Origin of the sequence: Ensifer sp. 2TAB8 (assembly GCF_052115125.1) — a bacterium.
Taxonomy (GTDB): Bacteria; Pseudomonadota; Alphaproteobacteria; order Rhizobiales; family Rhizobiaceae; genus Ensifer.
The window spans coordinates 222739-263508 of record NZ_JBFRGB010000012.1; the positions used below are offsets into that span (position 1 = coordinate 222739).

Annotated in this window: 43 protein-coding genes and 1 pseudogene (1 of these 44 only partly in view); 24 read left to right on the plus strand and 20 right to left on the minus strand. The window is 61.2% G+C overall.

Annotated features, from left to right (window positions below):
- On the minus strand, window positions 1-183 hold the beginning of the coding sequence (locus tag AB4Z53_RS20790) for a transporter substrate-binding domain-containing protein (RefSeq protein WP_113537031.1). The gene continues 591 nt to the left of window position 1, outside the view; the window shows 183 of its 774 coding nt (coding positions 1-183); it begins with the start codon at window positions 181-183; its stop codon lies off the left edge, out of view.
- Between the two features lie 250 nt (window positions 184-433).
- Here AB4Z53_RS20790 and AB4Z53_RS20795 point away from each other — a divergent pair, with 250 nt between their 5' ends.
- Complete coding sequence (locus AB4Z53_RS20795; protein WP_291149521.1) at window positions 434-847, plus strand: Lrp/AsnC family transcriptional regulator; 414 nt, start codon at window positions 434-436, stop codon at window positions 845-847.
- A gap of 76 nt (window positions 848-923) precedes the next feature.
- Here AB4Z53_RS20795 and AB4Z53_RS20800 read toward each other — a convergent pair whose 3' ends face one another.
- Window positions 924-1691, minus strand: coding sequence for a pyrroline-5-carboxylate reductase (locus tag AB4Z53_RS20800; protein WP_441597536.1), 768 nt, complete (start codon window positions 1689-1691; stop codon window positions 924-926).
- Window positions 1692-1693: 2 nt separating this feature from the next.
- Complete coding sequence (locus AB4Z53_RS20805; protein ID WP_441597537.1) at window positions 1694-2413, minus strand: GntR family transcriptional regulator; 720 nt, start codon at window positions 2411-2413, stop codon at window positions 1694-1696.
- 203 nt (window positions 2414-2616) lie between these two features.
- Between AB4Z53_RS20805 and AB4Z53_RS20810 the strand changes: the two genes are divergently transcribed.
- From AB4Z53_RS20810 to AB4Z53_RS20855, 10 genes are all read left to right on the plus strand, one after another.
- Window positions 2617-3453, plus strand: a complete 837-nt coding sequence (locus tag AB4Z53_RS20810) for a transporter substrate-binding domain-containing protein (RefSeq protein ID WP_113537035.1) — start codon at window positions 2617-2619, stop codon at window positions 3451-3453.
- A 62-nt stretch (window positions 3454-3515) separates the two neighbouring features.
- Window positions 3516-4292: an amino acid ABC transporter ATP-binding protein gene (locus AB4Z53_RS20815; protein ID WP_113537036.1), complete on the plus strand. Its 777-nt coding sequence runs from the start codon at window positions 3516-3518 to the stop codon at window positions 4290-4292.
- A 10-nt stretch (window positions 4293-4302) separates the two neighbouring features.
- Complete coding sequence (locus AB4Z53_RS20820; RefSeq protein ID WP_113537037.1) at window positions 4303-4965, plus strand: amino acid ABC transporter permease; 663 nt, start codon at window positions 4303-4305, stop codon at window positions 4963-4965.
- A 9-nt stretch (window positions 4966-4974) separates the two neighbouring features.
- Window positions 4975-5640, plus strand: a complete 666-nt coding sequence (locus tag AB4Z53_RS20825; protein ID WP_113537038.1) for an amino acid ABC transporter permease — start codon at window positions 4975-4977, stop codon at window positions 5638-5640.
- A 25-nt stretch (window positions 5641-5665) separates the two neighbouring features.
- On the plus strand, window positions 5666-6541 hold the full coding sequence (locus AB4Z53_RS20830; RefSeq protein ID WP_113537039.1) for a dihydrodipicolinate synthase family protein: 876 nt from the start codon (window positions 5666-5668) through the stop codon (window positions 6539-6541).
- Window positions 6542-6598: 57 nt separating this feature from the next.
- On the plus strand, window positions 6599-7837 hold the full coding sequence (locus AB4Z53_RS20835; RefSeq protein WP_113537040.1) for an FAD-dependent oxidoreductase: 1239 nt from the start codon (window positions 6599-6601) through the stop codon (window positions 7835-7837).
- 30 nt (window positions 7838-7867) lie between these two features.
- A complete protein-coding gene (locus AB4Z53_RS20840; protein ID WP_441597538.1) occupies window positions 7868-9343 on the plus strand; it encodes an aldehyde dehydrogenase family protein in 1476 nt (491 codons plus the stop codon).
- 14 nt (window positions 9344-9357) lie between these two features.
- Window positions 9358-10392 (plus strand): proline racemase family protein, encoded by a 1035-nt coding sequence (locus tag AB4Z53_RS20845; protein WP_441597563.1) that lies wholly within the window; start codon window positions 9358-9360, stop codon window positions 10390-10392.
- Between the two features lie 13 nt (window positions 10393-10405).
- Window positions 10406-11167, plus strand: a complete 762-nt coding sequence (locus AB4Z53_RS20850) for an SDR family oxidoreductase (protein WP_113537043.1) — start codon at window positions 10406-10408, stop codon at window positions 11165-11167.
- A 32-nt stretch (window positions 11168-11199) separates the two neighbouring features.
- The gene (locus AB4Z53_RS20855; RefSeq protein WP_441597539.1) at window positions 11200-11955 is read left to right on the plus strand and encodes an SDR family NAD(P)-dependent oxidoreductase; all 756 of its coding nucleotides are present in this window, start codon (window positions 11200-11202) and stop codon (window positions 11953-11955) included.
- Between the two features lie 57 nt (window positions 11956-12012).
- Here AB4Z53_RS20855 and AB4Z53_RS20860 read toward each other — a convergent pair whose 3' ends face one another.
- The 4 genes from AB4Z53_RS20860 to hmpA form a co-directional block, all read right to left on the minus strand.
- A complete protein-coding gene (locus AB4Z53_RS20860) occupies window positions 12013-12432 on the minus strand; it encodes a GFA family protein (RefSeq protein ID WP_441597540.1) in 420 nt (139 codons plus the stop codon).
- 236 nt (window positions 12433-12668) lie between these two features.
- Window positions 12669-13028 (minus strand): VOC family protein, encoded by a 360-nt coding sequence (locus AB4Z53_RS20865; RefSeq protein ID WP_441597541.1) that lies wholly within the window; start codon window positions 13026-13028, stop codon window positions 12669-12671.
- A 140-nt stretch (window positions 13029-13168) separates the two neighbouring features.
- The gene (locus tag AB4Z53_RS20870; protein ID WP_113537047.1) at window positions 13169-13807 is read right to left on the minus strand and encodes a LysE family translocator; all 639 of its coding nucleotides are present in this window, start codon (window positions 13805-13807) and stop codon (window positions 13169-13171) included.
- A 276-nt stretch (window positions 13808-14083) separates the two neighbouring features.
- Window positions 14084-15298, minus strand: a complete 1215-nt coding sequence (gene hmpA, locus AB4Z53_RS20875) for an NO-inducible flavohemoprotein (RefSeq protein WP_113537048.1) — start codon at window positions 15296-15298, stop codon at window positions 14084-14086.
- Between the two features lie 352 nt (window positions 15299-15650).
- Here hmpA and AB4Z53_RS20880 point away from each other — a divergent pair, with 352 nt between their 5' ends.
- The 3 genes from AB4Z53_RS20880 (at window position 15651) to AB4Z53_RS20890 (ending at window position 17376) form a co-directional block, all read left to right on the plus strand.
- Window positions 15651-16085 (plus strand): Rrf2 family transcriptional regulator, encoded by a 435-nt coding sequence (locus AB4Z53_RS20880; RefSeq protein ID WP_441597542.1) that lies wholly within the window; start codon window positions 15651-15653, stop codon window positions 16083-16085.
- Between the two features lie 110 nt (window positions 16086-16195).
- Entirely contained in the window at window positions 16196-16528 is a 333-nt protein-coding gene (locus AB4Z53_RS20885) for a hypothetical protein (protein ID WP_441597543.1), read from the plus strand.
- 341 nt (window positions 16529-16869) lie between these two features.
- Window positions 16870-17376: a PTS sugar transporter subunit IIA gene (locus AB4Z53_RS20890; protein WP_441597544.1), complete on the plus strand. Its 507-nt coding sequence runs from the start codon at window positions 16870-16872 to the stop codon at window positions 17374-17376.
- A gap of 177 nt (window positions 17377-17553) precedes the next feature.
- On the opposite strand, the gene AB4Z53_RS20895 is transcribed toward AB4Z53_RS20890, so the two are convergent.
- From AB4Z53_RS20895 to AB4Z53_RS20920, 6 genes are all read right to left on the minus strand, one after another.
- Complete coding sequence (locus AB4Z53_RS20895; protein WP_113537053.1) at window positions 17554-17772, minus strand: hypothetical protein; 219 nt, start codon at window positions 17770-17772, stop codon at window positions 17554-17556.
- A 211-nt stretch (window positions 17773-17983) separates the two neighbouring features.
- The gene (locus tag AB4Z53_RS20900) at window positions 17984-18805 is read right to left on the minus strand and encodes a dienelactone hydrolase family protein (protein WP_441597545.1); all 822 of its coding nucleotides are present in this window, start codon (window positions 18803-18805) and stop codon (window positions 17984-17986) included.
- Between the two features lie 128 nt (window positions 18806-18933).
- A complete protein-coding gene (locus tag AB4Z53_RS20905) occupies window positions 18934-19716 on the minus strand; it encodes a FadR/GntR family transcriptional regulator (protein ID WP_291149566.1) in 783 nt (260 codons plus the stop codon).
- A gap of 44 nt (window positions 19717-19760) precedes the next feature.
- A complete protein-coding gene (locus tag AB4Z53_RS20910) occupies window positions 19761-20657 on the minus strand; it encodes an NAD-dependent epimerase/dehydratase family protein (protein WP_441597546.1) in 897 nt (298 codons plus the stop codon).
- A gap of 178 nt (window positions 20658-20835) precedes the next feature.
- Window positions 20836-21828, minus strand: coding sequence for a sugar-binding protein (locus tag AB4Z53_RS20915; RefSeq protein WP_113537057.1), 993 nt, complete (start codon window positions 21826-21828; stop codon window positions 20836-20838).
- Between the two features lie 48 nt (window positions 21829-21876).
- On the minus strand, window positions 21877-22857 hold the full coding sequence (locus AB4Z53_RS20920; RefSeq protein WP_441597547.1) for an NAD-dependent epimerase/dehydratase family protein: 981 nt from the start codon (window positions 22855-22857) through the stop codon (window positions 21877-21879).
- Between the two features lie 181 nt (window positions 22858-23038).
- On the opposite strand from AB4Z53_RS20920, the gene AB4Z53_RS20925 reads away from it, so the two are divergent.
- From AB4Z53_RS20925 to AB4Z53_RS20955, 7 genes are all read left to right on the plus strand, one after another.
- Window positions 23039-23806, plus strand: a complete 768-nt coding sequence (locus AB4Z53_RS20925; RefSeq protein WP_113537059.1) for a sugar ABC transporter ATP-binding protein — start codon at window positions 23039-23041, stop codon at window positions 23804-23806.
- 46 nt (window positions 23807-23852) lie between these two features.
- The gene (locus AB4Z53_RS20930; protein ID WP_441597548.1) at window positions 23853-24848 is read left to right on the plus strand and encodes an ABC transporter permease; all 996 of its coding nucleotides are present in this window, start codon (window positions 23853-23855) and stop codon (window positions 24846-24848) included.
- A 244-nt stretch (window positions 24849-25092) separates the two neighbouring features.
- Window positions 25093-26202, plus strand: coding sequence for a septal ring lytic transglycosylase RlpA family protein (locus AB4Z53_RS20935; protein ID WP_441597549.1), 1110 nt, complete (start codon window positions 25093-25095; stop codon window positions 26200-26202).
- Window positions 26203-26564: 362 nt separating this feature from the next.
- A complete protein-coding gene (locus tag AB4Z53_RS20940; RefSeq protein ID WP_113537061.1) occupies window positions 26565-27605 on the plus strand; it encodes a fatty acid desaturase family protein in 1041 nt (346 codons plus the stop codon).
- Window positions 27606-28190: 585 nt separating this feature from the next.
- Window positions 28191-29339 carry a mandelate racemase family protein gene (locus AB4Z53_RS20945; protein WP_113537062.1) on the plus strand — a complete coding sequence of 383 codons (1149 nt, stop codon included), beginning with the start codon at window positions 28191-28193 and terminating at the stop codon, window positions 29337-29339.
- Between the two features lie 18 nt (window positions 29340-29357).
- Entirely contained in the window at window positions 29358-29987 is a 630-nt protein-coding gene (locus AB4Z53_RS20950; protein WP_113537063.1) for an SGNH/GDSL hydrolase family protein, read from the plus strand.
- Window positions 29988-30077: 90 nt separating this feature from the next.
- Window positions 30078-31676, plus strand: a complete 1599-nt coding sequence (locus AB4Z53_RS20955; protein ID WP_113537064.1) for an ABC transporter substrate-binding protein — start codon at window positions 30078-30080, stop codon at window positions 31674-31676.
- Window positions 31677-32115: 439 nt separating this feature from the next.
- Here the strand turns inward: AB4Z53_RS20955 and AB4Z53_RS20960 are convergent, their stop codons facing one another.
- From AB4Z53_RS20960 to AB4Z53_RS20990, 7 genes are all read right to left on the minus strand, one after another.
- Window positions 32116-32877, minus strand: a complete 762-nt coding sequence (locus tag AB4Z53_RS20960) for an ABC transporter ATP-binding protein (RefSeq protein WP_113537065.1) — start codon at window positions 32875-32877, stop codon at window positions 32116-32118.
- Window positions 32877-33713 carry an ABC transporter ATP-binding protein gene (locus AB4Z53_RS20965; RefSeq protein WP_113537066.1) on the minus strand — a complete coding sequence of 279 codons (837 nt, stop codon included), beginning with the start codon at window positions 33711-33713 and terminating at the stop codon, window positions 32877-32879. The genes AB4Z53_RS20960 and AB4Z53_RS20965 overlap by 1 nt, the downstream gene beginning before the upstream one ends.
- A gap of 4 nt (window positions 33714-33717) precedes the next feature.
- Window positions 33718-34605, minus strand: a complete 888-nt coding sequence (locus tag AB4Z53_RS20970) for an ABC transporter permease (RefSeq protein ID WP_113537067.1) — start codon at window positions 34603-34605, stop codon at window positions 33718-33720.
- On the minus strand, window positions 34605-35627 hold the full coding sequence (locus AB4Z53_RS20975) for an ABC transporter permease (protein WP_441597550.1): 1023 nt from the start codon (window positions 35625-35627) through the stop codon (window positions 34605-34607). Before AB4Z53_RS20975 ends, AB4Z53_RS20970 begins: the two co-directional genes overlap by 1 nt.
- A 95-nt stretch (window positions 35628-35722) precedes the next feature.
- Entirely contained in the window at window positions 35723-36052 is a 330-nt protein-coding gene (locus tag AB4Z53_RS20980; protein ID WP_441597551.1) for a cupin domain-containing protein, read from the minus strand.
- A gap of 74 nt (window positions 36053-36126) precedes the next feature.
- Complete coding sequence (locus AB4Z53_RS20985) at window positions 36127-36867, minus strand: FadR/GntR family transcriptional regulator (protein ID WP_113537069.1); 741 nt, start codon at window positions 36865-36867, stop codon at window positions 36127-36129.
- A 282-nt stretch (window positions 36868-37149) separates the two neighbouring features.
- A complete protein-coding gene (locus AB4Z53_RS20990; protein WP_441597552.1) occupies window positions 37150-38667 on the minus strand; it encodes an aldehyde dehydrogenase (NADP(+)) in 1518 nt (505 codons plus the stop codon).
- A 291-nt stretch (window positions 38668-38958) separates the two neighbouring features.
- Here AB4Z53_RS20990 and kduI point away from each other — a divergent pair, with 291 nt between their 5' ends.
- The 3 genes and pseudogenes from kduI to AB4Z53_RS21005 all read left to right on the plus strand — a co-directional run.
- Entirely contained in the window at window positions 38959-39783 is an 825-nt protein-coding gene (gene kduI, locus AB4Z53_RS20995; RefSeq protein WP_441597553.1) for a 5-dehydro-4-deoxy-D-glucuronate isomerase, read from the plus strand.
- Window positions 39780-40523 (plus strand): 2-dehydro-3-deoxy-D-gluconate 5-dehydrogenase KduD, encoded by a 744-nt coding sequence (kduD, locus tag AB4Z53_RS21000; protein ID WP_441597554.1) that lies wholly within the window; start codon window positions 39780-39782, stop codon window positions 40521-40523. The genes kduI and kduD overlap by 4 nt, the downstream gene beginning before the upstream one ends.
- Before the next feature lie 92 nt (window positions 40524-40615).
- A pseudogene (locus tag AB4Z53_RS21005) lies at window positions 40616-40770 on the plus strand (5-dehydro-4-deoxyglucarate dehydratase); the annotation flags it as partial.

The following is a 40770-nucleotide window of genomic DNA, read 5'->3' on the forward strand; positions in this document are numbered from 1 at the left end:
GTCGAAGCCGACGACCTTGTTGTTTTCATCCACGAAACTGAACGGAGGGAACACGCCGGAGAGGGCGACGGAGAGCTTTCCTGCCTTTTCGATCTCTTGCAGATCGTCGGCCTGGGCTGATGAGAGTGGAAGGAGGAACGCGGCCGCGATGAGGGCTGCGGAAAGGGCTTTGTTCAGTTTCATATATTCATCTCCCGATGCGATCCGTCAGCGCGGATCGACGCGTTGTCTACGAGGCGATTTTCCAAATTCCCTGGATGATCGACTGACAGTCAGGCCGGGTGATTGAGTGATCCCGCTATTGTTCCCGCCGGCTGTCTATCGATGGCTGAAAGTCGTAGTACGATCGCGATGAACAAAAAAGAACGTAAAGTGCTTGAATTTTCTCATATGTGACGAAATAGTAATTGATATGACGAAATAGGAAACGATGATGGACGATCTCGACAGGCGCCTGATTGCGGAGCTGCGTATCAACGGCCGAGCGTCCGTTCCGCAGCTCGCGCAGATTCTGGGGGTGGCGCGAGCAACGGCTCAAAAAAGGCTGGATCGGCTGGTTGCGGATGGCGACATCAAGGGCTTCACGGTCCGCTTGAAGAACGAAATCAGCAAGGACTTGATCAGGGCGTTTATCTTGATCGAGATGAGCGGGTCACCGAAGCACGCGATCGCTGCTGTGAAGCGGGTACCGGGCGTTACTTCCGTTTCCAACACCAACGGTGTCTGGGACATGATCGCGGAGATTGAGGTCTCGACCATGTCGGAATTGAACGAGCTCATCTCCACGGTTCGCGCGACCGACGGTGTCGCGAAGAGCGAGACCTTTATCATGCTGGGGCCGGCCTGAGTTCCAAGGTGTCGTGGCCGATGGATGGGAGCAGGTTCCCTACAAAGCTCGGTGGCTCATGTCGCCGTTGCCGGGGTTATCCCTTGACGCGCCGCAACACGTTGTCCAGGGCGTTCATCAGTGCCGCGCTCCCGCCATCCCGGTCAAAGTCGTTGAAGACCTGTTCGTTCAGGCCGCCCGCCGTCGAAAACTCGCGCCTGAGGGCCTCCAGGGGCTTGTCGTCCTTCCGGACCGCCGTCTGTGCCAGGCTCAGGAAGAGCGGCGCCAGATAGGCGCGGCCCTTTTCGCGTGAAATCCCTTTCTCGGCCAGCCAGCCGGTCGCTCGGTCGAGGATGCCGAAATAGGTCCCCATCAGCGAACTGGCAACGGCAAGCAGGTCGTACTCCTCCTGCGTTTCGCATTCGACGGCAGTGCCGAGGGCGGCAAAGATGGACGCGATCCGCGGACTGGGCGGGTAGATCGATGTCACACCTTGGCGTTCGGCAACGAAAGGCAGCGGGATCGCCTGGGTCAGCTCGACCTCTTCGTTGATCCAGCGCATCAGCTTGGTGCGATCGGTTGCCGCAATGACGCTCACGACCGTCTGGCCCTTACGGAACTCAAGCTCGCGGATGACCGCTTCCGCGATCTGCGGACGGACTGCCAGGAACGCCACGTCTGCAGTTGCAACCACTTCCTGATTGTCCGCGGCTATCTTCACGATCGCGAAACGTTCGGCGAGCCGTTCTGCAATCTCCCGGTTTCGGGGCGACACCTTGATCTCCGAAACGGCAAGTTCCGAACCGACGATCCCCGTGACCATCGCTTCGGTAATCGTTCCGGTCCCGACGAAGCCGATATGCATCTCTATTCCGCCGCCTTGCGCGGCGCGAGCGACACATCTGTGGTGTAGTTCTCGCGCATGAAGTTCATGAAGTTGTCCTGAAACTGCCGCGTATGGGCGTGAGCAAGCTCATCTGCGAGGTCGGCGTTGCGCATGCGGATCGCCTCCAGCATCTGATTGTGTTCGTCGGTGAGCAAGTAGCCTTCATGGGTGCGCTCCAGATACTCGAAATGCAGGTGCAGCATTCTTTGTCCCTGGTTGAGAAGGCGTTCGTAGAAGGATGCGAGATAGGCGTTCTTTCCCGCTGCGGCGATTGCCATATGGAACTGCTTGTTCGCCTCCGACATCTGCAGATGGTTTGCTCCCTTGACGGCCGCTTCGAACTCCTTCTGCCGCTTGGAAATTGCCTTCAGATCGGCATCCGTCCGCAATTGCGCGGCAAGGCGGGTGTTCATCCTCTGGGCAATGTCGAGGGCTTCGACATATTTCGGGAAGGTCGCCACTTCGATCGGCGCAACGATGGTGCTGCGGTTGGAGAGCGTCACGACCAGCTCCTCGCCGGCCAGCCGGATCAGCGCCTCGCGAACCGGAGAGCGGGACATGTCGAACCGTTCCGCCAGGCTGTTCTCGTCAAGCAGTTGACCGGGGGCAAGCGTCAGCGCCAGGATCTCTGTTCTGAGCGTCTCGTAGACGCTTTTCCAGCCGGTCCCTTTGGCTCGCTTGGTTTCCAATTCTTCAGACACTTGGCACCCTTTCCCATGTTTGCCGACCATATGGCCAGAACGGTCAGTCGGAGACAATGTAAAATTTCCGCTTGACTTTGTCGACACAGAGACGACATTAATTCTCGTGTCGACACTGAGACGACATAAAAAAATAAGAAAATCGGCACGTCCGACGAGAGGAACCGCGCGGCACCGCGCACAACAAAACAGAGGAAACAATGATGCTTTCGACGTTGTTTGCGCCCGCGCTGCGGGCATTGCCTGCGCTTGCCCTGATGACCGGCATTTCAGTGACATCCGCACACGCTCAATCTGCCGAAAGCGGCTATTGGCAGGGCGTTCAGAAGGCGGGTGTCCTGCGCTGCGGCGCAGCCGTTGCTCCGCCCTACGTGATGCGCGATCCGGCGAGCGGAGAATATTCCGGTTTCTTCGCCGACCTTTGCCGCGAGTTCGCTGAAGCGCTGAAGGTCAAGCCGGAATTCGTCGATACGACTTGGGACAACATCGTCGCCGGTCTTCAGGCTGGCAAATGGGACGTGTCGCTCGCGCTCAACCGCACGGCCGCTCGCGCCATGGCTGTCCAGTTCTCGGTGCCGGCGATGGAGTACCAGATCTCGCTCGCCTACAACAAAGACAATCCGAAGGTTCCGACTGGGGCAGCGTCCGTCGCCGACATCGACAAGGCGGACGTGACGCTCGCCGTTATGTCCGGTACCGCCCAGGACAAGGCGATCTCTGCGGCCGTGAAGAACGCAACCATTCTCCGATTGCCCGGCAATGACGAAACGCGCCTCGCAGTCGTATCGCGGCGCGCCGACATCCTCGTCGATGCCTCGGACACGAACCAGCTCTTCACCCAGTCCAACCCCGACTGGGCCGTTGCCCTCAACCCGAAACCGGCGCTTGCCAAGCAGGGCGTAGCTTTTGGTCTGCCACATCAACTTTCGGCAGCCGACGTAGAGGTCGTCAATATCTTCCTCGAGGAAAAGGTCGCGACCGGTCACATCGACGGACTGATCCGCAAGGCCGTCGACGACGTCCTGAAATCGACGAAGTGACGTTTAAGGCCGAGGCGCGAATGCCTCGGCTCCCACTAGAAACGCCGGATCACGAGGACGCCATGACTGCCACAGTCGCTCCGCTCGTCAACGTCAAGTCACTGCACAAGAGCTATGGCCCGCACATCCAGGTGCTGAAGGGCCTCGACATCGAAATGAAGCCCGGAGAGCGCGTCGTCGTCATAGGCCCGAGCGGCGGCGGCAAGAGCACGCTGCTGCGCGTCATGATGGGGCTGGAAAAGATCGACAGCGGTTCGATCACCTTCGGCGGCAAGCCCTATATTTCCTCCAAGGGGACGGACGCGAAAACGACGATCGATCCCGAGGTTCGGCGCTCGATCGGCATGGTGTTCCAGCACTACACGCTCTTTCCCCATCTCAGCGTCATCCAGAACCTGATCCTGGCACCGTGCAAGGTGAGGGGCGAGAAGAAGGCGATAGCCCTGCAAAGGGCGCAGGCACTGCTCGAACGCTTTGGCCTCGGCGCGAAGGCCAATGCCTATCCCGCTCAGCTCTCCGGTGGGCAGAAGCAGCGCGTCGCCATTGCTCGCGCCTTGATGCTCGACCCCAAACTCATGCTGTTCGACGAAGTCACGTCGGCTCTCGATCCGGAGCTGGTTGCGGAAGTCGAGCAGGTCATCCTGCAGCTTGCCGCCCAGAACATGCCGATGATGATCGTCACCCACGACATGTGGTTTGCGAAGAACATCGCATCGCGCGTGATCTTCTGTGCCGGCGGCGTGGTGGTCGAGGACGGGCCACCTGAACAGGTGCTCGGTGCGCCCCGGGAGGAAAGAACCCGGGAATTCATCGACCGCGTCTTTCACATCAAGCAATAGCAGGTCGCCCGTGAACTACACGTTCGATTTCCAGTCGGTCTCGCTCGCTCCACTGATCGAGGGCTTGCTCGTCACGGTTCAATTGACCGTTGCCGCCAATATCATCGGCATCGTCCTAGGTTTCCCGCTGGCCCTTCTGCTGATGAGCCGCGTTGCACCGATCCGGTTGCCTGCGATGCTTTTCGTCGAGTTTTTCCGATGCACGCCGGCCATCGTCCAGATCGTCTGGTTCTTCTACTGCGTGCCGATGCTCTTCAACGTCTTTCTCGGGTCGATGACGATGGGCGTCATGGCGCTGGGTCTCAACCTGATGGCATTCAATGCCGAGGCTTATCGCGCTGCCATCCAGGCGGTGCCGCGCGAGCAACTCGATGCCGGCATCGCGCTTGGGCTGAATCCGCTGCAGCGCATTCTCTACATCGTGCTGCCTGATGCGCTGCGCGCGTCCGTCCCCGTTCTTCTCACCAACGGCATCGTCATCTTCCAGCAAAGCGCGCTGGTTGCGATCGTCGCGGTACAGGACCTGATGTACCAGGCAAAGACGCTTTCGACCGAGACCTATCGGCCAATCGAGACCTTCACCGTCGCAGCACTCATCTATTTCGCGGTTTCCTTTCCCGTCACCCAGATCGTCGGCCATCTCGAACGCCGGCGTCAGGCGATCACGAGCTAGGAGGAAGACATGTCCCTCGATTTCTCCGTCCTCGAACGCTTCCAGGCAGCTCTGGCGCTCGGCCTCTGGACCACCATCAAGCTCACGCTCATCTGCGTCGTGCTCGGTTGTTCGCTGGGCTTCCTCGTCGGCCTCGCCCGCGCCTCCTCGAATGTTCTGTTGCGGGCAGTGGCGGGCATCTATGTCGAGTTCTTCCGTGGTACGCCGGTGCTGATCCAGCTCTTCTGGATCTTCTTCTGCCTGCCGCTGATCCTCGGCGTCGAGCTTTCCAATCTTGCTTCCGGCGTCATCGCCCTGACCCTCTATATGGGCGCGATCACCAGCGAGACGTTCCGGGCTTCGCTCAAATCCGTGGGGCGCGAGCAGCTTGATGCCTGCGTTGCGCTCGGCCTGCCCAAGCGCGTGCAGATCACCAATGTCGTGCTGCCGCAGGCGGTGCTGCGCGCCGTGCCGACGCTGCTGTCGAATTGCGTCAGTCTCTTCAAGGAGAGCGCATTGGTTTCGGCCGTCGGCATGGCCGACCTGATGTTCGTCGGCCAGAACATTTCCAACAATACCGCGCGGCCCATCGAGGTGCTGACGATCGTCGCGCTCATCTACTTCGCCATCGCCTTTCCGCTGACGCGCGCCGTCACGCTCGTCGAAGGCCGCATCCTCAAGAAACTTGCCATCTGATCATCCAAGGACAGGAGACCTCCCCATGAAACTCTCTGGCGTCATGCCCGCCCTCATCACGCCGTTCGATGCGAATGGCAAGGTCGATTTCAAGGCCTTCGAAAAGCACCTTACAGGCCTGCGCGCCGCCGGCGTCACCGGCTGGGTGCCGATGGGTTCGACCGGCGAATACTCGGCGCTGTCGAATGCTGAGCGCGACGACGTGCTGAAATTCGTGAAGGATTTTGCGAAGGCCGGTGAGGCCCTGATCGCCGGAACGAATGGCCCGGCCACCCGCGAGGTGATCGAGAACACGATGCGGGCCAAGGAGATCGGCTACGACACCGTGCTGCTTGCGACCCCGTTCTACACGCGGCCAACCCAGGAAGAGCTTCTCGCTCACTTCCAGCGCGTGCTGAAGGAGACGGATATCAACCTCGTCCTTTACAGCTACCCCTACAAGGACGGCGTGGAGATCGGGTTCGATATCCTCGATGCGCTTGCCGACGATCCGCGGGTGCTCGGCATCAAGGAAAGTTCCGGGTCGCTTCAGCGCGCGATCGACATCTATGCACGCTACAAGGGTCGCATCGACCTTATCTCCGGCTCCGACGATATCGCCCTCGACTTCATGTTCTGGGGCGCGGACTGCTGGATCTGCGGCCCGGCCAATTGCATGGCGAAGGCCTGCGTCGATCTCGACCGTACCTTCCGTTCGGGTGATCTCGCCAAGGCGCGCGAACAGATGACGGTGCTCTATCGCGCCATGAACATCCTCGAAAGCGGCAAGTTCGTGCAGAAGATCAAGTACGGCTGCGAGCTTCAGGGCACGCCGGTCGGTCTCTGCCGTGCGCCGCTCGGAGAATTGACCGAGCAGGAAAAGGCGGATTTTCGCGCGGCCGTCGCGCCGATCCTCAACTGACGCAAGCGGGCCGGAAGCAGCCTGTTTCCGGCTTTTCGAGTTTCGAGGAGAACTCCCTTGTCATCCATCGCTGTCGTTGGCGCCGGCATCATCGGCACGACCATCGCCTACCAGCTTCAGCGCCGCGGCTTTTCCGTGACGCTGATCGACCGCGCTGCCCCGGGCATGGGAGCCTCCTTCGGCAATATGGCGAGCATAGCCGTGACCGAGTTCATGCCGGCTTCGCGTCCCGGTGTCTGGGCACAGATGCCGAAATGGCTGCTCGATCCGGAGGGGCCGGTGCGCATTCGGCCAGGCTACGTGCCGAAGCTTGTGCCGTGGTTCCTGCGTTTCCTCGCAGCCAGCCGGCCGACAAAACTGCGCGAACTGGAGGCAGCGGGTGCCGCCCTTTGCGGCCGGGTTCATGAGGATCTCGACGCACTTTTGAGCCAGACGGGGCTCACATCCCTCTTGAGCGCCGAAGGCTGCCTCAGCCTCTATGCCGACGAGGCCGAGTTTCGTGCGGACCGGGACCATATCGAAATCCTCGAACGTTTTGGCTTCCGTCACGAGATTCTCGGGGCCAATGCCATCCGCAATCTCGAGCCGGCCCTGACGACGAAAATCGCCAAGGCGGTGCTGTTCCCCGACAACCGTTCGATCGCCGATCCCCATCGGCTGGTGACGGCCCTGGCCGATCGCTTCCAGGCGCTCGGCGGTACGATCGAGACCGGCGAGGTCGTCGCCTTCGAGGAAGGCGAGGGCGGTATATCGGCGTTGGGACTAGCGGACGGCGGCCGGCTGCCGGCCGATCGTTTCGTGCTGGCGGCAGGCGCCTTCACCGGTCGTCTGTCACATCTGATCGGCGAGCCGATCCCGCTTGAGACCGAGCGCGGCTACCACACCCAGATCATGGCGCCGGGTATCGCCATGCGCCATTCGATCATCTGGCCGGCCCGCGCCTTCATGGTCGCGCCGACGGCGGGTGGCATTCGCGTCGGCGGTACGGTGGAAATGGCCGGCCTGGACGCGCCGCCGGATTACCGTCGCGCGAAAGTGCTGGTGAAGCGGGCGAAGGAAGCGCTGCCCGATCTCAAGGCCGAACAGATGAGCGAATGGATGGGCCACCGACCCGCCCTGCCGGATACGGTGCCGGTCATCGGCCCCTCTGCCAAACGCAGGAACGTCTTCTACGCCACCGGTCACGGCCATCTCGGGCTCACCTATGCGGCCACGACCGCTCGCCTGATCGCCGATCTCATGACGGGCATAATGCCCCCCGTCGATCTCAAACCCTATCGCGTCGATCGCTTCTAAGCGCGGCGCCGGGCAAACAGGGAGAAAACCATGCGAAGCGAACTCTATATCGATGGCAAGTGGAGGCCGTCGTCCGATGGACGGACCTTCGACGTCGTCAATCCGGCGACGGAAGAGGTGATCCACAGGATCGCCGCGGCAACGGCGGAAGACGTCGATGTCGCGGTCAAGGCGGCACGCCGCGCTTTCGATAGGGACGGCTGGCCGAAGCTGTCCGGGGCGCAACGCGCCAGGTACCTGCGCGCCATCGCCGAGGGTATTCGTGCCCGGCAGGCGGAGATCGCGCGTCTGGAAGTGATCGACAACGGCAAGCCGCTTCCGGAGGCCGATTGGGATGTTGCCGACGCGGCCGGTTGTTTCGACTTTTATGCCGGGCTTGCGGAGCAGCTCGACAACAGTCCGGAGGAGCCGATCGCGCTCCCCGATGCGCGCTTCACGTCCAAAGCTGTCAAGGAGCCGATCGGCGTTGCCGGCGCCATCATCCCCTGGAACTATCCGCTGCTGATGGCTGCCTGGAAGGTGGCGCCGGCACTCGCTGCCGGCTGCACGGTGGTCTTGAAGCCGGCCGAAGTGACGTCGCTGACGGCGTTGGAGCTTGCGGCGATCGCCGATGACGTCGGTCTCCCCGCCGGCGTCCTCAATGTCGTTACCGGAGCCGGCGCGGTCGCCGGTCAGGCGATCATCGACCACAGGCAGGTCGACAAGCTTGCCTTCACCGGTTCCGGCCCGGTTGGCTCGAAGATCATGGCGGCCGCCGCCCGCGACATCAAGCGCATCAGCCTTGAACTGGGCGGCAAGTCGCCCTTCGTCGTCTTCGATGACGCCGATATCGACGAGGCCGTCGAATGGATCATGTTCGGCATCTTCTGGAACCAGGGGCAGGTTTGCTCGGCGACCTCGCGTGTACTCGTGCAGGAGGGAAACTACGACCGTCTGCTCTCCCGTCTTGTCGAAGAAACGAAGAAGATCAGGATCGGCAATGGTCTTGAAGACGGCGTGCTTCTGGGACCTCTGGTCTCCAAGCGCCAACATCAGCAGGTCGTCACGGCGATCGAGGCGGCGAAGGCGGCTGGTGCGACCGTCGCCTGCGGCGGCAAGCGGCCCAAGGGTTTCGAGACGGGCTACTATCTCGAGCCGACGGTGCTGACCGATGTTCCCTTGGAAAGCGATGCCTGGCGCGAGGAGATTTTTGGACCGGTCGTTTCTATCAGGTCATTCTCGACCGAGGAGGAAGCGATCGAGCTTGCCAACGATTCCCGTTTCGGTCTCGCGGCCGCCGTCATGTCGCGGGACGACCGTCGCGCGGAGCGCGTGGCCGCTGCCTTCCGCGCCGGAATCGTCTGGATCAACTGCTCGCAGCCGACATTCACCGAGGCGCCCTGGGGCGGCTACAAGGAATCGGGCATCGGCCGCGAGCTCGGGCGCTGGGGTCTGGATAACTATCTCGAKACCAAGCAGATCACCCGCTTTGCCACCGGCGAAAAATGGGGCTGGTACATCAAATGAGTGGCACGCTTTCCATCAGTTGGGATCGCTCGCTCGATCTGCTGCAGGTCCATTGCCAGGGCGAGATCGGCAAGGTGATCGTCGGTGGCGCGCCGGAAATTCCCGGTGCGACCATGCTTGACAAGATGAACCACATCAACATGGTCGACGACAGCCTGCGCCGCTTCGTCACCTTCGAGCCGCGCGCCAGCGTGGCGATGTCGGTGAACCTGCTCCTCGCGCCAACGCGGCCTGACGCGGATGCCGGCTTTATCGTGCTGCAGGCCGATCGTGCCCATCCGATGTCCGGCAGCAATTGCATTTGCGTCGTGACGGCGCTCCTCGAAAGTGGCCGCGTCCCGATGCGGGAACCGGAAACGATCGTGCGGCTGGACACGCCGGCGGGGTTGATCGTTGCCCGCGCCACCTGCCGCGACGGCCGCTGCCTGTCCGTCAGCCTCGACAATGTGCCGAGTTTTGCCGAGGCGCTTGATCGGGAAATCGAGACGCCGCGCTGGGGCCGCATCAAGGTCGATATCGCCTTCGGTGGCGTTTACTACGCGATCCTCGACGTTGTTCAGGTGGGCAGCGAGATTGCGCCGGCCAACGCCCGCTATCTGGCCGAAGCCGGCATCGAACTGAAGTCCTTGCTGTCCGAACAGGTGGCGGTGAAGCACCCGGTGCTGACCGGCATCGACGAGATCGCCTATGTCATGTTTCGTGGCGAAGCGCCTGACGGAGCCGTGCGTACCTGTACGACGCTGAAACCCGGCCGTGTCGACCGATCACCTTGCGGAACCGGCAGCTCGGCAAATCTCGCAACGCTTTATGCCCGCGGAAAACTCGGGGTCGGCGATCGGCGAACATCGCGCTCGATCATTGGCGGCGAGTTCACGGCCGAGGCGATTGGTGTCTCAGAAGTCGGCGGCCGCCCCGCGGTGTTGCCGCGCATCACCGGGCAGGCCTGGATCTATGGCCGTGAGCAGCTCCGCATTTCCGACGAGGACCCGTTCAGGAGCGGTTTTGCGCTTTCTGACAGTTGGGGTCCGCAGGTCGATGCTTTGAGTTGAAGGAGGAGGCGTCATGACAACAACAACTCTTTCGGGCCAGACCGTCCTCGTCACCGGCGCTTCCGGCGGCATTGGTGCTGCGATCGTGCGGCGCCTGGCGGAGGAGGGTGCCCGTCCGATCATCCATTATGGCCGCGACCGGGCGGCCGCGGAGGCACTGCTGGCCAGTATTCCGGGCGAGGGGATGATTGTGCAGGCAGATCTCTCCGCCGATGACGGCGCCTTCAACCTCTGGCGGAACGCCGAAGCTGCCGCCGGACGCATCCATGCGCTCGTCAACAATGCCGGCATCCGCACTGAAATTTCGATTGATGCCGAACCAGTTGCCTGGCGAGAGGCTTGGCAGAGGGAATTCCAGGTGAACTTCTTTGCTGCAGCCGATCTCTGCAAGGCGGCTCTGAAGCACTTCAGGGCTCAGGGTGGCGGGCGCATCATCAACATGGCGAGCCGGGCGGGACAGCGCGGCTATGCGGCCGACGCCATGCCCTATGGCGTGACGAAGGCGGCGCTGGTCAATCTCACCAAATCGATTGCCCGCAGCTTCGGCGCCGATGGTGTCGTCGCCCTGGCGATCGCACCCGGCTGGGTGCAGACGGACATGGCTGAGGACTTCGTCGCGAAGTTCGGCAAGCAGGCGGCCGTCGCCGACATTCCGATCGGCGAAATGGCCCAGCCCTCGGAGATCGCTGAACTCGTCGCCTTCGCGCTCCGGCCTTCGCAGCGTTCGCTGAACGGCGCGACGCTCGACGTCAATGGCGGCAGCTACATTCGATGACTGGTTACACCCGATAGGAGAGGAGAGTGACGATGAAGAGGTTCGAGGACAAGGTGGCGATCGTGACCGGTGGTGGCGGCGGCATCGGTTCCGCAATAGCGCGGCGGCTGGCGGACGAGGGCGCATTGGTCGTCGTCTCGGACGTGAATGGTGAAACAGCGGACGCTGTCGCCACAGAGATCGTCTCCGTCGGTGGTTCCGCGGTCGCGATTGCTGCCGACATCTCGCGGAAGGAGCCCTGTTTCGGGCTGATCGAAGAAGCGTTTGCGCTGAGAAAGCGCATCGACGTGCTGGTCAACAACGCCGGCATCAATCGCCGCGGCAATCTCCTGTCGTTGACCGACGACGACTGGAGCCTGAGTTTCGCGGTCAATCTCGATTCGATGTTCCACCTTTGCCGGGCCACGCTACCGCGCATGATCGAGGCCGGCGGCGGTGCGATCGTCAACACCGCCTCGCAATGGGGACTCTATCCGGCGCCGAACCACATTGCCTACAACACCACCAAGGCGGCGGTCGCGGCGTTCACGCAGAACCTTGCCCGAGATTATGCGCCATACAAGATCCGGGTGAATGCCGTGTGCCCGGGTGAAATTCACACGCCCATGCTGGAATCCGGCGTGAAGCGATCAGGGCGAACCATTGCCGACCTCGACAGGCTCGTTCCGTTTGGCAGGATCGGAAAGCCGGAAGAGGTTGCGGCACTCGTCGCCTTCCTCGCATCGGACGAGGCCGCATTCATTTGTGGCTCGCTTGTCGAAATAACGGGCGCTCAGGCCGTCGCGTAAAATCGAATGTTGTCGGCCCGAAGTTCTCTCAGGAAGACGCGGCCGCCGCCAGCCCCGCTATTCATGTTCACCTTGGCCGGTCGGAAGGCCTTGGAAATGTTCGATTGCTTCGCCAAGCCGCACCCAAGCATGCTTCGACTGCTCGAACACCGATATGACAGGCGGCGCAAAGGTCGGATCCGCAATTGCGCCGACTGCCAGCCCGATCCAGGACGGTGCTGAATCGGCCTTCCAATAGACGGTCGATCCGCACGTTGGGCAAAAATGCATTCGAACCTTGCGACCGCTGTCTGCAGTGCGGATGAATTCTGTGGACGCTCCGGAAATCTTGACGCACTCAGGCGCATAGAACGCATTTGCACTGAACGGGGCGCCCGTTCTTCGCTGGCAAGCGAAACAGTGACACAGCGCAGTCAATCGGGGTGGTTCGCTGAGCTTTAGTCTGAGTGCACCGCAGGCGCATTGGACAATGGTCATGGACGTTCCTCCCGCTAGCGTGGCGAATTGGCATTGGATTGAGGGCTGAAGCGCTGATCGGAACCGCAAGTCCTTGCGGTAGTGATGCGCGGGGGCTGAGGCCTGATGCAATCTCAGGCGCGCCAAACCGGTGAAGTAGGGCGCGGCCTTCCAAGGTCCAGAGGGCAGCCATAGGAAGGGTTATGAACGGTTCACTCTGCTGTCCGAGCCGTGAGTGGCGGGCCATTCGCCATCATTCACGCGCTCGCTGGTTCCCAGAGTTCAACCGGATTGCCCTCAGGATCGTGAATGCGTGCAAACCGGCCGACTTCCGAGTCCCATTCGGCACGGGTTTCCACCGCAATGCCGCTCGCCCTCAGCTTAGCCATGAGTCCATCGAGATCATCGACGCGGAAATTGATCATCCATTGCTGTTCCGATCGACCGAAGTAGTCGGTGTTCTTAGAGAACGGCCCAAAGATCGTTGCGCCTGCCTCCTGCTGCCAAACAGCTTTGTGCAGATCGTCAATCCCAAGATGGTTCTCGTACCATGCGGCGAGCCCAGCTGGGTCCGCCGCCCTGAAGAACACTCCACCGATTCCAACGACTTTTGCCATTGTCCTCTCCTCGTTCGGGGTGGACAATGCCAATGCATGCGCCCACTTGCAACTCGGTCCGCGAGTTTTGACGCGATAGTTGTAGCGCAGACAGCGCTGTTTCTCGGGTGGCGAGGCGTTGTTACGCCTCGCTCAGGGCATCAGCCGATTGTTCGCGCGCTGTCGGCCATCAGCTTGATACCCAGCGCGCAAACGACTGCGCCGGCAGCCCGGTCAATCCAGGTCTTGGAGCGCAGATAGACGGCTCGCGGTGCGCGCGAGGAAAAGCCGACGGCGACAATCGCATACCACATGAACTCGTTGATGAAGAGGAGCGGTGGAAGCGCGAGGAGCATCCAGGTAGGCGTCGGAGACGGCAGCAGCGCGGCGAACATTGACGCGTAGAAGATCGCCGTTTTTGGATTGGATACTTGCACGAACAGGCCCCGCAGCAGGGACTTCCACAACGTGCTCGGCTGGTCAGCCGGAGCATCGGCAATCGATATCGTCTGGGGCGCTGCACGCCAGATGCTGAAGCCGATCCAGACAAGATATGCGCCGCCGGCGAGCCTGAGCAGGGTGTTGAGCCATTCGACCTGGAGGAGGATCGCTGTCAGGCCGGCCACCGCAATGCAGGCGAAGACAAAGCCGCCGACGCCCATGCCCAACGCTGCCATTATTCCGTCGGCGCGAGAGCGGGCGATCGCAATCCGCGACACCACAATGAAGCTAGGGCCAGGGCTCATGGCTCCAAGAAGGAAGACGCCCAAGATGGAGACAAGAATTGCAAGTTCATGCATGTCGCTTCCTCTCGGTGAAAGCCGGGCAAGGCCGGCGCGGGAGCAATATGAAGCGAGTTGCGCCGTTTCTCAATCGTTCCGGTACTCACGCCCGCACCGATCGCCCAGCTGGCCGCCGGCGTTCGCCGGGAGCGGTCCTCCACGCGGGATGTTCAGCAGCTTGCTTCGTTCATCGAGAAATCTGAGTTCCGCCCCACACGTTCGGCAATGAAGCCGCCGATCGTGTGGGGTAGAAATGCCGCGAGGCTTCGGAGATCGTTTTCGTATCGCGCTTCCTCAGGCAGCGATGAGTTCGTCGGACGGCCCGAAGAACTCGAAGTGAACGCGCTCGCTTGAAACGCCTTCTCTGGCAAGTGCCGGAACGAGGGCGCGAAGGAACGGCTTCGGCCCACAGAGATAGAATTCGGCATTCTCAATCGGTGTATTCTGGCGAAGCCACTCGGCGGTGATGAAGCCATCGAAGTCATGAGACAGCCCGACCGCATCCTCGCTTGAAGGTGCACTGTAGAAGCTGCTGATCCTGATCTTGCCGTGTGCGTTGGCGAGCTTGCGAACGTGCCGGTCCATGGCATGGGTCCCGCTGTTCAGCGCGCCGTGGACGAAATGCGCTTCGAGATTCGGATGCTCCTTGGCGATCGTCTCCAGGATGCTGACCATCGGCGTCAGGCCGACACCGCCCGACAGCAGCACGACCGGTGCCTGCGGCGCTTCGGGCAGGAAGAAGTCGCCCGCCGGCGGGGTTACGCTCAAGACCGTTCCGACGGCCGCCTGGTCGTGGAGGTGTCGCGAGCCACCTTGCCCTTGTGCTTCCCGCTTGACCGAGATGCGGTAGAAACGATCGTTGGGACCACTGGAGATCGAGTAGTTGCGCTTGATCTCCTGGCCATTCTCCAGCTGGAAGCGAAGCGTCAGGTATTGACCGGGCTTGTGGCGCGCAACGGGGCCACCATCCTTGGGCCTCAAGACGAACGATGTGACGACGTCACTTTCGCGAACCTTCGTCTCGACAACGAAATCTCTCCAACCGTTCCAACCGCCCGAACGCTCCAGAAGTTCGCTGCGTATTTCTGCTTCACGCTCCTTGAGCACGTCCGCGAGGAACCAGTAGGCCTCGCCCCACGCATTCAGGAGCGCAGGTGTCGCGGCGCTTGCGAGCACATCCTCGATGGCGGCGAGAAGGGCAGTGGCGACAAAGGGATAGTGATCCGGAAGGATGTGATAACCAATGTGCTTTTGCGCGATCCGCTCGACCACGGGGCCGAGCACGCCAAGGTTATCGATGTTTTGCGCATAGGCCACAATCGCGGCGGCAAGTGCGTTGACCTGTGAGCCGCCATCGCCCTGGTTGGCGTGGTTGAACAGCTCGCGGATATGGTCGTCGCGGAAGAGGCGGGCATACATGCTCTTCGTGATGTCGGCTCCGTGCGCTGCGAGCGCCGGAACGCTTGCCTTTACGATTTGAACAGTCTCGGGTGAGAGCGGTTTCGGCATGATCTTTCCTTTCGAGATGATGCGTCGGTGGGGGCAGGTTGGTGATCGCAGACGTTCAGCCGGCTTTTCACCGGGCCTGCGGTCTGGAGGTGGTGGGGAACCTCCGGTTGGACGATGACCTTGGTGGTAGCGTTGGCTTCGATGATCGGCTGAGAAAGAAGGTGAAGCCGGGTCGGCCCCGGACTTCGCCGCAGAAGCGTTTCGCGATCGTCCTGATGTCTGCTTCCGCTATCGTTTGCGAGTTCATCGCAGTCTGCCCTTAAATATGTATTCAAGATGCATCTATTTATTCGAAGGAAAAGATGCTAATCAAATGCATGTTTATGGATCGGACTTTTTGACGCAGACCCCAATGAGGCTCACCAAATATACCGACTACGCAATGCGATTGATGATCTATTTGGGATCACGGCCATCGGGGCTTAGCTCGATCCGGGAGATATCGGACACGTTCTCGGTCTCGCAAAACCATATGATGAAGGTTGTTCAGGATCTTGCAAACGCTGAGTTTCTGGAGTCCGTGCGCGGTCGCAACGGCGGCATCCGCCTCGCAAGACCTGTGAGCGAGATCAATCTCGGTGCTCTGCTTCGGCACACGGAAGAGTTGGCGGATCTGATCGATTGCGAAGGGTGCCGCATCGCGCCGGCCTGCGCTTTGCCAAGCGTCCTTTCAGAAGCCACAGCCGCCTTTGTAGCGGTTTTCGACAAGTACACGCTTGCTGATCTGGTGGGGAAGCGTTCGGCGCTTGGCGACCTTTTGGGTTTCGCTGTCGGACGTCAAGCTTGACGACTGTATCAATTCGGTCAGTCGGGGGCTTGTTTTCTTCAGTCCATACATTAGCTCAATCTGGATAAGTGAGCGTGTTGCACCACGGTATCTGCGTAGCCAGGTGTCCTATGAGAAGTACTTCAGACGTCATTGTCGAACTGACCCGCGCCGCGCGCGATATTCACATTTTGTCAGAGGGAGAAAAGCTCCGTCTCCTTGCTCGGGCCTATGTCACGATCCAGGAGGGTTGGGAAATGCTCGGGCAGCCTGATCGGCTGACAGAGTCGGCCGAGACCATGGATGTCATTCGGGCCGGAGGTATCCCGGTGCATCTCTACGATGACGAAATGCGGGCGATCCTCCACGAGGCTGTCAAGGTCATCAGGCAGATCGAAGCGGCCATGGAAGCGAAGAACAATCCAACAGCCTCATCTGCCGAAACTACGGACCAAGGGTCCTAAGCGAACGCCAGCGCGCACGCTCCCTGGCTGACGAACGCGTGCACTCGTCCGGCGTTTCTCCGCCGAATTTGCCGCGAGGAAAGCACGTCCGTTGCCAGCGCAAGCTATCCACGGGCGATAGCGTCGCCATCCCCCAGCGTTGTCCGAAACGAAGAAGTGAGCGCGAGTTGATCGCAATGCGGGAACTTCGGCTTGAAATTCAACGGTGAAGGCGCAACGTCAGATCGTGATAGCTTCGCAGGCACAGGCAAGGAGGGCATTCCGTCGCAGTCAGAAAACAAAGGTAAAGATCTGAAGGTGAGTGGCAACTTCACCTACCAGACGAATAGGGGAGGGGTTCGATGAACGATGATCTCTGCATCGAAAGAGACTTTCTGTTGGGGATATCGGCGAAGGACGCGCGATCGGTCCTTCAGGTCATCGCGTCGCATCTAGCGGAACGCACAGGGGTTGCCTCAAGCGTCATTTTTGGCGGGCTGATGGAGCGTGAGGCTCTTGGCTCAACTGGTTTCGGGGGTGGCTTTGCCTTGCCGCACGCGCTTGTTTCGGATCTGCAAATTCCCGCGAGGGTGCTCGTGACACTGCGCGAACCGATCGACTTCAATGCCTCGGATGACGAAGCGGTTGATGTCTTCCTCGCAGTGGTATGGCCACAGGAACATCCCGACCGCTTCTTGCAACACCTGGCGAAGCATTGTCGGCTGTTTCGTTCAAGGAAGCTATTGGCGTCACTGCGTGGTGCACGGTCTGAAGCTGAGGCTTCTATCCTGGTTTCGGGACACGCCGGCATAGGCGAGCCTGCAACGCAACTTTCGCCAACAGCCCCGACCGGCTCGCTCCGAGCGTAGTTCGCCGAGCATTGTTGTCGGCGATCGTCAGCCGGGCGACGTCATCGGACGCGCCCGCGGTTGATGTGGGCCGGTCCGCGTGGACTAAAGACCACGTGCGTACTCAAGGCGCCATCACACCGTTCGATGAGTATCGGAGGTTAACCTTCCTCCGCCTCTCGGTGTGTTCAGCGTCGGTTACTGCAACCACGGAGCCTGCGCTGTCTCGTCGCCATGGGCGAGGAATTGCTCAAGCGCCGAGAGCAATGCTTCCGCGCTATAGCGATCCAGCAAGACTTCAATGTTTCCGCCTGTGGACGATGTGAGCTCGAATGTCCCCATAAGCGGGTCACTCGAAAGCACACTCACATCGCTTCCCTGGAATTCCGCATTCATTGTGATTCCTGTGTTTTTCATGTGCGGCCTCCACTGTATATAAGTGCATTATAATATATATGTTGCCGAACTAAAGGGGGAGGAGTTTGAACGAATGGGTTCGGTGACGGGCTGGCTCGCTTGCGGTTTCAGACCGATCTTGGTGGTGAAAAGTTGGATGCCGTCGCCGCGAGGCGGCGCGGACGAAGCTTCGTGCGATTGAGAGGGAGCACTCTGCGTGATTGCCCGCGTGCTAGGCGGTGGTGCGTTTCAAGAATTCGATGGTTCGCGCCCAGGCGAGTTCAGCGGCTTCCGGAGAGTACGCACCAGGAGCCGTGTCATCCTCGAAGCCGTGCTTGGCGCCTTCGTATGAAAATGCCCGATAATCGATGTTTGCCTCGGTAAGGGCCTTCTTGAACGCACCGACCTGCGGGTTCACGAGCGGATCGTCCGCCGCGTAGTTGAGCAGAAGCCGAGTGTCGATCCTTCTCACGTTCTCCGGCGGCGGAGCGCGGCCGTAGAAAAGGACGGCGCTGGTGAGATCCGTCAACTCGAAGACGATCCGGCCAAGCGCGCTCCCTCCGAGGCCAAATCCGATCGCGGCGACTTTACCGTTGCTATGAGGCTGGTTTGTCAGCCAACCGAAGGCTGCGCGCGTATCTCCAAGCCACTCGTCCCAGGTCGTCATTCCCACAACCTCATGCGCGGGTCCCGGCTCCGCAGGCGTTCCCCCGTAGCGTGACGCAAAGTCGGGCGCCAGCGCGGCGAAGCCTTCGGCTGCCAGTCGTCGCGCGACACCCTCGAAATGCGGCGTCAGGCCAAGTGCGTCATGGGCAACGATGAGACTGGCAACCTGGCCCGGTGCTGCAGGCAGAGCAAGGTAGCTCGCCAATCCGCCGGCACCATTGTCGATCTTGGTCGCGTCTACCCGCACATTGGGATCATCATGGGGTGCGACGGCAGACGACGCCGTTGGTCGCGGCACCAGACCCGTTCCGCCGGATGCAATGGCAACAACCGCGAGGAATTCACGACGACTGACGGCAAGCTGGCGCTTTTCGAACTCGCTCCTCATGGGATCCTCCCGGATCGGGTAGCTATTACACACCCGGACCGGCGATGTGACCAGCGGCTATCGCGTCGACTGGGTGCTGCTTCCACACAAGCAAAGGTGCGACCAAGTGCCAGGTCGCATGACCGAGATCACGCGTTGCGCTCTGAATGCGCAATGAGCTCATCGGTGTTGGCCAACAGTCGCTGCACGGCATGGCGGGCTGCGTTCGGCCGTCGGAGGCGAATGCTCTTCTCGATGTTCTCGTGGAGCTTAAGTGCGTGAACGGAACTGCTGTCGTCCCGGGTTACCAGCAGGAAGAGATGGTTCAGCGCGGATTCGATCAGTGCCCCTAGCGGTACCAAGAGATCGTTTCCGGAAGCGCGCAGGATTGCAAGGTGAAAGCGGGTGTCCGCCTGGGTTCGGACCTGCAGCGTCGTCGCCTGTCCCATGTCTTTCAATGCCGCGCTGATTTCGGCCATCTGCTCGCCGCTGCGGCGGGCCGCGGCGAGCGCCGTCGCTTCCGGCTCTATGATGTGGCGAAATTCCTGTACGGTCTTGAGGAACCGGAGGCGGTCCGGCGACAGCGCGTACCAGCTGAGGACGTCGCGGTCGAGCAGGTTCCAACGCTCCTTCGGTTCTACCCAGCTGCCGATTTTCGGACGCGAGGCGAGCAGCCCCTTGGCCATCAGTATCTTGATCGCTTCCCTGACGGCGGTTCGGCTGACGTTGAAGATTTCCGTCCATTGAGCCTCGTTCGGCAGGATCGTTCCGGGCGGATAGTCGCCACGCACGATCCTGAGCCCGATGTCATCGGCAAGCGACATGTGGACGCTGGGCGCCGATATGCGCGGCGCGTCGAGGCGTCGGATCGCGCGTACTGCCTCCGCAGTAGCCGGCCCAGCGGAGCCCTTTCCTGATCGTTGTTCAGTCATTTCCCTATTTTCTCGCAATCTGCGCCGCTCATCCGGGTGTTGCGTCACTTGTCGTCAACATATTTCCGCCAGCTGTGCTGCGGGCGAAAGCCGAGCATCGCTCGCGCTTTGCGATTGGATAGCAGCGTCTCGTATTCGCCGAGCTGTCCCTTGACCGGAACGCCCTGGTAGAAGCAGTCGATCAGTTCCTGCGTCGGAATGTCCGAAGACGTATCATCATTCGCGGCATTGAAGACCTGGAAACCGAGGCCAGCCGTGTCTATGGCGCGCAGCGTGATCTGGCCGAGATCTCGCGCGTCGATGTAGCTCCAGGCGATGCGCTTGCGAAAACCCGGATCGGCGAACCAGCCGGGGAAGAGGTGGTACTCGTTGGGCTCGATGACGTTGCCGATGCGCAAGGCATAGATGTCGGCGCCGCTTCTGAGGGCAAAGGCGCGTGCGGTCTTTTCATTGACGACCTTGGAGAGTGCGTAGCTATCCATCGGGTCGACGTCATAGTCCTCGTCGAGTGGAAAATAGCGCGGCATTCGTGGCTCATTGGCGAAGACGAGGCCGTAGGTCGTCTCGCTCGATGCGATGACGATCTTGCGGATGCCTAGTTTCACCGCCGCCTCGATGACGTTGTAGGTGCCCATGGCATTGACGCGAAAGAGTTCATTGTCGGGCGCGATCAGGATGCGCGGGATCGCGGCGAAGTGGACCACCGCGTCGATTGGTTGCGCTGCGAGCGACGGGTCGAATTCGTGCAGGCCCGTGTAACTTGAGAGCGCGTTGAACACCTGACCGCTATCCGTGATGTCGGTGATCAGGGTGCGCACCTTCGGGTTGTCGAGTGGTTTGGTATCGAGGTTGAGCACCTGATGACCTTGCTCGACGAGGTACTGCACGACATGGCGGCCGGCCTTGCCGCTGCCTCCGGTGAAGATGATCCGCTTCGTCATTATGCCCTCCAGGTCCTGCAACATTGGTGAATGGTCATCCATCGATGATAGTTCGCCAAGGGGAACTGCCAAGCGAGGTCGTTGCAGCCGGACGCGGCTAGCCAGCAAAAACGCGCGCTGCCTCCCGTTGCAGCAGAAGGCGGGCCGGGGCGCCCGAAAGGGGCGCCCCGGTGCAGGCCTATTTCTGGATGCAGGTGTCCGCCGTGTCCTTCGTGCATTCATCGAGGCCGGTGAAGACCGGGTCCTCCACCGGTTTGCCAGCGATCAGGTCCATCATGACCGATGGCGCCTTGTAGCCCATTTCGAATGGGCGCTGGCCGACAAGCGCAGTTACGAGACCTTCCTTGGCAATTGCCACTTCGTCGCCGATCGTGTCCGCTGCGCCGATGACGAATTCATTCTTCGCGATCTTGTCTGCCATCGGTTTGAACAGGTCGCGATAGGGTTGTGGCGCACCGAAGAGCGGCCAGCCGCCCATGATCCCGAAGGCGTCGAGGTCGGGATTGGCCGCGAGGATGTCCGTCATCGCCTGCACGCCCTTGGCGCCGTCGTCATTGGTAAAGACAGGGCAACCCGCGACCTCCGTCCAGCCGCCTTCACCCTTGAGTTCGGTCAGTCCCTCTTTTCCGGTAAGCACGTCACGCATGCCCTGGGCGCGCCTGAGAATGTTGTCGGCACCAGGGTTACCCTCGATCGTGCAGATCTTGCCGCCTTTCGGCTTGGCCTTCTTGATGTACTCGGCGATCCGCGATCCCATCATGTAGTTGTCCGTGCCTAGATAGGTCTTGCGCAGGCCCGCGTCCTCCTTGGCGAGGTCGGCATCAAGCGTCATGACCGGGACCGTGGGGTTGGCGGTCTTCAGCGTCTGGGCAATCAGCTTGGCGTTGGATGGCGAAATCGCGATCGCAGCCGTGCTGGGCTTGCCGAGCATGTCCTGGACGATCTGCGCCTCGCCGGCTTCGTCGGAGGTCGACGCGGGGCCGGTATAGAAGCACTCATATTCCGAGCTCGTGTTTTCCTTGTTCCACTTCTGGCAGCCTTGATTGATTGCCTCGAAGAATGGATTGTCGAGGCCCTTGACGACAATGACGAGCTGCTTCTTCTCCTGGGCGCCGGCGGTGCCGGTGGCCAGCGCGAGCGCCGCGACTGCAAGCACCAATGCTTTCCTCATTTTTTCCTCCCGTTGAAACAAGCGGACACCCTCTGTCCGCGGCACAAATCAACCCGGATACCAGACGATGCGAGGATCACTTGGTGGACGCTCGTATTGCCAGGCCTGGTCGATAAGCTTTTCGAGATCGTATTCTGGCTGCCAGTCCAGCAGGTATCTTGCCTTGCTGTTGTCCAACCAGTTCGAGTGGAAATGGCTTGGAACATCGACAGACGGCAGGCCACGCGTGCGCTTGAGATAGCTTGCGACCTCGCCGTAGTCGACCGGGCGGTTCATCGCGATGTTGAAACGCTGGCCCTCTGCGCGCGGATTGTCGATCGCGCTGAGAATTGCCGAGACGAGGTCGCTGACGTGGATGAAGTTTCGCTTGAGCGGCCTTCGATTGAAATCGCGCAGCAAAGGTACTGTTCCGGCCTCTGCGTGCCGCCTGGCCTCGTCGGGCGGAAAGAACGTCTTCCAGTCGGGTCCGCCGAAGACGTCGTCTGCGAAGGAGAGGGAGTACTTGAAGTCGTCCTTTTCCATGATCCACGGCGCTCGCAGGCAGCAGAGGTTCATCCCGTATTGGATGGCGTATTGCTCGACGATTACCTCCTCGAGCACTTTGGAGAGTGCGTAGCAGCCCGGATAGGCGCGGTGCGGGGTCGCCTCGGTTATCGGTCCGTCATGAGGATAGAAGAAATGGCCGACTGCGGCGTCGCCGCCGATCAGGATGAACTGGCGGGCCGCCGGGCTCGCCCTGAACGCTTCGAGCAGCCAGAAGAGACCCTTTACGGTCACATCCATCACGTCGTCGGGTGTTTCCTTGCAGGTCGCAAGATGCACGACGTGGCTTACGCCGGAAATCGCGGCTTCTGCGACCGCACGGTCGGCGATGGAGCCGCGGATGATGCTGAGCCGCTGGGTCGGATCGAGCACGCGTTTGTGGCAGAGCGCGCGAATGCGCGCTTGCGAAAAACGCGGTCGGTCAAGCAGCGTGGATATGAGGTGCCGCCCGACCTTGCCCGTTGCGCCGGTGACAAGGATAAGCATGCTTATCTCCCAGCATTAACTAATATACCGAGGGCGTCTTTCGTCAATATTTAATTGTCATACAAAACAGGTTTGTCGGACGAGAGATCATTGACGCATTCATGGCGATTTGCGTAAATAAGCATCCGCTCATTAATGAGGAGGCGGACATGCCGCGGCGCGCCTTTGCGAAGGCGAATGGGTGCGCCTTTGGGAGTCTGGAAGGCTTGTCGTGCTGCTAGAGCTCAGCAATATTTCCAAGCATTTCGGGGCCATACAGGCAGTGAACGACATTTCGCTGTCGTTGGAGGCAGGCCAGGTTGTCGGCCTGATGGGCGACAACGGCGCCGGCAAGTCGACGCTGGTCAAGATGATTGCAGGAAACTACCGCCCGAGCCACGGCAGCATGCGCCTCAACGGCAGCGATATCGTCCTGCATCGCCCGGTCGAGGCAAGGCAGTTCGGCATCGAGATCGTGCACCAGGATCTGGCCCTTTGTGACAACCTCTCCGCAGCGGCGAATGTCTTCCTCGGTCGCGAACTGAGGCGCGGCATCGGCCCCTTGCGCGTGCTGGACTACAAGGCAATGTACCGGCGTGCCGGCGAGATCTTCAGGGAACTCCGCTCCGAGACCAGGGCCCGCGATCTTGTGCGACAGATGTCGGGCGGGCAGCGGCAGGCGGTGGCGATCGCGCGCACGATGATCTCTGAGGCGAAAATCGTGCTGATGGACGAGCCGACCGCGGCAATTTCCGTGCGCCAGGTTGCCGAAGTGCTGCATCTGATCCGGCAACTGCGCGATCGCGGCATTCTGGTTGTCCTCATCAGTCATCGCATGCCCGACGTTTTCGATGTCGCCGACCGCGTCATCGTCATGCGCCGCGGCCGGAAAGTGGCCGATAAACCGATCGTGGAGACCTCACCGGAGGAGGTTACGGGGTTGATTACCGGCGCGATCGAGGGCGGATAAGCAAAAGCGAACTGGACCTTCCGTGCCGGAGGAACTCGAGGGAAAGATGGCAACGACGCTGCACGAGACGATCGCCCACAGGCAGCGCACGCTTGCAGGAACGATCCTGGCCAGCCAGACCTTCTGGGTTCTGGTTGCAGTCATCCTCGCTTGTGTCTTCCTGTCCTTCGCCACCGACAGTTTTGCGACGGCGAAGAACCTTTACAACATCACCCGCAACGTCACTTTCGTCGCAATCATCGCGCTGGGCATGACGCTCGTCATCATTACCGGTGGCATCGACCTCTCGGTAGGCTCGGTACTCTGCCTGTGCAGCATGGTGCTCGCGGTCACGATGCACGCGGGATACGGCATCGAGACGGGCATTACGGTCTCCGTCGCAACGGCGCTGGTGATCGGCGCGTTCAATGGCATCCTCATTGCCTATCTCGGTTTTCCGCCCTTTGTCGTGACGCTCGGCATGCTTTCGGTTGCCCGGAGCCTGGCGATGGTCGCCTCCAACAATACGGTGGTCTTCGAGTTCGGCCCCGACCACGCCAAGCTGCTGGCGCTTGGCGGCGGGTCGGTCTTCGGCATTGCCAACCCGGTGATCTACATGATCGTCCTCGCGCTCCTGACCGGCTTCGTCCTGCGCTGGACGCGGATCGGCCGATATATTTACGCCATCGGCGGCAACGAAAAGGCGGCCATTGCCACGGGCCTGCCTGTGCGGCCCATCAAGGTCTGCGTCTACATGATCTCGGCGCTGTCGGCCGGCATCGCCGGCATCATTCAGACGGGCTGGCTCGGAGCGGTGACAACCAACATCGGCGCCGGCATGGAGCTTCAGGTCATCGCCGCCGCCGTTATCGGAGGCGGGAATCTCGCCGGCGGCGCAGGCACGGCCTTCGGCGCACTCGTCGGCGCCGCACTGATCGAGGTCATCCGCAACAGCCTTGGGCTTCTCGGCATCAACGCCTTCTGGCAGGGTACGTTCATCGGCAGCGCAACGATCCTCGCGGTCCTTTTCGATCGCGTCCGCAATTTCCGTCAGAGCGAGTAACGTTCAGCGCCCGACGCCCGGTTCCGGCCTTGCAAGGGGAGTGTTGGCCGGACGCCGCAAATTCGCGTGCATCCAGGGAACTTCTTGCCATCAGGCCGATTTGACAATTGTTGTCATGGATGGAGCGAATGAATGGCGCGACCCCGGATTTGGCAGTGCTCCGACGCATGCCTCAGTTGTCTTTCCACCTGTCTCTCGACCCAATCTACAGAAGAGTTCGAGCGCGCGGTCAGCATGAGCGTGTGTGTCGCGGTACATTGCTGATGCGCGGAACGCCGTCGTCAGTGTTGGCAAGATGGTTATCGATGTCGGTGAGGCCGTCAACGGCGCGCGATGCCTGGTGATCGCGATCGCGTGCGCATGGTGCGCCACCTGTACGACCCCCAAAGCCCCGAACGACGAGCACAGCGAAAGACATGTTGCCGAGAAGGCATACGGACTGAGACCGAGCCCGCGGGCCAGCCGGAGCAAGCACATTCGCAAGGGTGGCGGCCGCTATACCGTCGGCAATCCCTATGTTGTGAGAGGCACGCGCTACTATCCGAAGGAAGACCCGAGCTACGACAAGAAGGGAAAGGCTTCCTGGTACGGCGCGGCGTTCAAGGGGCGTCGGACCGCCAACAACGAAGTTTACAACCCGGATCGCCTCTCTGCTGCTTATCCGACCCTTCCCTTGCCCAGTTATGTCCGCGTAACCAATCTCGAAAACGGCTTCTCGCTCATCCTGCGCGTCAATGATCGGGGTCCCTATCGTCAGGGTCGCATCATCGATGTTTCCAGCAAGGCAGCGAATATGCTGGACCTGAAACATCGCGGCACCGCCTCCGTTCGCGTGCAGTATATGGGTCGTGCCCGCTTGGATGGACATGACGAGCCCTATCTCATGGCCTCCTACGTCAAGACGCGTGAACGGCTCCCGGACATCGACCCGGAAACTCAAAGCGCTAGCGAGGTCAGGCTGGCCTCGAACTCGTCGAGCGTCGATCATCTGCGGGGTGACCCCCAGTCCCTCTGGTCGACGCGGGCGAACCTGGTAGCCAGTACGGCGAACCTCTCCTACCAGCCATGGATTGGCGCGGGGACTTCCGAGCAAATGGGGATATCGCTTGAAAGCGCTTCCGTTTCCTTCGAACGTTCGTCGGGCAGCGGTGCAAAGGTCCGCGATATCAAGGATGTCAAATATTGCTTGGAGGAAGAGGCTGATACTGGGGCGCGCGACATGTGCGAAGTTAAGGTGCTCCCTCTGCCCGTTTTCAATCGCCTCAAGCGCCTGATTGGTGTGATCTCTAAAAGACGACGTGCGCTCCACGGCTACCGTTGGCTTACCCTAAATCGCCTGCTTCGGGACGCGTAGAGAACGCTGCCGCACCTTGACTTGAAGGTACGGGCGCCGGAGGAGGCATCGCTGCGGTGGTCGGTAGATGCGGAGAGTCGAACGCGAAGCGTTGACGGCAGACGAAAACAAGCCTACTCGGCAGCAGCCGCAGAGGCCATCGTGGCAGCCGGAGCCGAGCAGGGGACGGAAGCCAGGGCCCGGCAGACTGAGTTGCCGAACGCGGTTTGCGCGCCTTGGCCGATGAGGCCGAGCGCAATCGCGGTTATGCGACGCGCAAGTCTCACCCGGCCTGACACTTTCAGCCATTGCGCCTGAAATTCCAGCGCAAGCCACAGGCCTGGCAATTTGTTGCGGGGCGAGGGATATACGGACCAGATTTGATGAACACACATGTCTATCCACCGGCCTCACTTGCCGAAGATAATGCCGGTGCATGGTTGAAGATCCTTGCGAAGTACCGTCAGCCCCGTATTGGGCGCAGCGCCCTGGAGCTTCTCGTCACAATCGTCCCGTTCGTCGGCTTATGGGGCATCGCCTATTTCTCCCTCGTTCACGAGTTCTGGTACGGGCTGATCGCAATCATTCCGGCCGCGGCCTTCCTTCTTCGGCTCTTCATGATCCAGCACGACTGCGGACACGGTTCGTTCTTTGCTCGTCGCGGGCTCGACGACTGGACAGGACGTGTGATCGGCGTGCTGACGTTGACGCCTTACGATTACTGGCGCCGGGCGCACGCCATTCATCATGCCTCGGCTGGCAATCTGGACGAGCGGGGCATCGGCGATATCACCACGCTCACGATCTCGGAATACCGCGCACTTTCACCCATGAGGCGCCTGGGCTATCGCCTGTACCGGCATCCGCTGGTCATGTTCGGCATCGGCCCTGCCTGGCTCTTCCTGCTCAAGCAGCGCTTGCCCTTCGGGATGATGAACGGAGGTACACTACCCTGGGTCTCCACCATGGCGACGAACCTCGCGATCGTGATCTGCGCCGCCGTGATGGCATGGGCGATCGGGCTGGCGCCCTTCCTCTTGATCCACCTGCCGATCGTGCTCTTGTCGGGTGCGGCCGGCATCTGGCTCTTTTATGTGCAGCACCAGTTTGAAGAGACGCACTGGTCTGCCGGTGAGGATTGGCACTTCCCGCGGGCAGCTCTGCACGGTGCTTCCCATTATGACCTGCCGCTGGTGCTGCGATGGCTGACCGGCAATATCGGCATTCATCACGTGCATCATCTTTCCAGCCGGATCCCCTACTACAGATTGCCGGAGGTTCTGCGCGACCATCCGCAACTCGCGGATATCGGCCGCATCACTATCTGGGATAGCTTGCAGTGCGTCAGGCTCGTCCTTTGGGATGACAGGCACCAGAAACTTGTTTCCTTCCGGGAAGCTGCCAATACGGCCGTTCACCCATAACAGGCGGCTTTCGCCGTTCTGAGGTCCGAGGCCGAAGCAGCCAAGCGCGGCCATGTGCCTTGATCAATCGTTCTTGCCCGGGATGCGTGCCATGGGCCAGAGGAGCCGTGCCGATCTCGCCGGGTAGGCGTCGGGCCGGCATGGCGGCGAGCAAGGAATCGGCAAGTGCAATGCCGAGGTCGCGCAGCGAGCAACTGAAAACCGTCAGGCGGGGCGGACAGGAGTTGCGAATGCGGACCTTGGCGTCCGATGATCGCCATATCTCGCCCTTGTCGGATGCCACAGTCTCCCCCAGCCCTCGATAGAGAACGACGATGGTCGCTTCATTGATCAGCGCGATTGCCGTGGGCGGGTTTCGAGCGCGCTCAGTTCGCGGGCTATGTGGCACCCGCCCGCCTCGTTTGGCCGGAACTGTTCGTTCACCTGAAGCTGATCCTGGCGTTGAGGGACTGTGGAAACAAGGATGCCTATCAGGCATTTTTCAAAAGTTGTCGTACATGTTTGACAAGTTGGCTGGTATCTGTCTAATCTACGTTAGACAAGTTGGCGCGGCCGAGCCGCCCCCTTTCGCATACCGGAGGACTAATGATCATCACCGACGTCGAAGTGCGGGTTTTCCGCACGACCACTCGCCGCCATTCGGACAGTGCTGGTCACGCGCATCCAGGCCCGCCACACCAGGTCGAGCAGGCAATGCTGACCGTCCGCACGGAAGACGGTCATGAAGGCCATTCCTTTACGGCGCCGGAGATTGTGCGGCCGCATGTCATCGAGAAGTTTGTCAAGAAGGTCCTGATTGGCCAGGATCACCGGGATCGCGAGCGGCTGTGGCAGGATCTCGCCCATTGGCAGCGTGGTTCGGCCGCGCAGCTCACGGATCGCACGCTCGCCGTGGTCGATTGCGCCCTCTGGGACCTTGCCGGGCGGACTTTGAAGCAACCTGTATACAAGTTGGTCGGGGGCTACCGCGACAAGGTGCTCGCCTATGGCTCCATCATGTGCGGCGATGAACTGGAGGGTGGCCTCGCGACACCTGAAGACTACGGTCGCTTTGCAGAAGCGCTCGTCAAACGCGGCTACAAGGGCATCAAGCTGCACACCTGGATGCCCCCCGTCAGCTGGGCGCCGGACGTGAAGATGGACATCAAGGCCTGCGCGGCCGTTCGCGAGGCCGTCGGGCCGAATATCCGACTGATGATCGATGCCTTTCATTGGTATTCGCGCACGGATGCGCTCGAGCTTGGGCGCGGCCTGGAAAAGCTCGGCTTCGATTGGATCGAGGAGCCGATGGACGAGCAGTCGCTGTCTTCCTACAAGTGGCTGGCCGACAATCTGGACATCCCCGTCATTGGCCCGGAAAGCGCGGGCGGCAAGCACTGGCACCGTGCCGAATGGATCAAGGCGGGTGCCTGCGACATCCTGCGGACCGGCGTAAACGACGTTGGCGGTATCACGCCGGCGCTGAAAACCATGCACCTTGCCGAGGCCTTCGGGATGGAGTGCGAGGTTCACGGCAATACCGCGATGAACCTGCATGTAGTCGCGGCAACGAAAAACTGCCGCTGGTACGAGCGTGGACTGCTCCACCCGTTCCTCGAATATGATGACGGGCACGATTACCTGAAGTCGCTATCCGACCCGATGGATCGAGAAGGCTTTGTGCATGTGCCGGACCGTCCGGGTCTCGGCGAGGACATCGACTTCGAGTTCATCGAAAATCACCGCGTCCGGTGACGAGCGAGGGATCTGCCCGTGAAGACCATTCTCGCTTTTGGTGACAGCCTGACGTGGGGCGCAGATCCAGAGACCGGCTTGCGCCATCCGCCGGAAGGTCGCTGGCCCGAGGTGCTTGCCCGGGAACTCGAAGGCGCAGCAAAGGTCATCCCCGAAGGGCTTGGTGGCCGCACGACCTGCTACGACGACCATGCCGGACCGGCGTGCCGCAATGGGGCCAAGGCGCTGCAGGTGGCGCTTGCAAGTCACATGCCGCTCGACCTCGTCATCGTGATGCTCGGCACCAATGACATAAAGCCCGTGCATGGAGGGCGGGCGGAAGGGGCCGTTTCCGGTATGCGCCGGCTGGCGCAGATCGTCGATACGTTTCCCTACAAGCCGGCTGGCGCCCGGCCGAAACTGCTGATCGTCGCTCCGCCACCCTGTTCCGCCGGTCCGGGCGGGCGCCCGGCGGCCGGGCGCAGCATTGCGGAGTCCGAGCGGCTTTCTCCGCTCTACCGCAAGCTGGCGAGCGAACTCGGACACGCATTCTTTGATGCCGGCTCCGTCGCGCGTGCCTCGGAGATCGATGGAGTGCATCTCGAATCCGCTGCGACAGCTGCGGTCGGTCGGGCGCTCGCCGCGCCCGTTGCCGAAATTCTTGGCTGATCTGTCCCTATGTCTGTGGAGGAACAGGCGGGGCGGAACTTATAACCGGAAGGCCGAACTCCCGCGTGGGCGGCCGCAATAGGAGGAAATATGAAACGCTTTCTCGCAACGGTCGCGTTCGGCGCGCTTCTCATCGCCTCGACGCCGCACGGCGTTCTCGCCGAAACACCGGATGATCAACTCGTCGTCGCAACGACGATGAGCAACATCCTGACGCTCGATCCCGCCGCCATCACCGGCCGCGAGACCGTACAGGTTCTGAACAACATCTACGACACGCTGGTCGTTCTTTCGCCGAAGGACCGCAGCGTGCAGCCGCGCCTCGCCGAACGCTGGGAGGTTTCCGAGGACCGCCAGTCGATCCGCTTTCACCTGCGCAGCGATGCCAAGTTTGCGTCCGGCAATCCCGTAACGGCGCAGGATATCGCCTGGAGCTTGAAGCGCCTGCTTGCGCGTAACCTCGCTCAGTCGTCCTTCCTCAAGACACGCGGCTTCACGCTTGAGGCGGCCGACAAGGCATTCGTCGCCGAAGACGACCACACCTTCGTCCTCAATCTGCCGAAACCCGACGACCCGAACCTGATGCTGATGATCCTGGCCCAGAATGGCCCCGGCTCCATCTTCGACAGCAAGACGGTGCTCGAGAACGAGAAGGACGGCGACCTCGGTGCCGCATGGCTGACCCTCAATTCCGCCGGTTCCGGTCCTTTCACGCTCACGCAGTGGAAATCGAACGAATACATCATCCTTACGCGCAACGACGACTACTGGGGTGAAAAGGCTGCAATGAAGCGGGTGCTGATGCGCCACCTGCCTGAATCCCAGTCGCAACGGCTGCTTCTGGAAAAGGGCGACATCGATGTCGCCTACTCGCTGCAAGCGCCGGACCTGAAGTCGCTCGAAGCCGACGAGGCTATTGCCATCGCATCGACGCCGGGTTCTGGGTTCTACTATCTCAGCGTCTCGATGAAGGACGAGCGCTTTGCCAACAAGAAGGTGCGCGAGGCACTGCGCTACCTGATCGACTATGACGGTCTCGATAAGGCAGTCATGCCCTATTACGGCAAGCTGCATCAGCGACCCCTGTCGTCAGGCGTTCTCGGCGCGTTGCCGGACGAGGGCTACAAGTTGGACGTGGCGAAGGCAAAGGCACTGCTTGCCGAGGCAGGCTACCCGGACGGCTTCAAGACGACACTGCGCGTCCTGTCCGAAGATCCCTTTATGAAGGCGGCGACGGCCATTCAGAACACGCTTGCCCAGGCCGGCATCCAGGCGGAACTCATCAGTGGTTCGGGCGATCAGATCTATGGCGCGATGCGCGAGCGAAACTTCGAGCTCCTGCTGGGGCGCGGCGGCGGCGGCCAGCAGCCGCATCCGGACAACAATCTGCGGTCCATCGCCTACAACCCCGACAATTCGGACGATGCAAAGCTGACCAACTATCAGAGCTGGCGCACCAGCTTCTACGACGAGAAGCTGAACAAGATGATCGAGGAAGCACTGGTCGAGCGCGATGCAGCCAAGCAGGCCAAGCTCTATGAGGGCGTGCAGCAGTACATGGACGAGATCGTCATGTCGATCCAGCCGTTCTCGGAAGTGGTCGACACGGCCGCGTACCGAAGCGACGTGAAAGGCATGATCGTGAGCCCCTGGCTCTCGCGCTTCGAGGGTGTGACCAAGGAGCGGTAATAGCTGCCGCGCATACAAAGTGAATGAAGCGAAGAAGGCGCATGGCAGCATGCGCCTTCTTCCTTTTTTGCGCCGTTGCGAAGCGCTGGCCAATGCGATTGTCGCAGGCGATCGGCAGGGGCGCATTCGCTGCCATGCGGGCGCCGAAGCATCCCGCTCCAGTTCTGCCCGCTGTTGCACATCAGACGTCGTCGAAGCCTTTGGACGCTGGCGTCGCTGTTCAAGCGCAGGAAACGGTAGCTCGGCTCGGTTGCAGCTCAGGCTCCCGCGCTGCCGGAGGAGAAAGGGCTTGCGGCGTGCGCCTCGCGTCAGTGGAATATTGCGGCCCTGTATCTCTACCCGCCAGCGACAGCAGGCCCGGCAGGACAACAAAAAGCCCGGCGCTGGGCCGGGCGAGTTGGGGAGGAGGACTTTCGCCTGTTTCGCGCGAGAGGCGCGGTCAGTGCGAACCTTCGTATTCGAGCGAGGCGCCGATGAGTTCGCGCGCATAGGCGTGCGTTGCCTGGTTGCCGGGGATGGCTTCGCGCGGCAGCACTTCGGTGATCTCGCCGCGCAGCATCACGGCAAAGCGGTCGCACATATGGTCCACCACCGCCAGATCATGCGTCACCATGATGTAGGTGAAGCCACGCTCTTCCCGCAGGCGCTGAAGCAGGTTGAGGATTTCCGCCTGCACGGAAACATCGAGCGCAGACGTCGGCTCGTCGAGGAGCAGCAGGGAAGGCTCGAGGATCAGCGCACGTGCGATCGCAACTCGCTGCCGCTGCCCGCCGGAGAGCTGGTGCGGAAAGCGATCGAGGAAGGAGACCGGGAGGCCCACATCCGTGATTGCCTTGCGCATGCGCTGCTCTCGATCTCCGAGCCTGTGGATGACGAGTGGCTCGTTCAGCACCGTGCGGACCGATTGGCGCGGATGCAGCGAGCCGTAGGGATCCTGGAAGACCATCTGCAGCGTGCGGCAGCGCTCGATCAACGGCATGTCGCGCACCGACCGTCCACCGATGAGCACGTCTCCGGTCCAGATGTCGGTCAACATCGAGATGCAACGCAGCACCGTGGACTTGCCCGATCCGCTTTCGCCGACGAGGCCGAAACATTCGCCCGGCGCCACGGAGAAGGTGACGCTTGGCAAGACTTTGGCCGCCGTGGGGCCGCTCCCGAAAGTGATGGAGACATCGCGAGCTTCGACTGAGACGGACATCAGGCTTTCTCCTCCAGCCATTCGGGACGGCGATCGAGCACGCTGAGCGGTGCCCGCGGGCCGCCGATCCGCGGCTGGGCTGCCAGCAGGCCGCGCGTATAGGGATGTTGTGCCTTGTCGAGGTCCCGGGCGGCCAGCGTTTCGACGATACGGCCGGCATACATGATCAGAACGCGGTCGCAGAAATTGCGCACGAGATTCAAATCGTGACTGATCATGATCAGCCCGATGCCACGATCCCGCACGAGGCCATCGAGAATGTTCAACACCTGCAACCGCACCGTGACGTCGAGCGCCGAGGTCGGTTCGTCAGCAATGACGAGCTCCGGATCGGCAAGCAGCATCATCGCGATCATCACGCGTTGCCCCATGCCGCCGGATATCTCGTGCGGATACTGATCATAGACGCGTTCCGGATCGCGGATCTTCACCGCCGCCAGCATGGCGAGCGCCTTTTGACGGGCTTCCGCTTTGCTGCACCTGAAGTGCCGCAGATAGGTTTCGGCCACCTGGTCGCCGACCCGGCGAATGGGGTTCAACGAGAACTTCGGATCCTGCAGGATCATGGACATGCGCCGGCCGCGCACCTTGAGCAGCTCCTTTTCCGAGAGCGCCGTCAGATCGAGCTCGGCAAAGCGCAGCTTGTCGGCGGTGATCGTGGCACCTGGCAGTAGTCGCAGCAGGGCGCGTCCGACCGTCGACTTGCCGGAGCCGGATTCGCCGACGATACCGAGGCGTTCGCGCCCGAGGGTGAAGGAGACGCCGCGCACTGCTTCGGTTGCTGCGCCGCCATAGCGGATGCGGAGGTTTTCGACCTCGAGAATGTCTTGGCTCATCGGTCTACCTCCGGTTCATCTGCTTCGGATCGAGCGCATCGCGCAGCCCGTCGCCGAGAAGGTTGAATGCGAGACTGACCGAGAGAATGGCGACGCCGGGGAAGGTGACGAGCCACCAGCTGTCCAACATGTACTTGCGGCCGGTCGCGATCATCGCGCCCCATTCCGGCAGCGGCGGCTGGGCGCCCAGCCCCAGGAAGCCGAGACCGGCAGCCGTCAGAATGACGGTCGCCATGTTCAGTGTCAGGCGAATGAGCACCGAGGGCAGGCACATCGGCATGATCGACTTGACGATGATGCGCGTGGCCGATGCGCCCTGGAGCCTTGCCGCGGAGATGTAATCGGCTTTCCGAAACGTCATCGCCTCTGCGCGCGCGAGGCGCGCGATCGGCGGCCAGGAGGTGAGCGCAATCGCGATAATGGCGTTGTTCAGGCTTGGGCCGAGCGCCGCGACGAAGGCGAGCGAGAGGATGAGGCTCGGGAAGGACAGGAAGATATCCGTGATGCGCATCATCACTGTATCGACCTTGCCGCCGAGGTAGCCGGCGGTCGTGCCGATGACGAGGCCGATGGGGCCAACGACGATCGAGACGAGGAAGATGATCGTGAGGGTGATGCGCGAGCCCCAGACCAGCCGGCTGAAAATGTCACGGCCAAGCTCGTCCGTACCGAACAGATGCCCGTGACCCGGCGCCTGCAGCGTATTTGTGAGGTCCTGGGCGTAGGGATCATGCGTGGCGATCAGCGGCGCGAAGGTGGCGACGAGGACAAGAAGAACCAGCACCCCAAGACCGAAGGTCGAGGTCGGGCTCTTCAAGAGGAAGCGCACGATGTTCTTGAGTGCATGGAGCGGAGCCGGCAAGCGGAACGCGGTTTCAGCTTGGGTGGTCATCAGAGTGTCCTCGGGTCGAAGATGCGGTAGAGAACGTCGGACAGAAGATTGAGCGCGATGAAGATGATGCCGACGATCAGGACGCAGGTCATGACGGCGTTCATGTCGCCGGTAATGAGGTTGTTGGTGAGATATTGGCCAAAGCCCGGCCACGCGAAGACCGTCTCGATCAGCACGGCGCCTTCGAGCAGCGAGCCATAGGCAAGCGCGATGATGGTGACCAGTTGCACCCGAATGTTGATGAAGGCGTGCTGCCAGATCGTCTGGCTGCGAGAAAGGCCTTTGACGCGCGCCGTCGTGACATATTCCTGACCAAGCTGATCCAGCATGAAGCTGCGGGTCATGCGGGTGATATAGGCGGACGAGGAGTAGCCAAGCAGCGACGCCGGCAGGATGATGTGGTTGACGGCCGACCAGAACACATCCATTTCGCCGGCAATCAGGCTGTCGATCAGGAGAAAGCCGGTCCGTTCATCCACAAGGCCTATGTAGAACTGGTCCATTCGTCCGCTGCCACCGACGAGGCCGAGATAGGCATAAAAGACGATCAGCGCGATCATGCCGGTCCAGAAGATTGGCATGGAATGCCCGAACAGGCTGAAGACGCGCACCACATGGTCCGGCCAGCGATCCTTGTTGACGGCAGCAAGCACCCCGAGCGGAACACCGAGCCCTGCGCCGATGAGGATTGCGAAGGTCGCAAGCTCGATCGTTGCCGGCATCACGTGCAGGATATCCTGAATGACCGGTTGGCCCGTGCGGATGGAGGTTCCGAAGTTCCCGGTGAAGACGTCGCCAAGATAGTAGGCGAACTGTTCCCAGAGCGGACGATCAAGTCCAAGCGAGTGGTACACCTGCTCGTAGGTTTCGCGGGTCGCGTCCTCTCCGACGATGGCGCGGACCGGATCGGCCGGCATGAGGCGGCCGATAAAGAAGGTCAGGAGAAGCAGGCCGAGCAACGTGACCGCAATGGTCCCGACCTGCCCGGCCACACCGTGGAAGCGTAAGCGACGAATTGACATGGTTCCTCCGTTTGTCAGTCGCCTGAGGTGAGGCGCTACAGGCTCCTATCCTGTATGACAACTTTCGATGAACCTGTCACAGGTTATGCTGGGTGTCAAGCAGACCCGACCGAGAGGAAGTCGTCTCTGCGGGGGGTAAAGCAGTCGATGAGCTCACCTTCCTCCAGGCACTCGCAGCCGTGCTCGGTGTTTCCGGGGATTACAAGGCTGTCGCCAGCCTTCAGTTCATAGGCCTGACCATTGCGAAAGAAGCGGAATTTTCCGCGCGCCACATAGGTCGACTGCACGTGCGGGTGTCGATGGAGCTTGCCTTTCGCACCGTTTTCGAAGCGAAACGAGACGACCATGAGTTCAGGCGAATCCGAAAGGACCTGGCGGGTGACGCCTGTGTCGGTTGAAACCGTGGGGAAAATGGGAAGAGTCATGCAGACCTCGCAGATGATGTATAACAACATCACCATACATGTTCTTCTTCCTGTATGACAACTATGGGCGTGCGTTAAATCGCGTCGGGCGTCATGGTGCGGGAACGCAAGAGTGCGTTGTATCGCTCAAGGCTTCCCCTCAGATGAGCGCGCATGCGCTCGCGCGCCGCTTCGGCATTGCCCTCGATGATCGCCTCAACAATCTGACCATGCTCCTCCTGAAGGTGGAGGTTATAGTCCTTCGGGCGCGAGCCCGGCGCAGATCCCTGCAGTTCTCCGCGCGGAATGATTCCGGTGCGGATCAGTTGGAGAAACTCCGGAAAGCGGCGGTTTTGCGTGGCTTCTGCAATCGCCAGGTGGAGTTCGAAATCCGCATCGCGCGTGGGACTGCCGGTTGCCAGGCACTCGCCGACACGATGGTGGGCCTCCAGGATCGTCTCGATCTGGGCGGGAGAACGGCGTGCGGCTGCCAGCCCCGCCGATTCGACCTCAAAGACGGTTCGAAGTTCGAGAAGTTCGATGACGGACGAAATCCGCTCCGTCTTCAAATCGTTGAAAGGTTGGTTCTTTTCCGGCTTTGTCTCCAGGGCAAAGATGCCGGCGCCCTTGCGCGCTTCGACCAAGCCGTCGGCGCGAAGGATAGCGATCGCTTCCCGAACGACGGTGCGGCTGACGGAATACTCGCGCGTCAGAGCGCTTTCGCTCGGAAGCCTGTCGCCGGGGCGGAACACGCCTTCCGCCAGATCGCGACGCAGTGCGGCGCTGATTTTTGCCGCAAGCGACGTGCCACGCTCCATAGTGTTAACGGCTTCCATTTCTGCCCCAACATGCCTAAACCTGTCTGGCATGTTAGCCGTTATCTGTTCGAATGCAAGGGCGGCACTCTCAACCTGCGCTGGCGCAGGCTCCACAGCATCGAACGACAGCGTGTCCTGCCGTCTTCACTCCATCGCGTACGGCTGTGCGCCATTTTTTCATTCTGGGTTCGGTTCCATCGCGTCTAGCCTCGTTTGCATCGATGACCGCCGCAGAATCCGGGATGCGACGGCGCTGCCACCCCCATCCCGGATTCGTCAAAGAAGGCTGGCGAGCGGTCCTCAGATCGACGACAGATCGGAGGGCAGGAGCGCATCAGGGACGTTCTGATAGGACACGGGTCTCAAAAACCTGCGGATGGCCATGGTCCCGACCGAGGTCGCGCCGAAGTTCGTGGAGGCAGGGTAGGGCCCGCCATGAACCATGGCATCGCAGACTTCGACGCCCGTCGGAAAGCCGTTCACCAGAAGGCGACCGGCCTTGCGCTCGAGGATCGGCATCAGCCGGCGCGCAAGATCGGTGTCGCCTTCGTCGAGATGAAGTGTTGCGGTCAGCTGCCCGTCGAAGCTCCTGGCGACGGCGGTCAGCTCTTCCACGTTCTCGACCGTAACGATAAGGCCGAGCGGGCCGAACACTTCTTCCGACAGCGCATGATTGGCGAGCCAGTCCTGCGCCGAGACGAGGAAGAGGTTAGGCGTGGCGTTGCGCAGATCGCAGCTGGACGTAAAGACGTCGCGAACACCGTGCCCTGAAGAGATACGGTCGCGCCCATCGCGATAGGCCGTGGCAATTCCATCCGTCAGCATCACCTGCGGGCCGACTTGCGAGAGTGCTGCGCGTGCACTTTCCGCAAAGGCAGGCGCTTGTTCTGATGCGATCACGGCAATGCCTGGATTGGTACAGAATTGTCCGGCACCCATCGTCAGCGAGCTTGCCCAACCCTTGGCAACATCTTTGCCGCGGGCCTTGCTGGCTTCGGGCAGGATGAACATCGGGTTGACCGAGCCCAGTTCACCGAAGAAGGGAATCGGTTCCGGGCGCTGGGCGCATAGGTCGAAAAGCGCGCGGCCACCCGCGAGCGAACCGGTAAAACCGACCGCCTTGATGAGGGAGTGCGTCACGAGAGCTGTCCCCACGTCGCGACGGCCGCCCTGGATAAGCGAGAATACGCCGGGGTGAAGGCCATGTTTCCTGATCGCCGCATCCGCCGCCTCTGCAATCACTTCGCTCGTTCCCGGGTGGGCTGAATGGCCCTTCACGACGACCGGGCAACCGGCGGCAAGAGCCGATGCGGTATCGCCGCCCATCGTCGAGAAGGCCAGCGGGAAGTTGGAGGCACCGAACACCGCGACCGGGCCGATCGGCCGCTGCAGCAGCCGGATATCGGGCCGTGGCAAGGGTTTTCGGTCCGGCAGCGCCTGATCGTGGCGCTTGTCGAGATACTCGCCCTTGCGGATATGGGCGGCAAAAAGTCGGAGCTGGCCAGTGGTTCGTCCCCGCTCGCCTTCGAGGCGAGCGGTTGGCAAGCCGGTTTCCGAGCTTCCGATCTCGGTGATTGCCGCGGCGCGGGCTTCGATCTCATCGGCGATGGTTTCGAGGAAGGCGGCGCGCTCGTCCCGGCTGGAGTAGCCGTAGGACCAGAAGGCTTCCTCGGCGGCCTTTGTCGCCCTGTCCACCAGATCCGTCGTGCCGACGGAGAAGTTGAAAGCGGGGCCATGCGCCGGCTCGCTTCTGAAGGTCTGCTCGGTCGCGATCCGCTCGCCCGCAACCAGATGTTTGCCGTGAAGGGTAAAGGTCATAGCCACTCCTTGAAGATGGGATTGTTCGCGAGGGCGCCGCCTTGAGCGCGCGCCGTGGAAATGTCGGCAGCAGGTGGCGCCAGTCGAGATTTGGCGCGCCAGGTCTCGGATTGTCGTTCGCTGCCCAACCGAGTCCGCCCAGATGTGAAGTGTCCCGCCCGCGCGACCGAGTTCGCTGGCGGCGACCTGATCACAGGAGCGCTTCATTCGGGTCTTGACCTTGAACAGCTTATCATACAATAGGAACTAACATGTATTATGTCTTGTCCGCAATACCTCAAGGAGGACCGAATGCTGACCGTTGAAACCAGGCAGGCCGTCAATCCGGATTACGCGCGAGCGCTCGATACGGAGGGGCTGCGCAGACATTTCCTGGCGCAGGACATGTTCCGTCCCGGCGAGATCCGGTTGATCTACACGCACTATGACCGCTTCGTTATGGGCGGCGCCGTTCCTGACGGTGCGGCGCTCACGCTCGATCGGGTCGAGGAAACGAAGACGCCGTCCTTCCTCGACCGGCGCGAAATGGGCATCGTAAACATCGGCGAGGTCGGCACAGTGACGGCTGGCAACGAGACCTACACGCTCAACCGTGGCGATGTGCTCTATCTCGGGGCAGGCTCTGGCGCAGTGACGTTCGCCGGGGGCGGGCGGTTCTACATCGTGTCCAGTCCTGCGCACCGCAGCCTGCCGGCGCGGCTCGTGACGCTCGCCGAAAGCAAGGAGGTCAAGCTTGGTGCGGTCGAGACCTCGAACAAGCGCACCATCAATCAGTTCATCCACCCGCTCGTGATGGAAAGCTGCCAGCTTGTGCTCGGCTACACGACGCTCGAAGACGGGTCCGTTTGGAATACGATCCCCTCCCACGTGCATGATCGCCGAATGGAGGCCTATCTCTATTTCGGCATGGACGAGAAATCTCGGGTGCTCCACCTCATGGGCGAGCCGCAGGAGACGAGGCATCTCTTCATCGCCAACGAGCAAGGCGCCATCTCGCCGCCGTGGTCCATCCATTCGGGTGCGGGGATCGGCTCCTATACGTTCATTTGGGCGATGGCCGGCGACAATGTCGACTACACGGACATGGATTTCATTCAACCGGCGGATCTGCGATGAAAAATCCCTTTTCTCTTGAAGGGCATAAGGCTCTTGTAACGGGGTCCAACACCGGGCTCGGTCAGGCCATTGCGGTCGGTCTGGCGCAAGCCGGAGCCGAGGTCGTCTGTGCCGCTCGCAGGGCGCCAGACGAAACGCTCGCGCTGATTGAGGCGGCGGGAGGAAAGGCGAGTGCGCTGGCACTCGATTTCGCCGATCCCATGGCGGCGGCCGGGGCCTTCGCCGGTGCCGGGTTCGACATTCTCGTCAACAATGCCGGTATCATCCGTCGCGCGGATGCGGTCGAATTTTCCGAAGCCGACTGGGATGCGGTGATGGATGTGAACCTGAAGGCGTTGTTCTTCACGACGCAGGCCTTCGCCAGAGAGCTGCTCCTGAAGAGCGCCCCCGGCAAGGTGGTCAACATCGCCTCGCTGCTCTCCTTCCAGGGGGGGATTCGCGTTCCCTCCTATACCGCCGCCAAGCATGGCGTGGTGGGCATCACGAAGCTCCTTGCCAATGAGTGGGCGGCAAAGGGCATCAACGTCAATGCTGTCGCGCCCGGTTACATCGAGACCAACAACACCGAGGCGTTGAGGGCTGATGCCGAGCGCAGCAAGGCGATCCTCGAGCGGATTCCGGCCGGCCGCTGGGGTCGATCCGAGGATATTGCCGGCGCGGCCGTCTTTTTGTCTTCAGCGGCGGCAAACTACATTCATGGCGCCGTGTTGAATGTCGATGGCGGGTGGTTGGCGCGTTAAGTGCTAACTTGTATTATGACTTGTATGATGACTGTTGACATGAGTCAGATATCTCGCTTAATACAGATCATCATTCATAGAGGAACACAGTCATGACACCCGAACAGATCAAGGCCGCGCTTGGCTCAGGCCTCCTTTCCTTCCCGGTGACGCATTTCGATGCCGAGGGCCGTTTCGCGCCGGACAGTTACCGGGCGCATGTCGAATGGCTGGCCGGCTACAAGGCGCCGGTGCTGTTTGCTGCCGG

What these genes read in the sequence shown, in the direction of transcription:
- AB4Z53_RS20970 (WP_113537067.1), bottom strand. Translation starts at nt 34,605, where the DNA reads ATGACCACCCAAGCTGAAACCGCGTTCCGCTTGCCGGCTCCGCTCCAT.
- AB4Z53_RS20810 (WP_113537035.1), top strand. Translation starts at nt 2,617, where the DNA reads ATGCTTTCGACGTTGTTTGCGCCCGCGCTGCGGGCATTGCCTGCGCTT.
- AB4Z53_RS20910 (WP_441597546.1), bottom strand. Translation starts at nt 20,657, where the DNA reads ATGACGAAGCGGATCATCTTCACCGGAGGCAGCGGCAAGGCCGGCCGC.
- AB4Z53_RS20895 (WP_113537053.1), bottom strand. Translation starts at nt 17,772, where the DNA reads ATGAAAAACACAGGAATCACAATGAATGCGGAATTCCAGGGAAGCGAT.
- AB4Z53_RS20945 (WP_113537062.1), top strand. Translation starts at nt 28,191, where the DNA reads ATGATCATCACCGACGTCGAAGTGCGGGTTTTCCGCACGACCACTCGC.
- AB4Z53_RS20920 (WP_441597547.1), bottom strand. Translation starts at nt 22,857, where the DNA reads ATGCTTATCCTTGTCACCGGCGCAACGGGCAAGGTCGGGCGGCACCTC.
- AB4Z53_RS20800 (WP_441597536.1), bottom strand. Translation starts at nt 1,691, where the DNA reads ATGCATATCGGCTTCGTCGGGACCGGAACGATTACCGAAGCGATGGTC.
- kduI (WP_441597553.1), top strand. Translation starts at nt 38,959, where the DNA reads ATGCTGACCGTTGAAACCAGGCAGGCCGTCAATCCGGATTACGCGCGA.
- AB4Z53_RS20965 (WP_113537066.1), bottom strand. Translation starts at nt 33,713, where the DNA reads ATGAGCCAAGACATTCTCGAGGTCGAAAACCTCCGCATCCGCTATGGC.
- AB4Z53_RS20990 (WP_441597552.1), bottom strand. Translation starts at nt 38,667, where the DNA reads ATGACCTTTACCCTTCACGGCAAACATCTGGTTGCGGGCGAGCGGATC.
- AB4Z53_RS20955 (WP_113537064.1), top strand. Translation starts at nt 30,078, where the DNA reads ATGAAACGCTTTCTCGCAACGGTCGCGTTCGGCGCGCTTCTCATCGCC.
- AB4Z53_RS20940 (WP_113537061.1), top strand. Translation starts at nt 26,565, where the DNA reads ATGAACACACATGTCTATCCACCGGCCTCACTTGCCGAAGATAATGCC.
- AB4Z53_RS20855 (WP_441597539.1), top strand. Translation starts at nt 11,200, where the DNA reads ATGAAGAGGTTCGAGGACAAGGTGGCGATCGTGACCGGTGGTGGCGGC.
- hmpA (WP_113537048.1), bottom strand. Translation starts at nt 15,298, where the DNA reads ATGCCGAAACCGCTCTCACCCGAGACTGTTCAAATCGTAAAGGCAAGC.
- kduD (WP_441597554.1), top strand. Translation starts at nt 39,780, where the DNA reads ATGAAAAATCCCTTTTCTCTTGAAGGGCATAAGGCTCTTGTAACGGGG.
- AB4Z53_RS20830 (WP_113537039.1), top strand. Translation starts at nt 5,666, where the DNA reads ATGAAACTCTCTGGCGTCATGCCCGCCCTCATCACGCCGTTCGATGCG.
- AB4Z53_RS20880 (WP_441597542.1), top strand. Translation starts at nt 15,651, where the DNA reads ATGAGGCTCACCAAATATACCGACTACGCAATGCGATTGATGATCTAT.
- AB4Z53_RS20905 (WP_291149566.1), bottom strand. Translation starts at nt 19,716, where the DNA reads ATGACTGAACAACGATCAGGAAAGGGCTCCGCTGGGCCGGCTACTGCG.
- AB4Z53_RS20980 (WP_441597551.1), bottom strand. Translation starts at nt 36,052, where the DNA reads ATGACTCTTCCCATTTTCCCCACGGTTTCAACCGACACAGGCGTCACC.
- AB4Z53_RS20825 (WP_113537038.1), top strand. Translation starts at nt 4,975, where the DNA reads ATGTCCCTCGATTTCTCCGTCCTCGAACGCTTCCAGGCAGCTCTGGCG.
- AB4Z53_RS20975 (WP_441597550.1), bottom strand. Translation starts at nt 35,627, where the DNA reads ATGTCAATTCGTCGCTTACGCTTCCACGGTGTGGCCGGGCAGGTCGGG.
- AB4Z53_RS20890 (WP_441597544.1), top strand. Translation starts at nt 16,870, where the DNA reads ATGAACGATGATCTCTGCATCGAAAGAGACTTTCTGTTGGGGATATCG.
- AB4Z53_RS20850 (WP_113537043.1), top strand. Translation starts at nt 10,406, where the DNA reads ATGACAACAACAACTCTTTCGGGCCAGACCGTCCTCGTCACCGGCGCT.
- AB4Z53_RS20985 (WP_113537069.1), bottom strand. Translation starts at nt 36,867, where the DNA reads ATGGAAGCCGTTAACACTATGGAGCGTGGCACGTCGCTTGCGGCAAAA.
- AB4Z53_RS20900 (WP_441597545.1), bottom strand. Translation starts at nt 18,805, where the DNA reads ATGAGGAGCGAGTTCGAAAAGCGCCAGCTTGCCGTCAGTCGTCGTGAA.
- AB4Z53_RS20795 (WP_291149521.1), top strand. Translation starts at nt 434, where the DNA reads ATGGACGATCTCGACAGGCGCCTGATTGCGGAGCTGCGTATCAACGGC.
- AB4Z53_RS20930 (WP_441597548.1), top strand. Translation starts at nt 23,853, where the DNA reads ATGGCAACGACGCTGCACGAGACGATCGCCCACAGGCAGCGCACGCTT.
- AB4Z53_RS20860 (WP_441597540.1), bottom strand. Translation starts at nt 12,432, where the DNA reads ATGACCATTGTCCAATGCGCCTGCGGTGCACTCAGACTAAAGCTCAGC.
- AB4Z53_RS20865 (WP_441597541.1), bottom strand. Translation starts at nt 13,028, where the DNA reads ATGGCAAAAGTCGTTGGAATCGGTGGAGTGTTCTTCAGGGCGGCGGAC.
- AB4Z53_RS20885 (WP_441597543.1), top strand. Translation starts at nt 16,196, where the DNA reads ATGAGAAGTACTTCAGACGTCATTGTCGAACTGACCCGCGCCGCGCGC.
- AB4Z53_RS20870 (WP_113537047.1), bottom strand. Translation starts at nt 13,807, where the DNA reads ATGCATGAACTTGCAATTCTTGTCTCCATCTTGGGCGTCTTCCTTCTT.
- AB4Z53_RS20960 (WP_113537065.1), bottom strand. Translation starts at nt 32,877, where the DNA reads ATGTCCGTCTCAGTCGAAGCTCGCGATGTCTCCATCACTTTCGGGAGC.
- AB4Z53_RS20915 (WP_113537057.1), bottom strand. Translation starts at nt 21,828, where the DNA reads ATGAGGAAAGCATTGGTGCTTGCAGTCGCGGCGCTCGCGCTGGCCACC.
- AB4Z53_RS20815 (WP_113537036.1), top strand. Translation starts at nt 3,516, where the DNA reads ATGACTGCCACAGTCGCTCCGCTCGTCAACGTCAAGTCACTGCACAAG.